This is a genomic window from Nocardioides sp. HDW12B (assembly GCF_011299595.1).
Taxonomy (GTDB): domain Bacteria; phylum Actinomycetota; class Actinomycetes; order Propionibacteriales; family Nocardioidaceae; genus Marmoricola_A.
The window spans coordinates 3,421,696-3,477,685 of record NZ_CP049867.1; the positions used below are offsets into that span (position 1 = coordinate 3,421,696).

General features: G+C 73.1%; 54 protein-coding genes, 3 tRNA genes and 1 other RNA gene (1 of these 58 cut by a window edge). 18 read left to right on the top strand and 40 right to left on the bottom strand.

Annotation, left to right across the window (positions count from 1 at the left end):
* The 3 genes from G7072_RS16010 to G7072_RS16020 all read right to left on the bottom strand — a co-directional run.
* Positions 1-32 carry the beginning of an ATP-binding protein gene (locus G7072_RS16010; protein ID WP_166088123.1) on the bottom strand. Its footprint begins 1,723 nt before the window's first position, so the window shows 32 of its 1,755 coding nt (coding positions 1-32); it begins with the start codon at positions 30-32; its stop codon lies off the left edge, out of view.
* A gap of 139 nt (positions 33-171) precedes the next feature.
* Positions 172-798, bottom strand: coding sequence for a 3-oxoacid CoA-transferase subunit B (locus tag G7072_RS16015; RefSeq protein ID WP_166088125.1), 627 nt, complete (start codon positions 796-798; stop codon positions 172-174).
* A 1-nt stretch (position 799) separates the two neighbouring features.
* On the bottom strand, positions 800-1,582 hold the full coding sequence (locus G7072_RS16020) for a CoA transferase subunit A (protein WP_166088127.1): 783 nt from the start codon (positions 1,580-1,582) through the stop codon (positions 800-802).
* A gap of 78 nt (positions 1,583-1,660) precedes the next feature.
* Between G7072_RS16020 and G7072_RS16025 the strand changes: the two genes are divergently transcribed.
* On the top strand, positions 1,661-2,695 hold the full coding sequence (locus G7072_RS16025) for an ArsA-related P-loop ATPase (protein WP_166088128.1): 1,035 nt from the start codon (positions 1,661-1,663) through the stop codon (positions 2,693-2,695).
* Complete coding sequence (locus G7072_RS16030; RefSeq protein ID WP_166088130.1) at positions 2,692-3,888, top strand: ArsA-related P-loop ATPase; 1,197 nt, start codon at positions 2,692-2,694, stop codon at positions 3,886-3,888. The genes G7072_RS16025 and G7072_RS16030 overlap by 4 nt, the downstream gene beginning before the upstream one ends.
* Before the next feature lie 36 nt (positions 3,889-3,924).
* Here the strand turns inward: G7072_RS16030 and G7072_RS16035 are convergent, their stop codons facing one another.
* On the bottom strand, positions 3,925-4,224 hold the full coding sequence (locus tag G7072_RS16035) for a WhiB family transcriptional regulator (RefSeq protein ID WP_166088132.1): 300 nt from the start codon (positions 4,222-4,224) through the stop codon (positions 3,925-3,927).
* 299 nt (positions 4,225-4,523) lie between these two features.
* Here G7072_RS16035 and G7072_RS16040 point away from each other — a divergent pair, with 299 nt between their 5' ends.
* The gene (locus tag G7072_RS16040) at positions 4,524-6,920 is read left to right on the top strand and encodes a transglycosylase domain-containing protein (RefSeq protein ID WP_166088134.1); all 2,397 of its coding nucleotides are present in this window, start codon (positions 4,524-4,526) and stop codon (positions 6,918-6,920) included.
* 86 nt (positions 6,921-7,006) lie between these two features.
* On the opposite strand, the gene G7072_RS16045 is transcribed toward G7072_RS16040, so the two are convergent.
* Positions 7,007-7,465, bottom strand: coding sequence for a GatB/YqeY domain-containing protein (locus tag G7072_RS16045; protein WP_166088136.1), 459 nt, complete (start codon positions 7,463-7,465; stop codon positions 7,007-7,009).
* Positions 7,466-7,551: 86 nt separating this feature from the next.
* On the opposite strand from G7072_RS16045, the gene G7072_RS16050 reads away from it, so the two are divergent.
* The 4 genes from G7072_RS16050 to G7072_RS16065 all read left to right on the top strand — a co-directional run bounded on the left by G7072_RS16050 (position 7,552) and on the right by G7072_RS16065 (position 10,730).
* Positions 7,552-8,544: a metallophosphoesterase gene (locus G7072_RS16050; RefSeq protein WP_166088138.1), complete on the top strand. Its 993-nt coding sequence runs from the start codon at positions 7,552-7,554 to the stop codon at positions 8,542-8,544.
* A 49-nt stretch (positions 8,545-8,593) separates the two neighbouring features.
* Positions 8,594-8,667: transfer RNA gene (locus G7072_RS16055), tRNA-Pro, on the top strand.
* Positions 8,668-8,846: 179 nt separating this feature from the next.
* A complete protein-coding gene (locus G7072_RS16060; RefSeq protein WP_206063171.1) occupies positions 8,847-9,668 on the top strand; it encodes an alpha/beta hydrolase in 822 nt (273 codons plus the stop codon).
* A 102-nt stretch (positions 9,669-9,770) separates the two neighbouring features.
* Entirely contained in the window at positions 9,771-10,730 is a 960-nt protein-coding gene (locus G7072_RS16065) for a hypothetical protein (protein WP_166088140.1), read from the top strand.
* 24 nt (positions 10,731-10,754) lie between these two features.
* Here the strand turns inward: G7072_RS16065 and G7072_RS16070 are convergent, their stop codons facing one another.
* The 7 genes from G7072_RS16070 to ffs all read right to left on the bottom strand — a co-directional run bounded on the left by G7072_RS16070 (position 10,755) and on the right by ffs (position 17,654).
* Entirely contained in the window at positions 10,755-11,813 is a 1,059-nt protein-coding gene (locus tag G7072_RS16070) for an aspartate-semialdehyde dehydrogenase (RefSeq protein WP_166088143.1), read from the bottom strand.
* Complete coding sequence (locus G7072_RS16075) at positions 11,810-13,078, bottom strand: aspartate kinase (protein ID WP_166088145.1); 1,269 nt, start codon at positions 13,076-13,078, stop codon at positions 11,810-11,812. The genes G7072_RS16070 and G7072_RS16075 overlap by 4 nt, the downstream gene beginning before the upstream one ends.
* A gap of 58 nt (positions 13,079-13,136) precedes the next feature.
* On the bottom strand, positions 13,137-13,766 hold the full coding sequence (locus G7072_RS16080; RefSeq protein ID WP_166088148.1) for a DUF5063 domain-containing protein: 630 nt from the start codon (positions 13,764-13,766) through the stop codon (positions 13,137-13,139).
* Positions 13,759-14,358, bottom strand: coding sequence for a recombination mediator RecR (recR, locus tag G7072_RS16085; RefSeq protein ID WP_166088150.1), 600 nt, complete (start codon positions 14,356-14,358; stop codon positions 13,759-13,761). The genes G7072_RS16080 and recR overlap by 8 nt, the downstream gene beginning before the upstream one ends.
* The gene (locus tag G7072_RS16090) at positions 14,358-14,801 is read right to left on the bottom strand and encodes a YbaB/EbfC family nucleoid-associated protein (protein ID WP_166088152.1); all 444 of its coding nucleotides are present in this window, start codon (positions 14,799-14,801) and stop codon (positions 14,358-14,360) included. The genes recR and G7072_RS16090 overlap by 1 nt, the downstream gene beginning before the upstream one ends.
* 100 nt (positions 14,802-14,901) lie before the next feature.
* A complete protein-coding gene (locus G7072_RS16095) occupies positions 14,902-17,397 on the bottom strand; it encodes a DNA polymerase III subunit gamma and tau (RefSeq protein ID WP_166088154.1) in 2,496 nt (831 codons plus the stop codon).
* Between the two features lie 166 nt (positions 17,398-17,563).
* An RNA gene (ffs, locus tag G7072_RS16100) (signal recognition particle sRNA small type) lies at positions 17,564-17,654 on the bottom strand.
* A gap of 119 nt (positions 17,655-17,773) precedes the next feature.
* On the opposite strand from ffs, the gene G7072_RS16105 reads away from it, so the two are divergent.
* Genes G7072_RS16105 through G7072_RS16115 form a run of 3 tightly spaced genes read left to right on the top strand, consistent with a single transcriptional unit; the run spans position 17,774 to position 21,595 of the window.
* Complete coding sequence (locus G7072_RS16105) at positions 17,774-19,003, top strand: acetate kinase (protein WP_166088158.1); 1,230 nt, start codon at positions 17,774-17,776, stop codon at positions 19,001-19,003.
* Positions 19,000-21,123, top strand: a complete 2,124-nt coding sequence (pta, locus tag G7072_RS16110; protein WP_166088160.1) for a phosphate acetyltransferase — start codon at positions 19,000-19,002, stop codon at positions 21,121-21,123. Before G7072_RS16105 ends, pta begins: the two co-directional genes overlap by 4 nt.
* A 49-nt stretch (positions 21,124-21,172) precedes the next feature.
* Positions 21,173-21,595 (top strand): GNAT family N-acetyltransferase, encoded by a 423-nt coding sequence (locus G7072_RS16115; RefSeq protein ID WP_166088162.1) that lies wholly within the window; start codon positions 21,173-21,175, stop codon positions 21,593-21,595.
* Positions 21,596-21,664: 69 nt separating this feature from the next.
* Here the strand turns inward: G7072_RS16115 and G7072_RS16120 are convergent.
* Positions 21,665-21,749: transfer RNA gene (locus G7072_RS16120), tRNA-Ser, on the bottom strand.
* 92 nt (positions 21,750-21,841) lie between these two features.
* Here G7072_RS16120 and G7072_RS16125 point away from each other — a divergent pair.
* Positions 21,842-22,045 carry a hypothetical protein gene (locus tag G7072_RS16125; RefSeq protein ID WP_166088164.1) on the top strand — a complete coding sequence of 68 codons (204 nt, stop codon included), beginning with the start codon at positions 21,842-21,844 and terminating at the stop codon, positions 22,043-22,045.
* Positions 22,046-22,192: 147 nt separating this feature from the next.
* Positions 22,193-22,384 (top strand): hypothetical protein, encoded by a 192-nt coding sequence (locus tag G7072_RS16130; RefSeq protein WP_166088166.1) that lies wholly within the window; start codon positions 22,193-22,195, stop codon positions 22,382-22,384.
* Positions 22,385-22,568: 184 nt separating this feature from the next.
* On the opposite strand, the gene G7072_RS16135 is transcribed toward G7072_RS16130, so the two are convergent.
* The 7 genes from G7072_RS16135 to G7072_RS16165 are packed head-to-tail and all read right to left on the bottom strand — an operon-like array spanning position 22,569 to position 29,669.
* On the bottom strand, positions 22,569-23,735 hold the full coding sequence (locus G7072_RS16135) for a HAMP domain-containing sensor histidine kinase (protein WP_166088168.1): 1,167 nt from the start codon (positions 23,733-23,735) through the stop codon (positions 22,569-22,571).
* Positions 23,710-24,765 (bottom strand): PAS domain-containing sensor histidine kinase, encoded by a 1,056-nt coding sequence (locus G7072_RS16140; protein WP_166088169.1) that lies wholly within the window; start codon positions 24,763-24,765, stop codon positions 23,710-23,712. The genes G7072_RS16135 and G7072_RS16140 overlap by 26 nt, the downstream gene beginning before the upstream one ends.
* On the bottom strand, positions 24,765-26,291 hold the full coding sequence (kaiC, locus tag G7072_RS16145) for a circadian clock protein KaiC (protein WP_206063173.1): 1,527 nt from the start codon (positions 26,289-26,291) through the stop codon (positions 24,765-24,767). Before kaiC ends, G7072_RS16140 begins: the two co-directional genes overlap by 1 nt.
* The gene (locus G7072_RS16150) at positions 26,288-26,587 is read right to left on the bottom strand and encodes a circadian clock KaiB family protein (RefSeq protein WP_166088171.1); all 300 of its coding nucleotides are present in this window, start codon (positions 26,585-26,587) and stop codon (positions 26,288-26,290) included. The genes kaiC and G7072_RS16150 overlap by 4 nt, the downstream gene beginning before the upstream one ends.
* The gene (locus G7072_RS16155; RefSeq protein ID WP_166088173.1) at positions 26,584-27,501 is read right to left on the bottom strand and encodes a response regulator; all 918 of its coding nucleotides are present in this window, start codon (positions 27,499-27,501) and stop codon (positions 26,584-26,586) included. The genes G7072_RS16150 and G7072_RS16155 overlap by 4 nt, the downstream gene beginning before the upstream one ends.
* 39 nt (positions 27,502-27,540) lie before the next feature.
* The gene (locus tag G7072_RS16160; RefSeq protein ID WP_166088175.1) at positions 27,541-28,011 is read right to left on the bottom strand and encodes a nuclear transport factor 2 family protein; all 471 of its coding nucleotides are present in this window, start codon (positions 28,009-28,011) and stop codon (positions 27,541-27,543) included.
* Positions 28,008-29,669, bottom strand: coding sequence for a helicase HerA-like domain-containing protein (locus G7072_RS16165; protein WP_166088178.1), 1,662 nt, complete (start codon positions 29,667-29,669; stop codon positions 28,008-28,010). Before G7072_RS16165 ends, G7072_RS16160 begins: the two co-directional genes overlap by 4 nt.
* 247 nt (positions 29,670-29,916) lie before the next feature.
* On the opposite strand from G7072_RS16165, the gene G7072_RS16170 reads away from it, so the two are divergent.
* A complete protein-coding gene (locus G7072_RS16170; RefSeq protein ID WP_166088180.1) occupies positions 29,917-30,420 on the top strand; it encodes a LytR C-terminal domain-containing protein in 504 nt (167 codons plus the stop codon).
* A 43-nt stretch (positions 30,421-30,463) separates the two neighbouring features.
* Here G7072_RS16170 and G7072_RS16175 read toward each other — a convergent pair whose 3' ends face one another.
* The gene (locus tag G7072_RS16175; protein WP_240916995.1) at positions 30,464-31,954 is read right to left on the bottom strand and encodes a potassium/proton antiporter; all 1,491 of its coding nucleotides are present in this window, start codon (positions 31,952-31,954) and stop codon (positions 30,464-30,466) included.
* Positions 31,955-32,054: 100 nt separating this feature from the next.
* On the opposite strand from G7072_RS16175, the gene G7072_RS16180 reads away from it, so the two are divergent.
* Both G7072_RS16180 and G7072_RS16185 read left to right on the top strand, forming a co-directional pair.
* The gene (locus tag G7072_RS16180; protein ID WP_166088185.1) at positions 32,055-33,293 is read left to right on the top strand and encodes a pyridoxal phosphate-dependent aminotransferase; all 1,239 of its coding nucleotides are present in this window, start codon (positions 32,055-32,057) and stop codon (positions 33,291-33,293) included.
* Positions 33,294-33,343: 50 nt separating this feature from the next.
* Complete coding sequence (locus G7072_RS16185) at positions 33,344-34,423, top strand: matrixin family metalloprotease (protein ID WP_166088187.1); 1,080 nt, start codon at positions 33,344-33,346, stop codon at positions 34,421-34,423.
* 88 nt (positions 34,424-34,511) lie between these two features.
* Here the strand turns inward: G7072_RS16185 and G7072_RS16190 are convergent, their stop codons facing one another.
* Complete coding sequence (locus G7072_RS16190; RefSeq protein WP_166088189.1) at positions 34,512-34,775, bottom strand: hypothetical protein; 264 nt, start codon at positions 34,773-34,775, stop codon at positions 34,512-34,514.
* Between the two features lie 224 nt (positions 34,776-34,999).
* Between G7072_RS16190 and G7072_RS16195 the strand changes: the two genes are divergently transcribed.
* Positions 35,000-37,396 (top strand): molybdopterin cofactor-binding domain-containing protein, encoded by a 2,397-nt coding sequence (locus tag G7072_RS16195; protein ID WP_240916996.1) that lies wholly within the window; start codon positions 35,000-35,002, stop codon positions 37,394-37,396.
* A 29-nt stretch (positions 37,397-37,425) separates the two neighbouring features.
* Positions 37,426-37,911, top strand: coding sequence for a (2Fe-2S)-binding protein (locus tag G7072_RS16200; RefSeq protein WP_166088191.1), 486 nt, complete (start codon positions 37,426-37,428; stop codon positions 37,909-37,911).
* 89 nt (positions 37,912-38,000) lie between these two features.
* Here G7072_RS16200 and G7072_RS16205 read toward each other — a convergent pair.
* From G7072_RS16205 to G7072_RS16215, 3 genes are all read right to left on the bottom strand, one after another.
* A tRNA-Ser gene (locus tag G7072_RS16205) sits at positions 38,001-38,087 on the bottom strand.
* Positions 38,088-38,132: 45 nt separating this feature from the next.
* Positions 38,133-38,648 (bottom strand): tRNA adenosine(34) deaminase TadA, encoded by a 516-nt coding sequence (gene tadA, locus G7072_RS16210; protein WP_277343379.1) that lies wholly within the window; start codon positions 38,646-38,648, stop codon positions 38,133-38,135.
* On the bottom strand, positions 38,645-39,133 hold the full coding sequence (locus G7072_RS16215; protein ID WP_166088193.1) for a tRNA adenosine deaminase-associated protein: 489 nt from the start codon (positions 39,131-39,133) through the stop codon (positions 38,645-38,647). Before G7072_RS16215 ends, tadA begins: the two co-directional genes overlap by 4 nt.
* A gap of 133 nt (positions 39,134-39,266) precedes the next feature.
* Between G7072_RS16215 and upp the strand changes: the two genes are divergently transcribed.
* Entirely contained in the window at positions 39,267-39,908 is a 642-nt protein-coding gene (gene upp, locus G7072_RS16220; RefSeq protein ID WP_166088195.1) for a uracil phosphoribosyltransferase, read from the top strand.
* Positions 39,909-39,917: 9 nt separating this feature from the next.
* Here upp and G7072_RS16225 read toward each other — a convergent pair whose 3' ends face one another.
* The 15 genes from G7072_RS16225 to G7072_RS16295 all read right to left on the bottom strand — a co-directional run bounded on the left by G7072_RS16225 (position 39,918) and on the right by G7072_RS16295 (position 55,785).
* Entirely contained in the window at positions 39,918-41,906 is a 1,989-nt protein-coding gene (locus G7072_RS16225; protein ID WP_166088197.1) for a PASTA domain-containing protein, read from the bottom strand.
* Positions 41,906-42,406, bottom strand: a complete 501-nt coding sequence (locus tag G7072_RS16230; RefSeq protein ID WP_166088201.1) for a SigE family RNA polymerase sigma factor — start codon at positions 42,404-42,406, stop codon at positions 41,906-41,908. Before G7072_RS16230 ends, G7072_RS16225 begins: the two co-directional genes overlap by 1 nt.
* A 147-nt stretch (positions 42,407-42,553) precedes the next feature.
* The gene (locus G7072_RS16235) at positions 42,554-43,960 is read right to left on the bottom strand and encodes an NAD(P)(+) transhydrogenase (Re/Si-specific) subunit beta (protein ID WP_166088203.1); all 1,407 of its coding nucleotides are present in this window, start codon (positions 43,958-43,960) and stop codon (positions 42,554-42,556) included.
* Positions 43,960-44,298, bottom strand: coding sequence for an NAD(P) transhydrogenase subunit alpha (locus G7072_RS16240; protein WP_166088205.1), 339 nt, complete (start codon positions 44,296-44,298; stop codon positions 43,960-43,962). The genes G7072_RS16235 and G7072_RS16240 overlap by 1 nt, the downstream gene beginning before the upstream one ends.
* Positions 44,295-45,458 carry an NAD(P) transhydrogenase subunit alpha gene (locus G7072_RS16245; protein ID WP_166088207.1) on the bottom strand — a complete coding sequence of 388 codons (1,164 nt, stop codon included), beginning with the start codon at positions 45,456-45,458 and terminating at the stop codon, positions 44,295-44,297. The genes G7072_RS16240 and G7072_RS16245 overlap by 4 nt, the downstream gene beginning before the upstream one ends.
* A 65-nt stretch (positions 45,459-45,523) precedes the next feature.
* On the bottom strand, positions 45,524-46,183 hold the full coding sequence (locus G7072_RS16250; RefSeq protein WP_206063175.1) for a class I SAM-dependent methyltransferase: 660 nt from the start codon (positions 46,181-46,183) through the stop codon (positions 45,524-45,526).
* A 1-nt stretch (position 46,184) separates the two neighbouring features.
* Positions 46,185-46,826 (bottom strand): ACT domain-containing protein, encoded by a 642-nt coding sequence (locus tag G7072_RS16255; RefSeq protein WP_166088209.1) that lies wholly within the window; start codon positions 46,824-46,826, stop codon positions 46,185-46,187.
* 288 nt (positions 46,827-47,114) lie between these two features.
* Positions 47,115-48,128, bottom strand: coding sequence for a sulfotransferase (locus tag G7072_RS16260; RefSeq protein WP_166088211.1), 1,014 nt, complete (start codon positions 48,126-48,128; stop codon positions 47,115-47,117).
* Positions 48,129-48,224: 96 nt separating this feature from the next.
* Positions 48,225-49,112 (bottom strand): hypothetical protein, encoded by an 888-nt coding sequence (locus G7072_RS16265; protein WP_166088213.1) that lies wholly within the window; start codon positions 49,110-49,112, stop codon positions 48,225-48,227.
* 9 nt (positions 49,113-49,121) lie between these two features.
* A complete protein-coding gene (gene thpR / locus G7072_RS16270; protein ID WP_166088215.1) occupies positions 49,122-49,706 on the bottom strand; it encodes an RNA 2',3'-cyclic phosphodiesterase in 585 nt (194 codons plus the stop codon).
* A gap of 53 nt (positions 49,707-49,759) precedes the next feature.
* Positions 49,760-50,896, bottom strand: a complete 1,137-nt coding sequence (locus G7072_RS16275) for a hypothetical protein (protein WP_166088217.1) — start codon at positions 50,894-50,896, stop codon at positions 49,760-49,762.
* Positions 50,893-51,546 (bottom strand): sigma-70 family RNA polymerase sigma factor, encoded by a 654-nt coding sequence (locus G7072_RS16280; protein ID WP_240916997.1) that lies wholly within the window; start codon positions 51,544-51,546, stop codon positions 50,893-50,895. Before G7072_RS16280 ends, G7072_RS16275 begins: the two co-directional genes overlap by 4 nt.
* A 128-nt stretch (positions 51,547-51,674) precedes the next feature.
* Positions 51,675-53,093, bottom strand: coding sequence for an adenylosuccinate lyase (gene purB, locus G7072_RS16285; protein ID WP_166088219.1), 1,419 nt, complete (start codon positions 53,091-53,093; stop codon positions 51,675-51,677).
* Position 53,094: 1 nt separating this feature from the next.
* Positions 53,095-54,330 carry a phosphoribosylamine--glycine ligase gene (gene purD, locus G7072_RS16290; RefSeq protein WP_166088221.1) on the bottom strand — a complete coding sequence of 412 codons (1,236 nt, stop codon included), beginning with the start codon at positions 54,328-54,330 and terminating at the stop codon, positions 53,095-53,097.
* 180 nt (positions 54,331-54,510) lie between these two features.
* A complete protein-coding gene (locus G7072_RS16295; RefSeq protein ID WP_166088223.1) occupies positions 54,511-55,785 on the bottom strand; it encodes an adenylosuccinate synthase in 1,275 nt (424 codons plus the stop codon).
* Positions 55,786-55,990 lie beyond the last annotated feature (205 nt).

Consider the following 55,990-nt stretch of genomic DNA (forward strand, 5'->3'; position numbering starts at 1 on the left):
AACGACGCGCTGCGTCCGGCGAGCTCGCTCATACCCGACGTCCTCCTCCAGCCGACCACGCCCATCGTATCCAGAGTGCGGCGTGGGGGCAGCGGAGCGCTTCACCCCGACGGAGGTCGCCCGCGCCCGGTCTCCCGCCGTGCCCGGTCTCCCACCGTGCCCGGCGGGGCCTCAGCCGAGCGGCGGCTCGGTGGCCCGCTCCACGTCCTCGCGCGTGACGCCCGGCGCGGTCTCCACCAGCACCAGGCCGTCGGGGGTGACGTCGACGACGGCGAGGTCGGTGATGATGCGCTGCACCACCCCGCGTCCGGTGTAGGGCAGCGAGCACTCGTCCACGATCTTGTAAGAGCCGTCCTTGGCGACGTGCTCCATGAGCACGATCACCCGGCGGGCGCCGTGGACCAGGTCCATCGCGCCGCCCATGCCCTTGACCATCTTCCCGGGGATCATCCAGTTGGCGATGTCGCCGGCCGCCGACACCTGCATCGCCCCGAGGATCGCGGCGTCGATCTTGCCGCCGCGGATCATCCCGAAGCTCGTCGCCGAGTCGAAGTACGACGCACCGCGGCGGACGGTGACCGTCTCCTTGCCGGCGTTGACGAGGTCGGCGTCGACCTCGTCGTCGGTGGGGTAGGCCCCGACCCCCAGGATGCCGTTCTCCGACTGCAGGACCAGCTCGACGTCGTCGTCGACGAAGCTCGGCACGAGCGTCGGCAGCCCGATCCCGAGGTTGACGTAGGAGCCGTCGGTCAGCTCCGAGGCGGCACGGGCCGCCATCTGCTCACGGGTCCAGGCCATCTCAGGCACCTTCCTGTGCGGGGCGGACCGTCCGCTTCTCGATGCGCTTGTCCTCGGCCTGCTCGGGGGTCAGGGCCACGACGCGCTGCACGAAGACCCCCGGGGTGTGCACGCTGTCGGGGTCCAGCTCGCCGGGCTCGACGAGGTGCTCGACCTCGGCGACCGTGATGCGTCCGCTCATCGCCGCGAGCGGGTTGAAGTTGCGCGCGGAGCGCCGGTAGACGAGGTTGCCGTGCCGGTCGCCCTTCCAGGCGCGCACCAGTCCGAAGTCGCAGGCGATCCCGTCCTCGAGGACGTAGTCGCGCGGGCCGTCGGGGGTCTCGAAGGTGCGGACCTCCTTGGCCGGCGACGCGAGCGCGACCGAGCCGTCCTCGGCGTACCTCCAGGGCAGGCCACCCTCGGCCACCTGGGTGCCGACGCCGGTCGCGGTGAAGAAGGCCGCGATGCCCGAGCCGCCGGCCCGCATCCGCTCCGCGAGGGTGCCCTGCGGGGTGAGCTCGACCTCGAGCTCACCGGAGAGGAACTGCCGGGCGAACTCCTTGTTCTCGCCGACGTAGGACGACACCATGCGCCGGATCCGTCGCTCCTTCAGCAGCCGGCCCAGGCCCCAGTCGTCGACCCCGCAGTTGTTCGACACCGCCTCGAGGTCCGTGGCCCCGCTGTCCAGGACCGCCCCGATGAGCACCGAGGGGATGCCGCAGAGGCCGAAGCCCCCGACCGCCAGCGACGCGCCGTCACCGATGTCGGCGACCGCCTCGGCCGCACTCCCGACCACCTTGTCCATGGCTGCAGACCTCCCTGTCACGAGCCGTGCGAGACGCTCACCCTACGACAGCTGGGAGCCCCCACTAGGGTTTGGCCCGTGGCAGACGACGCGACCGATCCCGCACCCTCGGACGCCTCCGGGCGTCCCGCCTGGCCCCGCGTGAAGCTGCACGTCGTCAGCGGCAAGGGGGGCACCGGCAAGACCACGGTCGCCGCCGCGCTGGCGCTCGCCCTGGCCTCCCGCGGCAAGCAGGTGCTGCTGTGCGAGGTGGAGGGCCGCCAGGGGATCGCCCAGCTCTTCGACGTGCCGCCGCTGCCCTACGAGGAGCGGCTGGTCGCGCGCGGGCCGGACGACGGCGGCGACGTCTACGCCCTGGCCGTCGACGCGGAGTCGTCGATGCTGGAGTACCTCAACCTCTACTACCGCCTCGGCAACCGCACCGGCCGGGCCCTGGACCGCTTCGGCGTCATCGACTTCGCGACGACCATCGCCCCCGGCCTGCGCGACGTGCTGCTCACCGGCAAGGTCTACGAGGCGGTGGAGCGCAACTCGCGCAACAAGAACGCCCGCGTGTACGACGCGGTGGTGCTCGACGCCCCGCCCACCGGCCGGATCTCGCAGTTCCTCAACGTCAACGGCGAGTTCGGCGACCTCGCCCGGGTGGGTGCCGTCCGCGGCCAGACCGAGCGGGTCATGGGGCTCATCAAGTCGCGGCGCACGGCGGTGCACCTGGTGACGGTGCTCGAGGACATGCCGGTCCAGGAGACCGCCGACGGCATCGAGGAGCTCCGGTCCCACGGCATCCCGGTCGGGGGCGTGGTGGTGAACCTGACCCGCCCGAAGGAGCTCGAGGCGGAGGAGCGCGACGCCGTGCTGGCCGGGCAGGTCACCGCCGAGCAGGTAGGAGCGGACCTGCGCTCGGTCGGGGTCGACGCCGACGAGGCCCTGGTCGCGGGCCTGCTCCACGACGCCCGCGACCACGCGGAGCGGCGCGAGCTGGAGGACCGGCAGCGCGAGCGGGTCGCCTCGCTCGGGGTGCCGGCCTACGAGCTGCCCCGCCTGGCCGACGGCATGGACCTCGGCTGCCTCTACGAGCTGGCCGCCGACCTGAGAGAGCAGGGGATGGCATGAGCAGGAAGTCCGGCGAGCGGGTGGGGCCGTTGGCGTCCCGCCCGGGCGAGGCCCCGACGCTCGACGTCGACGCGCTGCTGGGCGACCCCGCCACCCAGGTGATCGTCTGCTGCGGCTCCGGTGGGGTCGGCAAGACCACCACGGCGGCCGCGATCGCGCTGCGGGCCGCCGAGCAGGGACGCACGGTCGTCGTGCTGACGATCGACCCGGCCCGCCGGCTGGCGCAGTCGATGGGCATCGAGCGGCTCGACAACACCCCGCGGCCCGTCCCGGGGGTCGACCCGGCCGCCGGTGGGTCGCTCGACGCCATGATGCTCGACATGAAGCGGACCTTCGACGAGGTCGTGGAGTCGCAGGCCAGCCCGGAGAAGGCGCGGGCGATCCTGTCCAACCCCTTCTACGTCGCGCTGTCCAGCTCGTTCGCGGGCACGCAGGAGTACATGGCGATGGAGAAGCTCGGCCAGCTGCGCAAGGACCAGGCCGCCGGGTGGGACCTGATCGTGGTCGACACCCCGCCGGCCCGCTCGGCGCTGGACTTCCTCGACGCGCCCGAGCGCCTCTCGGGTTTCCTCGACGGCCGCTTCATCCGGCTCCTGCTGGCCCCGGCCAAGGGACCCGCCCGGCTGATGACCGCCGGGGTGGGGGCGGTGACCAACACGATGGCCAAGGTCGTGGGCGCGCAGGTGCTGCGCGACCTGCAGATGTTCGTGGCGGCCTTCGACACGCTCTTCGGCGGCTTCCGCAACCGGGCCCAGCAGACCTTCGAGATGCTGCAGACCGACGAGACCGCGTTCCTCGTGGTGGCCGCGCCGGAGGCCGACGCCCTGCGCGAGGCGGCCTACTTCGTCGAGCGGCTCGACGCGGAGCACATGCCGCTGGCCGGACTGGTGGTCAACCGCGCCACCACCGGGGTCAGCGGGCTCTCCGGCGAGCAGGCCGTGACGGCGGCGGACCGGCTCGAGCAGCAGGTCGCCGACGGCGACGGTGCGTCGGGCAGTGCGACGGCGGCGCTCACGGCCGGGCTGCTGCGGCTGCACGCCGACCGCGTGAAGCGGCTGGCGCTCGAGACGCGGATGCGGAGACGCTTCCGGGCCGCCCACCCCCACGTGCCCACCGTGGTCGTGCCGGCACTGTCGACCGACGTGCACGACCTCGACGGGCTGCGGAGGATCGGCGAGCTGCTCGCCGGCTGAGCGACCGGGGTCGGTCGGGCCGGCGAGCCTCGTCGCTCAGGCGTTGACGACCTTCTGGGCCGGGGTGCTGTCGGCCTGCGCGGCCTCGAGCAGCCGACGCCACGAGGTGACGTTGGGACGCTTGCGCAGCACCGCACGGCGCTCGCGCTCGGTCATGCCGCCCCAGACGCCCCACTCGATGGCGTTGTCCAACGCCTCGGCCAGGCACTCGGTGCGGACGGGGCAGCCGGCACACAGCTGCTTGGCTCGGTTCTGTGCTGCACCACGGACGAAGAGCTCGTCCGGTCGGGTCTCCCTGCAAAGAGCTTGCGACGCCCAGTCGTCGTTCCACGTCATATGCGTATCCCTTTTCACGAATCCTGCTCTCCCAAACAGGTGAGGGAACTTTCCCTCAGGTCTTCAAGTTAAAGATTCCTGAGAGCCCTTGACAGACCCATGCCGACTAAATACCCGTAGTCATAACGGACTAGGGGTTCTGGCCGAGGGGCGGACCTAGGGCCTGAATTGACCCCCTGTTTGTGGCGTATGACACCGGTGTGACTTGTGAGGCGCGAAATTCGGGACGGTCCCTAGTTCCCATGGACTAGTCGGACGGTGACACCTACCCCGTAGGTCGCTCCCGTACCCTGGGAGCCATGTCCCGACGCGTCGACTCGCCGTCCGCCTCGGCGGCTCTCTCCCACCTGGGCGTCATGGCGCTGGTCGCCGCCCTCATGGGGGTGCTCGTCGCCGGCATCGCCCTCCCCTTCGCCGGGGTGATGGGCTTCAGCGCCCGCACGGTCGCGGACAGCATCGACGACCTCCCCGAGGAGCTGACGACCGAGCCGCTGGCCCAGCGCACGCGCGTGCTGGCGGCCGACGGCAGCCTGCTGGCCACCTGGTACGACCAGAACCGGGTCAACGTCACGCTGGACAAGGTCTCGCTGATCATGCGCAAGTCGATCGTCGCGATCGAGGACTACCGCTTCTACCAGCACGGGGCGCTGGACATGAAGGGCACGCTGCGCGCCTTCATCACCAACCAGGCCAGCTCCGACGTCGTGCAGGGCGGCTCGTCCATCACCCAGCAGATGGTGAAGCAGACGCTGATCAACCAGGCCGACTCCAAGAAGGAGATCGCGGCCGCGCAGGACGACACCTACGAGCGCAAGATCCGCGAGCTGAAGTACGCCATCGCCTTCGAGCAGAACTTCAGCAAGGACTGGATCCTCGAGCGCTACCTCAACGTCTCCTACTTCGGTGACGGCGCCTACGGCGTCGAGGCCGCGTCACGCCACTACTTCAGCAAGCCCGCCAGCCGCCTCACCCTCGGCGAGGCCGCCCTGCTGGCCGGGATCGTGCAGAACCCGAGCAAGTTCGACCCGACCAACAACGCCGACGAGGCGCGGGGGCGACGCAACGTCGTGCTCAACCGGATGGCGCAGCTCAACGTCGTCTCACGGTCCGAGGCGCGACGCGCGGCACGCGCTCCGATCGACCTCGACGTCACCGCCGCCCAGAACGGCTGCGTCGGGGTCAACGGCGAGTTCTTCTGCGACTACCTCTACCAGTACCTCCTGGCCGACCCCGCCCTCGGACGGAGCGTCGAGCAGCGCCGCGACCTGCTGCGTGGCGGGGGCCTGACCATCGAGACGACGCTCGACCCCCGCATGCAGCGCGCCTCCGACGCTTCGGTGCGCAACCGGGTCAACCCGACCGACCAGGCCATCGGCGGCCTCGCCATGGTGGTCCCCGGCTCCGGCGAGGTGCGCGCGCTGTCGCAGTCGCGCCCGATGGGGGCGAACAAGGCGCGAGGGCAGACCTACCTCAACTACGTCGTGCCGGCGAAGTACGGCGACGCCAACGGCTTCCAGGCCGGGTCCACCTTCAAGGCCTTCACGCTCGCCGCGGCCATCAACCAGGGCATCCCGCTGTCGACGCAGATCGCCTCGCCGCCGACCAAGGTCATCCCCGGCGAGCGTCTGCGCACCTGTGACGGCACCCTCGCAGGCGGCGACGCCTGGACGGTCGGCAACTCGACGGGCTCGGGCACCTTCGACCTCTACGAGGGCACCCAGCAGTCGGTCAACACCTTCTTCGCCGAGCTCGAGGCCCGCACCGGGCTGTGCGAGCCGGTCACCCTGGCCCGCGAGATGGGCGTCAGCGTCCCGGACACCGACATCGTCGGTCCCTTCACCCTCGGCGTCACGAACACCGACCCGCTCACCATGGCCGGCGCCTACGCGACCTTCGCCGGGCGCGGCGTCTTCTGCGAGCCCCGCCCCGTCAACCGCATCCTGGCGGCCAGCGGCAAGGTCCTCGCCGACTACCCCGACCGGTGCAAGCAGGTCATGCCGGCCGCCACCGCGGACGCCGTCAACGACGTGCTGCGCGGCGTGCAGGAGCCCGGCGGCTTCGGCTACGACAACGGCCTGGGCCTGAGCCAGGCCTCCGCGGGGAAGACCGGCACCATCGACGGCAACAAGGCCGTCTGGTACGCCGGCTACACCCCGAACCTGGCCACCGTCGCCATGCTGGCCGGCGCCAACTCGCTGGGGCACTGGATCACCCTCAACGGCCAGACCGTGGGTGGTGCCTACATCTCGGAGGCGTTCGGGTCGACGTACGCCGGCCCCATCTGGGCCGGCGCCATGCAGGTCGTCGACGACGTCCTGCCCAACGTCGACTTCGTCGCCCCCGACCCCACCGAGGTGGAGGGCCAGAGCGTCACGATCCCGAGCGTCGGGGGGCTGTCGACCTCGGCGGCCTCCGAGCAGCTGCGCAACGCGGGCTTCCAGACGGTCATCGGGTCCTCGGTCTACTCCGGCTACAGCTACGGGACCGTCGCCTACACCAGCCCGTCGGGCGGCACGTCGTTCCCCAGCGGGTCCACCGTGACGATCTACCCGTCGGCCGGTCCGGCGCCGGCTCCCGACCCGGAGCCCTCCGGGGGCGGCGGAGGCCGTGGCGGCGACAACGCCGGCAACGGTGGCGGCAACGGCGGTGGCAACGGCGGCAACAACGGCCGGGGCAACGGCCGCGGTCGCGGCTGACGTCCCACCTCGCGACCGGCCGGTGCCCCGCCGGGAGACCACGCCCGGGTGGCCCGGCGCGACACCCTCGGGGGCCCGCGACGGGCTCAGGCGAGCTGCCGGCGTACCTCCGCGGCCACCGCACCACCGTCGGCGCGGCCGCGCACCTGCGGCTGCACCACGCCCATGACCTTGCCCATGGCCCGCATGCCCTCGCCGGCGGCCCCCGTCTGCTCGATCGCCCGGGTGACGATGTCCGCGACCTCGGCCTCCCCCAGGGGCTCGGGCAGGTAGCGCGCGAGCACCTCGGCCTCCGCCCGCTCCTTCGCGGCGCTCTCGGCCCGCCCGGCGTCGGCGAACGCCTCGGCCGCCTCACGGCGCTTCTTGGCCTCGCTGGTGAGGACGCTGATGACGTCGTCGTCGGAGAGCTCGCGGGCCTCCTTGCCGGCGACCTCGGCGTTGGTGACGGCGGTCAGCACCATCCGCAGCGTCGAGGAGGTCACCTCGTCGCGGGCCTTGATGGCCGTGGTCAGGTCGGTGCGCAGGCGGTCCTTGAGCTGGCTCATGAGCCCATTGTCGCGTCCGTGGTCAACGGCTTTCACCCCGACCGCTCCCCCGCGGACACGGCGCGCCGTGTGACAGGCTGGCGCCCATGATCTCGGCCGCCCCGACCGTGTCCGCCCCGACGTCCGGCGAGGCGACGCGGCTCGTCCGCTCCCTGGCCGGGCCCGGGCTGCGACTGGCCCAGGCGGCCGCCGTGGGCGTCACGCTCGGCGCCACCGCAGCGGCGTACGGCTGGACCGAGGCGCGCTGGTTCGTGCAACGGACGGCGACGCTCCCGGTGCTGCCGCCCGGGACCCCGGACCTGAAGGTGCTGCACTTCAGCGACCTCCACCTGGCCCCGTACCAGCACCGCAAGCGCGCGTGGATCGCCTCCCTCGCCTCCTGGGGCCCCGACCTGGTGGTCAACACCGGAGACAGCCTCGCGCACCGCGACGCCGTGGACCCGCTCTTCGAGGCGTGGGGGTCGCTGCTCGACGTGCCCGGCGTCTTCGTGCTCGGCTCCAACGACTACTTCGAGCCCACCCTGCGCAACCCGGTCGCCTACCTGCTCCCGGACAACGGCAAGCGCCACGTCAGCTCGCGGATCCTGCCCTGGCGGGCCATGACCGACGCCATGGAGGGCCGCGGCTGGGTGTCGCTGACGAACCGCTGCGACACCCTGACCGTCCGGGGGGTGCGGATCGCGTTCGCCGGCCTCGACGACCCCCACCTCGGCTACGACGACCTCGCCGCGGTCGCCGGGCCCGCCGACCCGGACGCCGACCTCCGGCTCGGCGTCGCGCACGCGCCGTACCTGCGGGTGCTCGACCAGCTCGCCCGCGACGGGTACGACGCGATCCTCGCCGGTCACACCCACGGCGGCCAGCTGCGGGTGCCCGGCTTCGGGGCGCTGGTGACCAACTGCGACCTCGACCGGCAGCGGGCGCGGGGACTGCACCGGCACCCGGCGGACTCCCGTCCGGGCGACCCCGGCAGCTCCTGGCTCCACGTCTCCGCGGGAGCCGGCACCTCGCCGTACGCCGTGGCCCGGATCGCCTGTCGCCCCGAGTCCACGCTGCTCACCCTGACCGCTCGCGGCTGACCCGATTTCGGTGCGACCGGGGGGCTCGGATAGACTCCGACTCGCTCCACGGGCTGTGGCGCAGCTTGGTAGCGCGCCTCGTTCGGGACGAGGAGGCCGCAGGTTCAAATCCTGTCAGCCCGACCGGAGATCTCCTTCCCGAGATCATGAACCCCTGGGTCCGCGACCGCGGCCCAGGGGTTCTGCTCGTCCGGGTTGTCAGCCGGTGAGAAGGCACGCCCTGTTGGCGGTTGGTCCGCCCCCGCCCGGGTACCGCTCCCTCGGCGGGCGGTCACGCCAGACCACGACGAGAGGACCCCCACGTGCCCACGATCGACTCCGGAGACGTCACCCTCAGCTACACCGACAGCGGCGGCGACGGCCGCCCGGTCGTGCTCATCCACGGCTGGCCCCTCAGCGGCGCCTCCTGGTCCGAGCAGGTGCCGGCCCTGACCGACGCCGGCTACCGCGTGCTGACCTACGACCGCCGCGGCTTCGGGGAGTCCGACAAGCCCGAGGATGGCTACGACTACGACACGCTCGCCGGAGACACCCAGGCTCTGCTCGACGAGCTGGACCTGAGCGACGTCACGCTCGTCGGGTTCTCGATGGGCGGCGGCGAGATCGCCCGCTACGTCGGCGCCCACGGCGACGAGCGCCTGCGCTCGGTCGTGTTCGCCGGCGCGGTGCCTCCCTACCTGCTCAAGTCCGGCGACAACCCCGACGGCGGTCTCGAGGACGGCGACGTCGAGGAGATGAAGGACGGGGTGCGCGAGGACCGCTTCGGCTTCCTCGACGGCTTCACCCGCGACTTCTTCTCCGCCGACGGCGACCTCAAGGTCACCGAGGTGCAGCGCCAGGAGGCCCTGCAGCTGACGACGCCGGCGCGCGACGAGGCCGTGCTGGCCTGCATCGACGCCTTCGGCCGCACCGACTTCCGCAACGACCTGTCGCGCGTCTCGGTGCCCACGCTGGTCATCCACGGCGACTCCGACGCCATCGTCCCCTTCGAGGTGTCCGGGCGCCGCACCGCCGAGGCGATCTCCGGCGCCACGACGGTCGTGGTCGAGGGCGGCCCGCACGGCTTCAACGTCAGCCACGCGGGCGAGTTCAACCAGGCGTTGCTGGAGTTCCTCGAGAAGTGACACCGCAGGCGCTCACCCGGGGTGTGGGAGGCGTGAGGGTCCCGTCAGGGGCTGTGGCGAACCTTCCTGCCCCGGGTGCCCGTGCGTGGCAGACTGCGACCCATGGCTGAGAAGGACTCCCCCGGGCCGTCGCTGGAGCTGCCCTCGCTCTTCGACCGCAAGAAGAAGCGACGCTCCGAGGTGACCGATGAGCCGGCACCCACGGAGGGATCGACCCCTCCGGCACCTCCGGCCGAGCCGGCAGCGGCGTCCCCGACGCCCGCACCGGCCCCGGCGACCGAGCCCGTCACGCCTGCCGAGCCCGCCGCGCGCACGGCGCCCGAGCCGTCGCCTGCCGAGCCGACGCGGCCCGTCGAGCCGACCCCCGCCGCGCGTACGACGCCCCCGTCACCGGCCGCTGAGCCGGCACCGACCTCCCGACCGGCGCAGCCCGCTCAGCGCACCGAGCCGGTCCAGCCGGTCGAGCCCGCCCAGCCCGCTCGGCCTGGCACGGCTGACGACACCCGCGCGATGCCGGCTGCGAGCGCCGGCGCGACCGGTGTCCGCGCCACCGACACCCGACCCGGCCCGGCGCCGGCTGCCGCGACCTCCCACCCCGACCCGCAGGTCGGGCCCGGTCCGGACGGGACCGACGCGTCCGAGGAGTCGACCGGGCGCCGCATGCCGGACCTCCCCGACCTCGGCGTGGCCGTGGCGGCCCTCGTCGTCGGCGCGGTCGTCGGCCTGCTCGGTGTCGTCCTGACGTTCCTGGGCCTCAAGGGCTGCGAGCTCGTCACCGGCACCGACTCGTGCGGTGGCCCGGGGCTGCTGGTGCTCGTGGCGATCCTGGTCGCGATGGTGCTCGGCGGGGCCGCGATGCTGCGGCTCTTCGGCGTCCCCGACGCCGGCAGCGTGAGCTTCCTGGGCGTCGGCATGCTCACCGTCGTCATCCTGGTGCTGCTGCTCGACGTGCTGCTGAGCGTGGTGATGATCGTGGTCATCCCGGTCCTGACCGCGGGCTGCTTCGCCCTTGCCCGCTGGGTCACCACCCAGCTCGGCGAGGACGTGATGGCCGACCGCTGACGCGTCGCCCGACGCGTCCGCGCCTCAGCGCAGCGAGGCGGCGACCAGCTCGGCGATCTGCACGGTGTTGAGCGCCGCGCCCTTGCGCAGGTTGTCGTTGCTGACGAACAGCACCAGACCGCGCTCGCCCTCGACGCCCTGGTCCTGGCGCACGCGCCCGACGTACGACGGGTCGCGTCCTGCCGCCGCCAGGGGGGTCGGCACGTCCGTGACCTCGACGCCGGGGGCGTCGGCCAGGAGCTCCAGGGCACGCTTGACGGGCAGCGCCGAGGCGAACTCGACGTTGATCGACAACGAGTGCCCCGTGAACACCGGCACACGCACGCAGGTGCCCGAGACCCGCAGGTCGGGGATGCCGAGGATCTTGCGGGACTCGTTGCGGAGCTTCTGCTCCTCGTCGGTCTCGAACGAGCCGTCGTCGACGACCGAGCCGGCCATCGGCAGCACGTTGAAGGCGATCGGGGCGACGTACGTCGCGGGGGCGGGCAGCGTCACGGCGGAGCCGTCGTAGGCCAGCGGGCGCGGGTCGGCGACGGCGGCGAGCTGCCCGGCGAGCTCCTCGACGCCCGCGACGCCGCTGCCGGACACGGCCTGGTAGGTGCTGGCCACCAGACGCACCAGCCCGGCCTCGTCGTGCAGCGGCTTGAGCACCGGCATGGCCGCCATCGTGGTGCAGTTCGGGTTGGCGATGATGCCCTTCGGCAGGTCGACGATCGCCTCCGGGTTGACCTCGCTCACCACGAGGGGCACGTCGGGGTCGCGGCGGAAGGCCGAGGAGTTGTCGACCACGACCACGCCGGCGGCGGCGAACCGCGGCGCCTGGGCGCGCGACGTGGTGGCGCCGGCGGAGAACAGCGCGACGTCGAGCCCCGTCGGGTCGGCGGTCTCGGCGTCCTCCACCACGATCTCGCGGTCGCCCCAGGTCAGGGTGCGCCCCGCCGAGCGGGCGGAGGCGAAGAACCGGAGGTCACCGACGGGGAAGCCGCGCTCGAGGAGGATGTCGCGCATCGCGACCCCCACCTGACCGGTGGCGCCGACGATGCCGACGTTGATCGTCCTGCCCGGCGACGGCACGGCGCTCATCGGCCGGACCCGCCGTAGACGACGGCCTCGACCTGGTCGGAGTCGAGGTCGAAGGCCGCGTGGGTGGCCTGCACCGCGTCGTTGACCTGCATCTCGTCGACGACCACGGAGATCCGGATCTCGGAGGTGGAGATCATGCCGATGTTGACCCCGGCCGAGGCCAGCGCGGAGAAGAACTTCGCAGTGATGCCGGGGTGCGAGCGCATGCCGGCCCCGATGAGCGAGACCTTGCCGATCTGGTCGTCGTAGAGCAGGGAGTCGTAGCCGACCGCCTCCTTGATGCGCGCGAGCGCTGACATCGCGGTGGTGCCGTCGGTGCGCGGGAGGGTGAAGGAGATGTCGGTCAGGTTCGTCGCGGCGGCCGAGACGTTCTGCACGATCATGTCGAGGTTGATCTGCGCGTCGGCGAGGGTCTCGAAGATGCGCGCGGCCTCGCCGACCTTGTCGGGGACCCCGACGACGGTGATCTTGGCCTCGCTGCGGTCGTGCGCGACGCCGGCGATGATGGCTTGTTCCATGGTGGCGCTCTCTTCGATGTCGGAGATCCAGGTGCCGTTGAGCTTGCTGAACGACGAGCGGACGTGGATGGGGATGGAGTAGCGCCGGGCGTACTCCACGCAGCGCAGGTGCAGGATCTTCGCCCCGCAGGCGGCCATCTCGAGCATCTCCTCGTAGGAGATGCGGTCGCGGCGCTGCGCCGTGGGCACGATGCGCGGGTCGGCGGTGAAGACACCGTCGACGTCGGTGTAGATCTCGCACACGTCGGCGCGCAGGGCCGCGGCCAGGGCCACCGCGGTGGTGTCGGAGCCGCCGCGGCCCAGCGTGGTGATGTCCTTGCTGTCCTGGCTGACGCCCTGGAAGCCGGCCACGATCGCGATGGCGCCCTCGCCCAGCGCCGCCTCGATGCGGCCGGGGGTGACGTCGATGATCTTCGCGCGGCCGTGGCGGCCGTCGGTGATGACGCCGGCCTGGCTGCCGGTGAACGAGCGCGCCTCGTGGCCGAGGTTGCCCACCGCCATCGCCAGCAGCGCCATCGAGATGCGCTCCCCGGCGGTCAGCAGCATGTCGAGCTCGCGCGGCGACGGGATCGGCGAGACCTTCTCGGCGAGGTCGAGCAGCTCGTCGGTGGTGTCGCCCATGGCGGAGACGACGACCACGACCTGGTGCCCGGCACGCTTGGCGTCGACGATGCGCTGGGCGACCCGCTTCACACCCTCGGCGTCGGCCACCGAGGAACCGCCGTACTTCTGCACGACAACGCCCACCGGAACTCCTTGAGGATCTCGGGGTCGGACAGGACGCCGCGAATCCTACCGGCGACCCTCAGGGGGCAGGGTCGCCCGTGTCCAGCATCTGTGCAGCCAGGGCCACGTCGTCGCGCTCGCTCTCGAAGTCGCTGTCGAGACGGTCGTGGGCGATGACGGACTGGACCGCGCGCAGCACGGCGCTCGCCTCGGCACCCCAGCTGGCGACGTAGGAGAACTGCCACCACCACAGTGCCTCCGCGACGCGACCGTCGCGGTAGTGGCGCAGGCCGTGGGCCAGCGCCGCGGCGATGGCGGTGAGGTCGTCTGAGATCAGGCTCTGCACGGTCTCCGGCGGGTCCGCGTAGGGGTCGAAGAGCTCGGTGTAGGCGTCCACGCCCTCGAGCAGCACGCCGAGGCGCAGCCGCAGGTCGTCGAGGTCGGGGTCCGGGCCGGGGTCGGGCTCGTACTCCTCCTGGGGGGAGAAGTCGCGCTGCACCCCGAGGCGGGCACCGGCCAGCAGCACCTGGCTGACGACGAGCAGCAGCAGGGACACCGCCTCGCTGTCGGGGGCGTCTCCGCGCGCGAGCGCCCGCAGCGCCACCAGGTAGGCGTCCACCTGGCCGGCGACGTCCCGGGCGAGCTCCTGGGTCTCGGGGTCGAGCGGCTCCTGGGCCTCTCGCGAGGCCACCATCGTGGTGTCACCCATGGACGGCTCTCCTTCCTTCGAACGCGCGGCCCAGAGTCACCTCGTCGGCGTACTCCAGGTCTCCACCTACAGGCAGTCCACTCGCCAGACGCGTCACGCGCAAGCCCAGATCGCGCAGAAGTCGCGTGAGGTACGTCGCGGTCGCCTCCCCCTCGAGGTTGGGGTCGGTGGCCAGGATGACCTCGAGGACGGTGCCGTCGGCGAGCCGCGTCATCAGCTCGCGGGTGCGCAGCTGCTCGGGGCCGATGCCGTCCATCGGCGAGATCGCTCCCCCCAGGACGTGGTAGCGCCCCCGGAACTCGCGCGTGCGCTCGATGGCGACGACGTCCTTCGGCTCCTCGACCACGCACAGCAGGGTCGCGTCGCGCCGCGGGTCGCGGCAGATGCGGCAGGTCTCCTCCTCGGCGACGTTGCCGCACACGGCGCAGAAGCGGACCTTCTCCTTCACCTGCACGAGGATCTCGGCGAGCCGACGGACGTCGACCGGGTCGGCCTGGAGCAGGTGGAAGGCGATGCGCTGGGCGCTCTTCGGCCCGACGCCGGGCAGGCGACCCAGCTCGTCGATGAGGTCCTGGACGATGCCTTCGTACATCAGAAGCCGAGGGAGCGACTGCCCCCGGACCCTTCGGGGCCGCGGTCGGTCTCGCCCGGCACGGCGTCGCCGCCGAGCGCCCCGAGGCCGGGCAGACCGGCGCCGTCACCGCCGGTGAGGCCGCCCAGACCGCCGGCGAGGGGGCCGAAGGCCTCCGCGGCCGCGGCGTCGGCCTTCGACCGCGCGTCGCGGTAGGCCGCGATGATCAGGTCCTCGAGGTCCTCGGTGTCACCGGGGTCGAAGGAGTTCGCGCGGATCTTCACGCCGCGCATCTCGCCGGTCCCGTCGACGGTCACGGTGACGAGACCGTCGGCGACGGTGCCCTCGATCTCGGCCTCGGCGAGGCGCTCCTGCGCGGAGACCATCTGCTGCTGCATGGCCTGGGCCTGCTCGAGCAGGGCGTTCATGTCGAAGCCGCCTCCGAACGGGTTGGTCTCAGTCATGGGTGCCTCTCCAGGGGGTGCGGTGGGTGCGGGTTCGCGTTCGGACGGGTGGGTGCGGCTGCTGGTTCCGGGCGCCGGGCGGGGGTGGCCGGGTCCCGGCTCACCGGTGCGGGATCTCCTCGATCACCTGGGCGCCGAGCCGCTCGCTCAGCAAGGTGGCGGTGTCCTGGGCGCTCAGCGTGGGGTCGTCGCGGTCCGCCGCGGCGTCCTGGGTGGCGGGGTCGACCTTCGGCTCCGCCGCCGCCGCCTCGAAGTTCTCCGGCCGGGGGCGGCCGCGGCGCGGCGCGGGAGGGGGTGCCGAGGCAGTCGGGGGGGCGTCGTCGTCGGGCGGGGGCGGCTCGTCGTCGGACCAGGGCGGCTGGTCGCCGCTCGCGCCCGGCGCCCCACCGGGGGCGCGGGCGGGGTCGGGGGTCCACCCGGGACGGGTCGAGTCGGGGCGTCCCGAGCCACCGGGGCGTGCGCCGGGGCCTCCGCGGGCCTCGGACGTCGCTCCCTGGTCAGCGCCGGGGGCGAGGGCGTCCGGCGCGCCGGCTCCGGAGGGGGCACCCGCCCGAGCGCCGTCGGGCGCCGGGGCGGACCGGGTGTCGGCGCGCGCGTCCGGTGCGGCCACCGCCGACCTGCGGACCACGTCCGGCGCCCCGCCGGGCTGCGCGGCGGGGTCGTTGATCGCGTCGACGTGCCACTCCTGGCCGACGAGGTCGATGAGCACCTGCTGGACGAGCACGTCGCTGCCGCCCTTGACGAACGACTCCCGGGCGCCGGCGTTGTTGAAGCCGATCGTGAGGGTCCGGCCGTCCAGGCCGATGACCTGGGCGTGCTGGCTGAGCTGGATCCAGGTGACCCGGCGCTTGGCCTTCACCGCCTCCACGACCTCCGGCCAGAGCCGGCGCATGTCGGTGAGCGTGAGCCCTCCGGCTCCCGCTGCGTCGGTGGCCGGGGGTGCGGGAGACGCCTGAGCGGCCCCCGCGCCGAAGGCGGACCCCATGCCCGCGGACGTCGGCAGCTGCTCGGCACCCGGGCGTGCGGGTGCCGGTGGCGCGGAGGCGCCCTGCGGGCCGTCCGGCGCGCCCGAGTCCTGGGGGGCCGAGTCCTGTGGGGCCGAGTCCTGTGGGGCCGAGCCCTGCGGAGCCGCCTCCTGCGGGGCTGCTCGCGGCGGCGCGGAGGGCGGGGTCGCCCGGCCGGCGGGCTGGTCCCCGGGAGGTGTCCTCCCGGGGAGGGGCGCCTCGGGCGGGTGGGCCTCGGAGGACGGTCCGGCGCCGTCGGCCGCCGGGGCCGGGGTCACCCGCGCGGGCGGGCCGACCTGCTGCGACGGCGGCTGGACCGGCGCCATCGTCGGGCCGGACGGCCGGGCAGCCGGGGCGGGCGGGCCGGACGGGGTCGCGGACGGCGACGGGTGGGCGGCCTCGGGACCCGTGGAGACCGCCCCGGTGATCGAGAGGCGCTTCTCCATCCGGTCGAGCCGGGCCGCGAGCCCCAGGGCTCCGTCGTCCACCCCGGGCAGCAGCAGCCGCGCGCAGAGCAGCTCGAGGAGCAGCCGCGGAGCGGTGGTGCTCTTCAGGTCGGCGAGACCGGCAGCGACGAGCTCGGCGTACCGCGCGAGGTCGTGGGAGCCGAACCGGGCGGCCTGGGCGACCAGGCGCTCGGCCTGGTCCTCCGGCACGTCGATGAGCCCGGAGGCGGAGGCGTCGGGGACGGCGGTGATGATGACGAGGTCGCGGAAGCGCTGGAGCAGGTCCTCGGTGAAGCGGCGGGGGTCCTGACCGGCCTCGACCACCTTGTCGACGGCGGCGAACACCGAGCCGGCGTCCTGGCCGGCGAGGGCGTCGACGACCTCGTCGAGCAGGGTGTCGGGGGTGAAGCCCAGCAGGGCCGCGGTCAGCGCGTAGGTGACGCCGTCGTCGCTCGCGCCGCCGATGAGCTGGTCGAGCACCGACAGGGTGTCGCGCGCCGAGCCGCCGCCCGCCCGCACGACCAGCGGCAGCGCGGCCGGCTCGATGGTGACGCCCTCGCGCTCGCAGAGCTCGCTGAGGTACGCCGACAGCACCCGCGGCGGGATCAGCCGGAACGGGTAGTGGTGGGTGCGCGAGCGGACCGTGCCGATGACCTTCTCGGGCTCGGTGGTGGCGAAGATGAAGCGGACGTGCTCCGGGGGCTCCTCCACGATCTTGAGCAGGGCGTTGAAGCCCTGCGTCGTGACCATGTGGGCCTCGTCGATGATGTAGATCTTGTAGCGGTCGCGCATCGGCTGGAAGGTTGCCTGCTCGCGCAGCTCGCGGGCGTCGTCCACACCGCCGTGGGAGGCCGCGTCGATCTCGATGACGTCGACCGACCCGGGTCCGCCGGTGGCGAGCTCGATGCAGGAGTCGCACCGGCCGCAGGGCTCGTCGGTCGGCCCCTCGGCGCAGTTCAGCGTGCGCGCGAGGATGCGCGCGCTGGTGGTCTTGCCGCACCCGCGCGGGCCGGAGAACAGGTAGGCGTGGTTGACCCGGTTGTGGCGCAGCGCCGCACGGAGGGGATCGGTCACGTGGTCCTGACCGATCACCTGCGCGAACGTGTCCGGCCGGTAGCGGCGGTAGAGCGCGAGGGGTTGGTCCACGCCCCGACCCTAGCCGCGCCCCCCGACATCTCGACAGGCCCGTCCGGGGCCCCGGCCCGGTTTCTCAAGGTATGCAGGAAACCTGGCACTCCCCATGCCGTCCGGAGCGTGGGGAGTGCCAGTTCGCCGGCATACCGTGGGAAACCGGCACCCCGTCAGGGCATGAAAAGGCCCCCCGCGCACCCGGAAGAGCCCACCTGCCCTTGCTGCCTTCCGGCCCTGGGGGAGTTCAGTGAGGTACCGCCGCACGGGGGGTTGCCCCGGAGTCTAGGTCAGGGCGAGGGCGCCGACCAACGCGGGTGGCCGTGCGAGGATCGGGGCGATCGACGGACAGCGGCCGCGAGGAGGCCCGGATGGCGGACGTGACGGGCCGGGCATGACGGGCCACGTGCTGGTGGTCAACGCGGGCAGCTCCTCGGTGAAGCTCGCGGTCGTCGACCCGGACACCGGCCACCGACCGGTGACCGCGCTGGCCGAGCGGCTCGGCAGCCCCGACGCTGCCCTCCACGTCCACCGCGCCGAGGGCCCGGGCCACGCGCCGGCCGCCCCCGACCCCGCCGGCGGCGCGATCTCCGCCGACGAGGCCCTGACCCGGCTCGTGGAGGGCCTGACCGACGCCGAGCGGAGCACCCTGACGGGGGTCGGGCACCGCGTCGTCCACGGCGGCAGCCGGTTCTCGGACTCCGTGGTCGTCGACGCCGGGGTCCGCGCGGACCTCGACCGGCTGGTCGCGCTGGCTCCCCTGCACATGCCGGCGAACCTGCGCGGCGTCGAGGTGGCGCAGGCCGCGCTCCCCGACCTGCCGCACGTCGCGGTCTTCGACACCGCGTTCCACCAGACGATGGAGCCGGTCGCCTACCGCTACGCCGTCCCGACGGCGTGGTACGCCGACCACGGTGTGCGTCGCTACGGCTTCCACGGCACCAGCCACCGGTTCGTCAGCGAGCGCGCCGCGGAGCTGCTCGGGCGCCCCCTGGAGTCGCTGCGGCTCGTGACGCTCCACCTCGGCAACGGCTGCAGCGCCGCCGCCGTCGACGGGGGCCGCTCGGTGGACACCACGATGGGTCTCACCCCGCTCGAGGGGCTCGTCATGGGCACCCGCAGCGGCGACGTCGACCCGGGCGTCATCGGCTACGTCGCCGCGCAGGAGGGGGTGGGGGCCGAGGAGGTCCTGGCCGCCCTCAACTCCCGCAGCGGGCTGCTCGGCCTCTCCGGGCTGAGCAACGACATGCGCACCCTGTGCGACGCCGCCGAGGCGGGATCGGAGCCGGCGACCCTCGCGGTGCAGGTGTTCTGCTACCGCGTCGCCAAGACGGTCGGCGCGCTGACGGTCGCGCTCGGCGGCCTCGACGCGGTGGTGTTCACCGGAGGCATCGGGGAGCACTCGTCGCTGGTGCGCAGCCGCGTGCTCGACCGGCTGGCGGTCCTCGGGCTGCACGAGGACCCCGAGGCGAACGCCCGCCACGGTCGCGGCACCGGGGGCCGCGTCGACCGGGCCACCGACCCGTCGTCCACCGCTGGACCGGCCGCGCTCGTCGTACCGACCGACGAGGAGCTCGTCATCGCGCGCGACACCGCCCGCCTCGTCTCCGGAGGGACGCCATGACCCGCACGCTGCTCGTCGCACCCACCGGCCACGGGGTCGGGCTCACCGCCGTCTGCCTCGGGCTGCTCGAGGGGCTGGAGCAGCAGGGGGTCAAGGTCGGCTTCTACAAGCCGCTGGCGCAGCCGGGCAGCCACGGCAGCACCGTCGACCACTCGACCGCGCTGGTGCGCCTCACCACCGCGCTCGACCCGCCGGACCCGATCCCGGCCGGTCGCGTCGAGCAGGCCCTGAGCCGCAACCAGCTCGACACCCTGCTCGAGGACGTGGTCGCCGCGGCCGAGCCGCTGCTGGCCGAGCACGACGTGCTCGTGGTCGAGGGTCTCGTGCCCGGCTCCGGCCTGGTGTACGCCGGTCGCACGAACGTCGCGCTGGCGAACGCCCTCGACGCCGACGTGCTGCTCGTGGGCTCCCCCGGGACGCTCGAGCGCGACCCCGGCGTGGACGCCGACCCGCAGGAGGTCGCCGAGCGGCTGGCCGAGACCATCGGCATCACCGCCCGGACCTACCGCTCGGGCGAGAAGGACCGCGTGGTCGGCGCCGTGGTCAACCGCCTGCCCGAGACCGGCGACGACGCGGTGGCCGTGCTGCGCGGGGCCCTGCAGCGCCGCGAGCTCGCCCTGGTCGGCGCGGTGCCGCTGCGCCGTGAGCTGGGGTGGCCGCGGGTCTCGGACGCGGTGGCCGGGCTCGAGGTCGAGGTGCTGCACGCCGGCGACCAGGACCGGCGGGTCAAGGACGTGATCGTCGCGGCGCAGGCGGTGCCGGGCATCCTGCCGCTGCTGCGGGAGGGCGTGCTGGTCCTCGTGCCCGCCGACCGCCACGAGATCGTGCTGAGCGTCTGCCTCGCCGCCATGAACGGCACCCGTTTCGCCGGGCTGCTGCTCACGCTCGGCCTCGACCCCGACCCGCGCGTCTGGGACCTGTGCCGGGCCGCGACCACGACGGGGCTGCCGGTGCTGCGGACCGCGCGCAACAGCTACGAGACGGCGACCGCGGTGCACGACATGAACCCGGAGGTGCCGGTCGACGACGCCGAGCGCGCGCGGCTGGTCATGCACACCGTGGCGGACGCCCTCGACGCCGCGTGGCTGACGTCGCTGCCGACCGCCGACCACGTGCCGCGGATGAGCCCGCCGGCCTTCCGCCGCCGCCTGGTGGCCGCGGCGCGCGAGGGCGGGGCCCGCATCGTGCTGCCCGAGGGCACCGAGCCCCGCACCGTCAGCGCCGCCATCCGCTGCCACGAGCTCGGCATCGCACGGTGCGTGCTGCTCGGGGCGCCGTCCGAGGTGGCGGCGCAGGCCGAGGGCCTGGGGCTCACGCTGCCGACGTCGCTGGAGGTGGTGGACCCGACCGAGGTCGTCGAGCGGTACGTCGAGCCGCTCGTCGCCGCGCGCAGCCGCAAGGGACTCACGCCCGACGCCGCTCGTGACCTGCTGGCCGACCCGATCACGGTCGGCACGATGATGCTGCACCTCGACGAGGTCGACGGCATGGTGGCCGGCGCCGCGCACACCACGGCGGCGACGATCCGCCCGCCCCTGCAGGTGATCGGCACCGCGCCCGGGGTCTCCCTGGTCTCCTCGGTGTTCTTCATGTGCCTGCCCGACGAGGTCGTGCTCTACGGCGACTGCGCCATCAACCCCGACCCCGACGCCGAGCAGCTCGCCGAGATCGCGCTGCAGAGCGCGGAGTCGGCGCGCACCTTCGGCATCGAGCCCCGCGTGGCGATGATCAGCTTCAGCACCGGCACGTCCGGCTCGGGCGAGGACGTCGTCAAGGTGACCGAGGCGACGGCGGCCGTGCGACGACGCGCGCCGGACCTGCTGGTCGACGGTCCGCTGCAGTACGACGCCGCCACGACCGGCTCGGTGGCTCGCAGCAAGGCTCCTGACAGCCAGGTCGCCGGACGGGCCAACGTGTTCGTGTTCCCCGACCTCAACACCGGCAACACGACGTACAAGGCGGTGCAGCGCAGCGCCTCGGTCGTCAGCATCGGCCCGATGCTGCAGGGGCTCGGCAAGCCGGTCAACGACCTGTCGCGGGGCGCGACGGTCGAGGACATCGTCTACACGATCGCCATCACCGCGATCCAGGCCGCCGCCGCGCGCGACGCCCGCGCCTGAGCGTCTGCGCCATCCCGACGCACCGACCCCGCTGTGCAAGGGTCGCGGCATGGACGACGTCACCCTGCGCCACGCCACCCACGACGACATCGCAGGGCTGCTGGCGTTCTGGTCCGTCGCGGGCGAGAACGGCTCACGTCCCCCCGATCGGCCGGAGCTCGTCGGTCGGCTGCTCGACCGCGACGCCCAGGCGGTCCTCGTGGCCGAGGCCGGAGGACGGATCGTGGGCACGGTCGTCAGTGGCTGGGACGGGTGGCGGGCGAACATCTACCGCCTCGCGGTGGCCACGGACCGTCGTGGCCGAGGACTCGGCCGGCTCCTGCTGCGACAGGCCGAGGAACGCCTCCGCGACCTCGGAGCCGAGCGGTTCTGCGCCATGGTCCTCGACGACAACGCCTCCGGCGCGGCCCTCTGGCACGCAGCTGGCTACGCACCGCAGGACGACTGGAGCAGGTGGGTGAAGGTCGCGTGACGGGCCGGACGCACGACGGCCCCGGTCGTGGACCGGGGCCGTCGGGGCGCAACCGAGCGTGCGCGTCGGCGGAGGATAGGGGATTCGAACCCCTGAGGGCGTTAACCCAACCCGCTTTCCAAGCGAGCGCCATAGGCCACTAGGCGAATCCTCCGCCGCAGAAGATACCCGGCCGGGGCGGGCAGCGGCGAATCGGTCGGGTTCCGGGTCGCGCGAGACGTTGGCGAGCCTCCGTAGGATCGCGCCATGACCTCCCCCGCAGACGCCTCGGCCCCCGACGAGCACTCCGACGACCAGCAGGAGAAGCCCCAGGGCGGGCAGGTCAGCGAGACCGCGGCCATGACCCCCGAGGGCGGTGCCGACGGCACCCCCGGCACCGACGACGGCGTACCCCCGGCCGAGGACGGCCGCACCGAGCCCGGCGCCGCTCCGCAGTCCTACGGCGACTGATCGGTTTCGCCTTGCCCTGCAAGGAATTCTCGCCTTCCAGGCGGGGAGGTGCGGCGCGTCACGTCCCCGTAACGCGGCGGCCACACCGCCGTCGAGCAGACCTGGTTCTCTAGGACCTCACGACCCCACCAGGGCCAGGAGGATCCCATGGACGTCACCACCACGACGCTGCACGACACCGCTGGAATCGAAGCCGACGAGCTGGCCGCGGTGCGCAACGTGCGCCGTCGCGCACGCACCGCCGCCGGCCTCACCACGCTGTACGCCGAGCGCGCCGACCTCGACGGGGTCAGCCCGGCCGCGCAGTTCTACGCCGAGTCGGTGCGCTGGACCGCCTGACGTCGAGGGTCCGGGCACTTCTCTCCGTCAGCGCCCATGTAACGCGGGGTTATGGACGCCTCCCCCGCGTCGTACGCCTTGAGGGGCGTCCATAACCCCGCGTTACATGCGGCAGGCCGTGACATGCGGCAGACCGTGACATGGGGCAGGCCGTGACATGCGGCGGGCGGGGTCAGGGGCGGGGTCAGGCGGGGCGGGGGCGGCCCGGGAGGGTGAACGACACGGTCGTGCCCTGGTGTCGGCGGCTCTCGAGCTCCACCCGGCCACCGTGCAGGGCGGCGTAGCGCTGCACGATGCCGAGCCCGAGGCCGGCCGTGGGAGCCGAGGTGGCCGGGCCGAGGCCGACGTCGAAGCGCTCGTGGAGCGCGGCGAGCCGGTCGGCCCGCATGCCGCGGCCCTGGTCGGTCACCGTGACCACCACCTCGGGCACAGGGTGCCAACTGTCGTCGTCGGGCTCGGCCGCGACGGCGGAGACCAGGACGGTGCTGCCGGGGGCGGAGTACTTCACCGCGTTGGCCAGGAGCTGGATGAGCATGCGCTCCAGCGCGACCGGGTCGACGAGGGCCACGAGGTCGCCGGGCACGGTGGTGCGGACGTCGCGGTCGCGCAGCAGGTCGGCGAGCTGCTCGACCACCGCCCGCACCTCCACCTCGAGACGCAGGGGCCGCGGCGCGATGCTGGCCGTGCCGGACTGGAGCATCCCCCAGTAGAGCAAGCGGTCCACGAGCAGGGTCATGTCCTGCAGGCTGGTCGCCATCCGGTCCAGCATCGAGCTGAGACCGGCCGGGTCGCTGCGGCCGCGTCCGGTGCGCAGCAGGTCGACGAAGCCCCGGACGGCGGTCAGCGGCGTGCGCAGGTCGTGCGACAGCACCGTGAGGAACTCGTCCTTGAACCCGTGCACGCGCAGCAACGCGGCCGCCTCGGAGCGCTGCCGGGCGATCGCGCTGCGTGCCTCGGTGACGGCCTCCTGCTCGGCGGTGACGTCGGTGGCGGTCATCACCCAGACGGCCCGGTGGACCTCGTCGCGCGCCGGCGCGACGCTCAGCCGGCACCAGAAGGTCTCGGTCCCCCGACGAGCCCGCACGGTGCCGGTCCACTGGCCGTCGCGGGAGAGGCCGCTGCGGATCGGTCGGGCTGCGGTCTCCGGCTCCGCGTCGGCCGGCGAGTAGAGCACCTGCGGCTGGGCGGCCGGGGCGAAGAGCGCGGTCCAGGCGGGGTTGGCCTCCACCACGGTCAGGTCGGCGACCCGTGCGACGGCGACACCGACGGGCATCGCCTGGAGGACCGGGTCCGTGAGCAGCGATGCTGAGCGCAGGGATCCGGGCTCAGGAGCCGTGATCGGTCCGATCATCATCGCCTCCGGACGGGAGGCGGCACACGAAGCGAGCCCCGACGGGCTCCTGGGACTCGCACCACACCTCCCCACCGTAAGCCTCGACGACCGACTTGACGATCCACAGTCCCAGACCCGTCCCCTCCGAGGAGGACAGGTCCAGGCGGGTGTAGCGGTCGAAGACCCGGTGCCGGTCGGCGGCGGGCACCCCCGGGCCCTGGTCGGAGACGACCAGCGTCGTCCACCGCCCGGAGGTGCTGCCCTCCACGACGACCTCGCCGTGCGGGGCGTGCGTGGCCGCGTTGACGAGCAGGTTCGACACCACCGTCCAGGCGTGCTCGGGGTCGAGCTCGACGCAGGCGCGCTCGTCGACGTCGATCCTCAGCCGGTCCGGGCGCTCGGCCAGACCCGGCAGCCCGTCGAGCACGAGGTCGAGCAGCAGCACCCGCTGCGGCTCGGGCCGGAACAGCCCGGCGTCCATCCGGGCCGCGTCGAGGACCCGGCTCACGGTGTCGTTGATGAGGAAGATCTGGCGGTTGACCCGGCGCAGCAGCTCGAGGCGGCGGATCGCCGGCAGCTCGTCCCAGGTGTCGGCCAGGGCCTGGGAGGCCTGCATGAGCACGGTGAGCGGGTTGCGGAGCTCGTGCGAGGTCACCGCGAGCGCGTCGTCGCGCTGCTGGATGGCCTCGAGCGCGCGGCGGGCCGACTCCACCCGGCCCGTCACGTCACGCACGGCGACCACCCAGCCGGCCCCGGTCGCCGTACCGACCTGGGTGAGACGCATCTCCGCCGCCCGGACGGTGCCGTCGCGGCCGCGCAGCTCGATCTCCAGCGCCCGGTCGGTGTCGCCGAGCGGGAAGCCGAACTCGTGGCCCACCAACGGCGTCGTGTCGCTACCGAGCATGTCGCGCGCCACCTGGTTGGCGTAGCGGATGACCCCGGTCTCGTCGACCATGACCACCCCGTCGGGAGCCCGGTCGACGAAGCGCATCGCCTCGGCCGGGTCCAAGGGGGTGACCCGGGACTCCGAGTCCTGGATCGGCAGCATCACAGGTCCGGCTGGTCGAACATGTTCGCGAGGTCGTCGAGCTCCGAGGCCGGCATGTGGCGTGGGTTGCCGGCCAGGATCCCGGTGACGTCGCGGAAGGGGGCTCCGATGTGCATGCCGGAGTTGTCGATGGTGAACTCGTGGATCTTCTTGTCGTGGGTCGAGCCGCGCAGCTTCAGCACCGTCAGGCCCCGACGGATCTCGCCGCCCATCTCGACGTAGCGCAGCAGCACGATCATGTCGGTGAGCGTGGAGATGTGCGCCTCGGTGGTCGACTCGCCGCCGAGCAGGGTGCGCGCGGTGGCGGTCAGCATGCCGGCGATCTGACGGTGCTTGATGAACGAGGTGAGCCCGATGAGGAACTCGCGGAAGCTGCGCGCCGGGGCGATGCGCTCCAGTGCGCTGAGGCTGTCGATCGCCATCCGCTCGGGGTTGTACTCCTCGACGATGCGCTTGATCCACACCAGGTGGTCCTCGAGCGACTTCACCTCGGGGTAGACGCACTCGACGCGCAGCATCCCCGTCGCCTCGAGCTCGTCGAAGTCACGACCCCACCCGATCGCGTTGCGGGCGAGCTGGGCGCGGCTCTCCTCGAAGGAGATGATCAGCGACCGCTCGCCGCGCGAGGCGCCGCCGTCGATGAACTCGGTGACCAGCAGCGTCTTGCCGGTGCCGGTGGCGCCGGACACGAGCGTGACGGAGTCGCGGAACATGCCCGCGCTGCACATCTCGTCGAGCTCGGCGAGACCGGAGGAGATGCGCTCGTTGGTCGAGCCGGCCGTCAGGTCGGTGCCGGCCAGCGTGATGACGACGATGCCCTCGCCGGGCAGGATCGTGAACGGGAACTCGCCCGACAGGTGGTCCACGCCGCGCATCTTGAGCACCTCGACGGTGCGGCGGCGCGACTCCTCGTCGAGGGGGTTGCGCAGCACGAGGACGTTGTCGCAGACGAACTCCTCGACGCCGTAGCGCGCGATCTCGCCGTAGTCGTCGGCGCGCTCGCTGGTGATGACGGCGGTGACGCCGAGGTCGCGCAGCCCGTTGGCCACCCGCAGCAGCTCACGTCGTACGCCGTGCGCGTCGGCGAAGCGCGTGAACACCGCACCGATCGAGTCGACCGTCACCCGCTGGGCGCCGGTGACCCGGACGGCGTGCTCGATGCGCGCGAGCAGCGCCACGAAGTCGTAGGGCCCGACGACCTCCTCCTCGAGCGCGGGGTCGTAGGCCGCATCGACGAAGGCCCACTTGCCCTCGGCCTCGAAGCCGCGGATGTCGAAGCCGAGCGAGGTGGCGTTCTGGCGGATCGCGTCGGGACGCTCCTCGAACGTCACGAAGACGGCCGGCTCGTCGTAGACGCGCAGCCCCTGGACCAGGAACTGCAGGCCGAAGACGGTCTTGCCGCTGCCGGCGGTGCCGGAGACCAGGGTGGTGCGGCCCAGCGGCATGCCGCCGCGCAGGATGTGGTCGAGGCCGGAGGTCCCCGTGGGGACCCGGTCGATCATGGCGAAGCTGGGCTGTGCGGTCACGACCGGTCTCCTCGGGTGGGTGGCTCAGGAAGCTCGAGATCCAGGGCCGAGGCCAGCCTCTCCAGGTCGGACAGGTCTCCGATGACGCGCCGCAGCGGGGGCGGCGATGCCTTGATCACGGTGGGGGTCGCCAGGATCCGCGCCTCGTCGGCCAGGTCGGGCCGCTCGAGCACGTCGATGATCTCCAGCTCGTAGTCGTCGTCGAGCGCCTCGGCGCACAACGACCGGATGTGGGCGGCAGCGCGCAGCGACCGCGCGGTCTCCCCCGCGACGAAGAGCCGGAACCTCGCTGTCACGACTGGTCCTCCCGAGCCTCGGCGGCCGCGGGCCCACCGCGTCCGGACGGACGACCGAGCGCCTGGGCCCGGTAGAACGCTGCGAGGTGGCCCAGCGTCTCGGTCAGCAGGCCCTCCCCCGAGCGGAGGAGGGCGCGGGCGCGGGTGCGTCCCTTGCCCTCGGTGAGAGCGCGCACGGCGGCGAGGTGTACGTCGACCACGTCGCGGGGGGTGGCCCGGAGGTGGCCGAGGTCCCAGGCGACCGCCCGGGTCCGCGACGACACCTGGTAGTCGACGTGGAGCCCCCGCTCCTCGAGCCGGCTGTGGACCAGCTGGGAGTACTCGTCCCGGGCGGACGCGAACGCCTCCGGGTAGGTCTCGGCCAGCGTCACCCGGCCCAGCGACCGGGAGGCGACCCCGACCCCCGCCGCGCCGAGCGACTCGAGCCGGGTGAGGTCGTCGTCGTCGGCGTTGTGGGCCATGCTCGTGAACAGCTCGAGCGTGTGGCGGTGCCGGGCCAGCACGAAGCGCAGCAGCCGTTGCAGGGCGGCGCCGGAGAAGGTGCCCTTGACCAGGAAGTCCTGGGCCCCGGCGAGCAGCACCTGCTCGGCCTGCTCCTCGGTCACGCTCCCGGTCACGACGACGACCGGGATGGCCGGGGCGACCTCGGAGACGCGGAAGACGGTGTCGAGCCCGGAGGAGTCGGGGAGCCCCAGGTCCAGCAGGACCAGGTCGACGCCGCCGCCGTGGATGACCTCGATCGCGTGCTGCAGGTCGGGAGCGACGGTGACCGCGGTGGACCGCCCGGCGATCAGCTCGGCGTCCTGCAGCTCGAGGGTGAGGTACTCACGGAGCTCGGGGTTGTCCTCGACGGCGAGCACGCGCAGGGGCGCGCTGTCGGGGGCGGGCGGCTCAGACCCGGACACGGAAGACACGCCTCGATCCTGCCACCCCGCCGTGCGGTGCGGGCGGCATCACCGGGAACTGGCGGGGAGCCCGAACGCCCTGCCCCGCTTGAGGTTCCACCCCGGGAGCGCCGCGGTGCTCCAGGATGTCTCGAACGTCCGCTCGTACCCGGTATGGGTGAATCGCCAGCCGTCCTCGGTGCGCCGCAGCCGGTCCTCGTAGAACGCCGCGCCCTCGATCACGAGGTCGTGGGCGGTGACGAACACCTTGTCGTGGAGGTACCACCGGGCCGTGGCGACGTCCCCGTCGACGGTGGTCTCGGGGTGGTGCACCGTGTGGAACGTGAGGATCTCGTCGGTCAGGTGCCGGCGCATGTAGCCCACCAGCTCGGCACGGTCGGCGAACGCCAGCTCGGCGTACGAGCCCGTCGCCTCGGGCACGAAGAGCGCCTCGAAGGCGTCCCACTGCTTGAGGTCGAGGTGCCGCAGGTAGGCGTACTTCAGCCGGCGGACCTGCTCGTGGTCGTCGAGGACGGTCATCGGCGACCGGTCCCGAACACCCCGCGGGCGATCTCGCGGGCGGCGGTGCGCATGAACTCCTTGGCCGCCTGCGACTTCAGCACCTCGGTGACCATCGAGTCGGCCTGCGGCGACGAGGGGGCGCGCGAGGGCGCGGGGTAGCTGACGCGGTCGGTCCGGGGCGCTGTCGCCGTCCCGGCGCTCTTCTCGGTCTTGGCGCTCTTCTGCTCCTTCGCCTCCGCCTCCTCGGCCTCGGCCTTGGCCGCCCCCTGCTCCAGCCGCTGGGCGAGCTTCTCGCGGGCGGACTCGCGGTCGATCGTGGCGGCGTACGTCGCGTGCAGCGACGACCCCTCCACCGCAGCCGTCATCGCCGCGGGGTCGGCCGGACCCATCCGCGACTGCGGCGCCGGCAGCCGCGTCCAGGCCACCGGGGTCGGGGCGCCGCGCTCGTTCATCACCGTGACGATGGCCTCGCCGATGCCGAGCGAGGTGATGACCTCGCCGAGGTCGTCGTAGGCGCTGTGCGGGTAGGTCTCCACGGTCGCGCGGAGCGCCTTGGCGTCGCGCGGGGTGTGCGCGCGCAGCTGGTGCTGGATGCGCGAGCCCAGCTGGGCCAGCACGTCGTCGGGCACGTCGGTGGGTGACTGGGTCACGAAGACCACCCCGACGCCCTTGGACCGGATCAGCCGCACCGTCTGGGTGATGGCAGTGAGGAAGTCCTTCGAGGCGTCGGTGAAGAGCAGGTGGGCCTCGTCGAAGAAGAACACCAGGCTGGGCTTGTCGGGGTCCCCCACCTCGGGCAGGTCGTGGAAGAGGTCGGCGAGCAGCCACATCAGGAAGGTGGAGAAGACCGCGGGCCGGTCCTGGAGGTTCGGCAGCTCCACCAGCGAGATGACCCCGCGGCCGTCGGGGGCCACCCGGATGAGGTCACGGGTGTCGAGCTCCGGCTCGCCGAAGAAGGCGTCGGCGCCCTGGTCGGCGAACCCGATGAGCTCGCGCAGGATGACGCCGGCGGTCGCCGAGGACAGGCCGCCGAGCTCCTTGAGCTCGCCCTTGCCCTCCGCCGAGACGAGGTGCTGCACCACGGCGCGGAGGTCGGCGAGGTCGAGCAGCGGCAGGCCCGCCTTGTCGGCGTAGTGGAAGACCAGGCCGAGCGACGACTCCTGGGTCTCGTTGAGGCCGAGCACCCGGCTGAGCAGGGTCGGGCCGAACGACGACATGGTCGCGCGCAGGGGCACCCCGGTGCCCTCGCCGCCGATCGCGAAGTACTCCACCGGGTAGCCGGTCGGCGCCCACGCCTGGCCGACGGCGGCTGCCCGCTCGGTCACCCGCTCGCTGGCCTCCCCCGGCGTCGACAGGCCGGAGAGGTCGCCCTTGACGTCGGCGGCGAAGACCGGCACGCCGTACGCCGACAGCTGCTCGGCCATCAGCTGCAACGTCTTGGTCTTGCCGGTGCCGGTGGCGCCGGCGACCAGGCCGTGCCGGTTCAGCATGGCCAGCGGGATGCGGATCGCGACGTCGCTCTGGGTGGTCGCGTCGACCATGAGCGCGCCGAGCTCGAGAGCCGGGCCCTCGAAGACGTAGCCGGGGCGGACCTTGTCGGCCAGCGTCGGCTCGGCCGCGGGAGGGGCGGGCTCGGTCGGCTGGGTGGGGCTGGGTCCCGCGCTGCTGTCGCTCATCCTCGGCACGCTAACCGACACCGCCGACGACCGCAGCGGCACCGCGGGCACGCTCGCGCGACCTCGCCGGGGCAGCGCAGCGCGAGGGGCGCGGCGTGGGTCCCGGCGACAGCGGTGGGGTCGCTCCCTATCCTGGGCCGGTGACCTCCCACCGCGCGGCTCCCGGGCGACCCGGCCCGGACCCCGCGCCGCCGCACCCGCCGGTCGCGCGCGGGGCCCGGCACGGCGACGGGACGGAGGGGTGCGGATGCGCAGCCGTCGCGCGCTGACCGCCGTGACGCTGGTGGTCCTCCTCGGGCTGCTGGTGGTCGGCACCTACGTCGGGTGGCGCTCGCTGTCGGCTCCCGTGGCCGACGACGACACGACCTCGGAGGTGCGGTGCCGTGAGGGCGTGCAGCGCGGCGACCGCCTCGCCCGTGAGGACGTGACCGTCAGCGTCTACAACGCCGGCAGCCGCTCCGGCCTGGCCGGGCGGACCCAGGAGGAGCTCACGGCCCGTGGGTTCATCGCCGGCGACATCGGCAACGCCCCGGCGGGTCTCGGCGACGTGCGTGTCGTCCGCGTGCTGGCGGCCAGCCGCCAGGACCCCGCCGCGCTGCTGGTGGCCCGCCAGTTCGGCACGGACACCTTCCTGCAGGTCACCGGTCGCGACCTCGGCGCGGGCGTCGACGTCGTCGTCGGCGACGACTACGCGGGGCTGGTCAAGGCCCCGCGGAGCATCACCGCCCGCGCCGAGGGCTCGGGCTGCTGACGAGCGGCTGTCGGGCGGCTCACGGACGCCTGACGGCCCCTGCTCAGTCGAGCCAGTGGGCCAGGCGTCCGCGCTGCGAGACCGCCTTCAGGCGCTCCTCGGTGGCCAGCCGCTGCTTGCGGGGGGTGACGACGAGGACGTCGTCACCCTGGCGCAGCACGGTGCGTCGCTCGGGCACCTTGATCTCGCCGTCGCGCACGATGAGCGAGACCGAGGCCCCCGGGGGCAGCCGGAGCTCGCCGACCTCCACCCCGGACATCTTCGAGCGCTTGGTGATGCGGATCTCCAGCAGGTCCGCCGCCATCCGCTCCAGCGGGGCTGCCTCGATCTCGATGTCGCGCACCGTGCCGGCGGTCGTGACGCCCAGCCGCTTCGCGACCCACGGCAGCGTCGGGCCGGTGACCAGCGTGTCGATGACGACGAGCACGAAGACGATCTGGAAGAGCGTCCCGGCGCCGTCCACCCCCTCCGACAACGGGATGGTCGCCAGCACGATGGGCACCGCTCCGCGCAGCCCCGCCCAGGACATGAAGGCCATGTCGGGCCACGAGGTGCGCTCCCACACCGTGCTCGCCCACACCGACACCGGACGGGCCACGACGGTGAGCAGGAAGCCGGCGACGACGGCCTGGAGGATCTGCGTCCCGTCGATGCGGGCCGGTGACAGCAGCAGCCCCAGCATCACGAACAGGCCGATCTGCGACAACCAGCCGAGCCCCTCGATGAACGACCGGGTGGCGCCGCGGTGGGGCAGCTCGGAGTTGCCGAGGATCAGCGCGGCGACGTACACCGCGGCGAAGCCGGAGGTGTGCAGGGCCGCGGCGCCCGCGTAGGTGAGCACGCAGATGGTGATGACGGCGAGCGGGTAGAGCCCGGACGAGGGCAGCGCGGCGCCCCGCATGAGGCGGGCGCCGGCGAGCCCGATCAGCCCGCCGACGACGACGCCGCCGGCGAGCTCGGCCGTCACGATCCCGACGAAGCCGAGCACGCCGTGGTCGAGGGCGTCGCCCTGGCTGACCAGCGTCACGAGCAGCACGGTGGGGGCGTCGTTGAGGCCGGACTCGGCCTCGAGCGCACCGGTGAGCCGGCGCGGCAGCGGCACCCGCCGCAGCACGGAGAAGACGGCCGCCGCGTCGGTGGGGGCGGTGACCGCGGCGAGCAGCACCGACAGCTCCCAGCCGAAGCCCAGCACGTAGTGGGCGAGCACGGTCATGATCACGATGCTCACCGCGACCCCGAGCGTGGCCAGGAGCGCGCCGGTGCGCATCACCGGTCTGATGTCGGACCAGCGCGTGGTCATGCCGCCCTCGGCCAGGATCACCACCAGCGCGGCGAAGCCCAGCGCGTGCGCCAGCTGGGCGTCGTCGAAGACGATCCCCAGCCCCGACTCACCCAGGATCACGCCGAGGGCGAGGTAGAGCAGGAGGCTGGGCAGACCGAGCACCGAGGTGAACCGTACGGCGACGATGGCCACCAGCACCACGACGGAGCCGAGCAGCAGCGACTGGTCCAGCTGCTCGACGTCGAAAGTCACGGTTCCTCTGCGGGCGTCGTGGTGGACGGGCCTCCATCCTAGGGGCGCGCGCCCCCGGCCACGGACGGCGACGAGGGGGCGGACTCCTACGCTGGGCGCCATGGTCGCCCCCCGCTCGTACGACGCCCTGGAGAGCCGGCTGCGCGTGGCCTCCCGGGCCGACGTCCCGCCCTTCCACGTCATGGACCTCCTCGCCGCGGCCGCCGCCCGGCAGCGCAGCCACGGCGACCTGGTCAACTTGGTCGCGGGCCAGCCGTCGACGCGGGCGCCGGGGCCGGTCCGCGAGGCGGCGAAGCGGGCGCTGGACGGCGACCTGCTCGGCTACACCGAGTCGGTCGGCATCCCGGAGCTGCGCGAGGCGATCGCCGGGCACCACCGCTCCTGGCACGGCATCGAGGTCGCGGCCGACGACGTGGTCGTGACGACCGGGTCGTCCGGGGGCTTCCTGCTGGCCTTCCTCGCCGCGTTCGAGGCCGGCGACCGGGTCGCGATCGCGCGGCCGGGCTACCCCTGCTACCGCAACGTGCTGACGGCGCTCGGCTGCGAGGTGGTCGAGCTGCCGACCGGTCCGGCCGAGCGGTTCCAGCCGACCGTGGCGATGCTCGAGGAGCTGCAGGCGCGCGGCGAGCCCGTGCAGGGCCTGGTGGTCGCCAGCCCGGCCAACCCGACCGGCACGATGCTGCTGCCCGCCGAGCTGGCCGCGCTCGCGGCGTGGTGCGAGGACCACGGGGTGCAGCTGATCAGCGACGAGATCTACCACGGCATCACCTACGACGGCGGCGCCGGGACGAGCGGGACCGAGACGAGCGGGACCGCGGTCCGCGCGTCGTCGGCGTGGTCGACCAGCCGCGAGGCGGTCGTCTTCTCCTCGTTCTCGAAGTACTTCTCGATGACCGGGTGGCGCATCGGGTGGATGCTCGTGCCGCCGCGGCTGCGCCGCGCGGTCGACGTGCTCACCGGGAACTTCACGATCTGCCCGCCCGCCCTGGCCCAGCGGGCCGCGCTGGCGGCGTTCACCCCGCAGGCGTACGCCGAGTGCGACGCCCACGTGCTGCGCTACGCCGACAACCGCGAGGTCCTGCTGGCCGGGCTCCGCGACCTGGGCGTCGACCGGCTGGCACCCGCCGACGGCGCCTTCTACGTGTACGCCGACGTCGGTCACCTCACCGACGACTCGATGGCGTTCGCCCACCGGCTGCTCGCCGAGACCGGGGTCGCGCTGACGCCGGGCATCGACTTCGACACCACCGAGGGGTCCCGCTTCGTGCGGCTGTCGTTCGCCGGATCGCGTCAGGACGTCGAAGTTGCCCTCGAACGGCTGCGTCTCTGGCTACCGTGAAGTGCCCGCCGGACTTGTCCGGTCCGTCCCCCCGTGTCCCGAGGTGCTCGATGCGTCGTCGTGTCCCCACCCCCACCCTGTTCCGAGCCCGGCACTCCAGCCGGCGCTCCGGCCCCCCGTCGGGCGTGCGCCCGGTCGGCCTGGTCGCCGCCGCCGTGGTCGCCGCCCCCCTGCTGGCCGCGCCCGGAGCGTCGGCGGCCGCCCCGTCGGTGTCGTGGTCGGACCGGTCGGTGGTCGCCGGCCGGGCGATGACGGCCACCGTCGGACCGTCGAGCGTGGACGGTGCGGCGGTCGGCCTGCAGCGCAAGTTCCCCGAGGGCTGGCGGGTGGCGGACGGCACGCCGCGCGTGACCTCGGGCGGGCTGGTCCTCGACGTGCCCACCGACCAGTACGGCACGTTCTCCTTCCGCGTCGTCGCCACCAAGCAGGGCAGCGTGTCCGCCACCGACCCGGTGAAGGTGACCGTCAGCCCGCCGTACGCCCCGGCCGGGAGCGCCGCCTCCCACTCCTTCATGACCAACCCGCGCTGGCTGTGGGACTCCTGCTCCGGCCCGATCACGTGGAGGTTCAACCCGGCCTCCGCGCCGAGCGGCGGCCTCGACCAGGTCGCGGGCTCGTTCGACCGGGTGCACGCCGCCACGGGCCTCGACTTCGTCTACGCCGGCACGACCGACGTCACCCCGCAGCCGATCGACCCAGGCGCCTCGGGGGCCGACATCGTGGTGGGGTGGATCGGCGGCCAGAGCTTCGCGCAGCGCCACGGCTCCGCGGTCGGGGTCGGCGGAGCGGCGTACTGGACCGACCACCGCCTCGCCAACGGCACTCGGGTGAAGCGCGCCTTCGAGGGCGGCGTGGTGCTGAACGCGGGCTACAACGACCGGATGGGCAGCGGGTTCGGCAGTGGCGTCACCTGGGGTGACGTGCTCATGCACGAGATCGGGCACGTGATCGGGCTGGGCCACGTCAGCTCGGACAAGCAGATGATGTTCGGCCGGGTCACCGCCCGGGCGGCCCGGTGGGGCGCCGGCGACCTCGCCGGATTCCGCAAGGTGGGCGACACCATGGGGTGCGTCACCGCGGTGAACCAGCGGGCGCGCACCGAGCCCGTGCGCGTCGTGGCCCGCCACTGACCCCGGACGCACGAGCAGCCCGGCCCCCACGGGGACCGGGCTGCACGCACGTGGACGCGAGGCCTCCGGACCGGAGGCGTCGGGGCGGTCAGACGGTGGAGTGCTTGCGCTTGCCCAGCACGCCCTCGGCGGTGCCGATGAGCAGGACCGCGGCGATGACGGCGAGGACGAAGCCGAGGAAGTCCAGCTCCCAGATGGAGCCGGTGCCGATCAGGTAGGCGATGGTGCCGCCGATGAGGGAGCCGACGACCCCCAGGAGGAGCGTCGCGACGATGCCGAGGTTCTGTCGGCCGGGCTTGATGAGACGTGCGAGGGCGCCGATGACGAGGCCCGCGACGAGGAATCCGATCATGAGTGAGTTGTTCCCGCCCCAAGCGCCCCGTGAACCACATACCCACCGGTAGTAACGCTGTTGTCAGTCGCCGCTGCCCTCGAGCTCACGAGACGAGCAGCACGCGATCAGGACGCGGGCTCGGAAAGCGCCCGAATCGGTCGCGCCCGGGTTACGGTCGGTGGACAGGAAGCGGGCGTTGTAGGTGTGTTCCTGTCGCTGCCACCACCTCCCAGGAGCACTCCATGACCGCTGAGCCCCCGTCCGACCCGCGCCCGGACCGGCGTACGGCCGCTGCACCGGACGCCACGCACGCCCGCCCCCGCGGGCTGATGCACGACCACGAGGTCGGACGCCGACGCTTCCTCGGCTACGTGCTGGGCGGGGCCACCCTGGTCGCCGGCGCCGACTTCCTGCTGTCGCCCGTGACCGCGCCCGCGGCTGCGGTCGTGCCCTCGGGTCCGCAGCCCGCGGAGGCCTACGACCTGCTCGACTTCCTCAACGACTCCACCCGCCCGACCGCGAACCTCATCCAGGTCGAGGTCGGTGAGGACGGGCGGGCCTCCTTCGCGCTGCACCGCATGGAGGTGGGTCAGGGCATCACCACCGCGGTCGCGATGCTCATCGCCGAGGAGCTCGAGATCCCCGTATCCCAGGTGGACGTGACGCTCGCGCCGGCCCGCCCCGAGCTGGTCTTCAACCAGCTCACCGGCGGCTCGCAGACCATGTTCACGACGTTCGCGCCGATCCGGGTCGCCGCCGCCACCGCACGGCTCGCCCTGCTCGACGCCGCCGCGATCCTGCTCGACGACGAGGTGGCGAACCTGGAGTCGAAGGAGGGCGTGGTCACCGGCCCGTCCGGCAGCCTGACCTACGGCGAGATCGTCACCCGGACCGCGTCGTTCCCCGAGGTCACCCGCGAGATCGAGCTCAAGGGTGCCGAGGACTTCCAGGTCATCGGTCGGCCCTACGACCGCATCGACGCGCGCGACGCCGTCACGGGCCGCAAGGACTTCACCACCGACCTCCAGGTGCCCGGCGCGCTGCCCACCATGGTCTGTCGCGCCCCCACGCTCAACGGCACCCTGGTGCGTCTGCTGAACCGCAGCGAGGTCCTCGCCATGAGCGGCGTCAAGGACGTCGCCGAGATGGAGTTCGGGGTCGCCGTGCGTGCGCGCACCTTCGGCCAGTGCATCGACGCCGTACGACGCGTGCGGGCGCGCTGGGCGGACGGTCCGGTGGCCGGTCAGAGCGACTCCGACATCGCCCGCGAGCTGCGTGCGGCCGAGGTGCCGCTGACGCTGCCGGACGGGGCCCCGTCGATCCCGGGGACGGCCACCACCCTGACCCGCGACATCCTGTTCCACTTCCGCAGCAACTCGGCGATGGACACCAACAGCGCGATCGCCGACGTCCGCGCCGACAGCGCGCGGATCTGGTCGGGCATGAAGTCGCCCATCACCGCGCAGGAGAAGATCGCGCTGGCTCTGGGACTGAGCCCGACGCAGGTCGAGTGCAACGTCGTCACGGCGGGTGGCTCCTTCGGGCGTCGGCTCTTCTACGACGGCGCCATGGAGGCCGCACTCATCTCGAAGAAGATGGGCAAGCCGGTCAAGCTCATGTGGCACCGCGCCGACGACGCCCGCGCCGGGCGCGGCCACCCGATGTGCACCTCCCGCGCCCAGGCCAACGTCCTGGCCGGCGAGGTCGTCTCCTTCGTGCAGGAGCACACCTCGGTGGAGACCGACTACCGCCACGGGCTGGGCGAGGTCATCACGGCGCTCTACACCGAGAGCCCGGGCGGGACGCCGAACCAGACCTTCTCGCAGACGGTCTTCCAGCTGACCCAGGACCTCGGCTACAACGTCGGCGCGGTCGCGCAGAACCTCACCGAGGTCGACATGCGCTTCAACACCGGCTCGATGCGCAACATCTACTCCCCCGACGTGCGCTGCACCGCCGAGCTGCTGATGAACGACCTCGCCGAGGAGCTCGGCAAGGACGCCCTGGAGCTGCGGCTGGAGCTGGCCAAGGACGAGCGCGTCCGGGGCGTGCTGGAGGCCGTGGCCGAGGCCGGGCAGTGGGGTCGCTCCCTGCCGTCGGGTGTCGCCCAGGGCATCGCCATCCACAAGGAGTACAAGGGCGCGTCCGCCGCGCTCGTCGAGGTCGACGCCCGGCCGCGCCAGGTCAACCGCGACATCCGCGAGGCCGTCACCGGTCCGCGCGTCACCCGGGTCACCTTCGCGATCGACGTGGGTCAGGTGGTCAACCCGCGCGGGCTCGAGGCCCAGATGCAGGGCGGCATCAACGACGGCATCGCCCTGGCGCTGACCTCGAGCATGCACCTGCGCGACGGGCACTTCCTCGAGGCCAGCTGGGACAACTACTTCTACACCCGGCAGTGGAACACCCCGCCGAAGGTGGAGGTCATCCTCGTCGACAGCGGGACCGACGTCACCGGAGGTGCGGGAGAGGCCGGCGTCGCCTCGACGTTCGCCGCCGTCGCCGGCGCCTGGGAGAAGGCCACCGGCCGGCGGGCGACGTACTTCCCGGTCAACCACAAGGAGCTCAGCTTCACCCCCAAGACCTACGTGCCGCCGATCCCCCCGTCGCCACGCAACGGCCTGAAGCTCACCTACTGAGTCCCGACGATCTCGAACGAGGAAGAACCATGCCGAAGCACACCTTCAAGCTCAACGGCGAGACCGTCACCGTCAAGGTCGCCGACGACGTCCGGCTCCTGTGGGTCCTGCGCGACATCCTCGGGGTCACCGGCCCCAAGTACGGCTGTGGCATCAACGTCTGCAAGGCCTGCACGTCGCACATCAACGGCAAGGCGTTCAACCCGTGCGCCGTGCCGATCGACCAGATCAAGCGCACCGACGAGATCACCACCATCGAGGGCCTGCCCGACGCCCCCGACGGCGGTGGCGGTGACCTGCACCCGATGCAGGAGGCCTGGCTGGACCGTGACGTCGCGCAGTGCGGCTACTGCCAGCCCGGCCAGATCATGGCTGCGGTCGCCCTGGTCCGTCGGGCCAAGCGACAGGGTCGCGAGATCACCGACGCCGACCTCGACGGCATCCGCAACATCTGCCGCTGCGGGACCTACACGCGCATCCGCGAGGCCATCAAGCAGGGTGCCGAGCAGATGTGACGGCCGGGGCGCGGCCCCACGCCACAGGACGAAGCCCTGTCCCGCGTTCGCGGGACAGGGCTTCGTCGATGTCCTGAGACATCACACGGCGGTGGCGGAGGGATTTGAACCCTCGGTGGGCTTTCACCCACAAACGCTTTCGAGGCGTTCTCCTTAGGCCGCTCGGACACGCCACCGCGGACGAGGGTACTAGAGGTCGGTCGAGGCGGAGAAATCGCCCCTCAGCGGACGATCGGCGCCTGGCCCCGGTCGCCCCGCGCGCCGCGGCGGGCGCGGAAGAACTCCCGCAGCAGCTCGCCCGCCTCGACCTCGAGCACGCCCGAGACGACCGCGGGCCGGTGGTTGAGGCGAGGGTCGCGCACGGCGTCGTACAGGGAGCCGGCGGCGCCGGCCTTCGGGTCGTGGGCGCCAAACACCAGCCGGTCGACGCGGGCGAGCACGATCGCGCCGGCGCACATCGTGCACGGCTCCAGGGTGACCACGAGCGTGCAGCCGTCCAGGCGCCACGACCCGCGCACCTGCGAGGCACCGCGCAGCGCCATCACCTCGGCGTGGGCGGTCGGGTCCTGCTCGGCCTCGCGGCGGTTGCGCCCGGTCGCGATCACGCTGCCGTCGGCGTCGAGGACGAGTGCGCCGACGGGCACGTCCTCGGTGCGCAGGGCGTCCAGGGCCTCGACCAGCGCCCCGCGCATCGGCTCGGTCCAGTCGCCGCCGGACACGTCGTACGTCGTGCTCACGAGGCCGGGGCACCCAGGGTCGCGTCGTACGCCGTGGCGAAGCCGACCTCGCGGGCCACCTGCTCGAGGATCTCGTCGGGGTAGAGGTCGTAGTCGTCGAGCAGCGCGCCGAGGGCGCTGGCCGGCATGCCGAGGTCGGAGACGATCGCGAGGTCGCCGGCCGGCATCTGCTCGTCGTCGACGGCCGGCAGCGGGATGCCCAGCTGCTCGACCACCGAGCGCGCCAGCGCCCAGTCGTGCGAGGCGGTCACGTCGCTGAGAAGCCAGCGGGCGCTGTCACCGCTCACCCGCCCCAGCACGAAGAACTCCTCGTCGACCGACACCAGGCCCAGCGAGCCGAAGTCCCCGGGCCAGCGACGCAGCTCGGCCGACAGCATGTCGGTGTCGTGGAGCCGGTCCTCGTCGATCTCCTCGATCCGCCAGACGCCCTCCTCGCAGAAGACCGCGAGCGCGAAGTCGACTCCGTCCTCGACAGGCTCAGCCACCACGGCCTCCTCGACATCGCACGCCGGCGTCCGCAGGAGCAGCCGCCGCCTCGATCATGGCACCTCCCCGCACGGGCCCACCAGAGCCGGGCGGCTGGACCGGACCGGCGCGAAGTTGGCTACGGTGAGCGCCATGCGCGTTCACGTCGTCGACCACCCGCTCATCTCGCACAAGCTCACGACGCTGCGCGACGCGGACACCGACTCCCCCACGTTCCGCCGGCTGACCGAGGAGCTCGTGACGCTGCTGGCCTACGAGGCCACCCGCGACGTGCGCGTCGAGCCGGTCACGGTGCAGACCCCGGTCGCCCCGGCCGAGGGCGTGCGACTCTCGGTGCCGCGGCCGCTGGTGGTGCCGATCCTGCGCGCCGGGCTCGGCATGCTCGAGGGCATGACGCGGCTCATCCCGACCGCGGAGGTCGGCTTCCTCGGGATGGCGCGTAACGAGGAGACCCTCGAGGCCATGACGTACGCCGAGCGGCTGCCCGAGGACCTGTCGGGACGCCAGTGCTACGTCCTCGACCCGATGCTGGCCACCGGCGGCACGCTCGCCGCCGCCATCCGGTTCCTCGTCGACCGCGGCGCCGACGACATCACGGCGATCTGCCTGCTGTCGGCTCCCGAGGGCGTGGCGCGCGTCGAGCAGGACCTGGCCGACGTCGACGTACCGGTGACGATGGTGACCGCCGCGATGGACCAGAAGCTCAACGAGAAGGGCTACATCGTGCCCGGGCTCGGGGACGCCGGCGACCGGCTCTACGGCCTCGCGCAGTAGCGCCACCGCTCACTCGGGGGGCTCGAGGCCTTCCTCGCTGCAGAACTGCGGTGAGGTGTCGCCGGCGACGTCGACCGACGCGATGCGTCCGTCCGCGTCGAGCGTGAGCCCGATGATCCCGCGCGGCTGACAGCTGGTGACCGTCGTCGGACCGAGGACGACAACGGCGCCGCCCGCCGGCGCGGTCGGGGTGCGTCCGAAGCGTCCCGGGTACGTCGTGCCGACCGGGACGTCGACGGCGTAGGACAACAGCTGGATCGCGGAGACGCCACAGGCGTCGCTCAGCCCGGCGCAGACCGCCCAGGCGTCGCGGTCCATCAGGTCGGTCGGTGTGGCCTCACGGACCGGGTCGCCGCGGTCGAGGAGCGTGACGCTCTCGGCGAGGGGCGGCGGGCCCTCGACCTCGTTGTCGGCGAAGGCGCGCAACGCGTCGGCGGTGTCCTGCTGAGGCGAGAGTCCCACCGCGCCGCTCGTTGCCCCGACCGGCAAGAGGCCGTCCGGGTCAATCGTGCGGACGACGAGGGCGTCGATGCCCTCCTGCTCGTCGGCGTACATGTCGAGCAGGAAGCACGCCCGGGTCTCGTCGCCGCGCTCGTAGACGACCCAGGCGCTCGTCGCGGGCCGCCCCTGCACCGCACCCGGGAGCGTCTGCGAGTCGCCGACCCGGCAACCGACCGGGCGGTCGCCGACGCCGACCTCCCGGGAGAGGTCCCCGTCGGCTCCGGCACGCTCCTGGTAGCGGTCGTCGGCGACCGCACGGAGCGACGCCACCGGTGAGCCCTCCACCCAGGCGCCAAGGTCCTCGGGCGACGCCACCGTCGACTCCGCACCGTCGACCCAGGTCCGCACCTCGCCGGCGAACGGCGGCGGGCGCTCGCCTCGTGCGAAGTCCAGCAGCGAGAAGAACTCGGGCTGCGAGCTCGTGCACTCGGCGTCCTCGGGGAAAATGGTGACCTCGAGCCGGACCGACGTCGTCGCGGTGATCGGCGCTCCGGCTGCCGGCTCGGTGCCCAGGGCGCGGCCCGGAGAGAGGCACTCGGGCACCGCGACCGTGACGAGGTTGCCGACCCCGGCGACCTCCAGCGCGGCCAGCGCCTCGCCCTCGGTGAGGCCGAAGACGGCCGGGACGGTGGTGCCCGGCTCCGGAGCGGGCTCCGCGTCGTCGACCTCGAGGCCGGCGGTCTCGACGGCGACCTCGAGCGGGCGCTTCCCGAACTCACCGGCCACGGTGAGCTGGGCGCACGGGGCGTCCGCTGCGTCGTACTCGATCGCGTAGCGCTGGACGGTGGTCCCGGCGCCCACGCTCGGCACGAACGCGTCGCCGTCGCAGCCGGGCTCCTGCTGCTCGAGCGTGCGCCAGGTGCGGGGGATCTCCGGCGCCCAGTCGATGGCGGCCCGCAGCGCCTCGAGAGCGGACGGTGAGCCCCAGGCGGCCGGGTCCGAGGCGTCGGGCACCTCGCGACGCTCGCCGTCGACGTACGCCGTGAGGGGACCACTGAGCAGGCTCGGGGAGTCGAGCTCGCCGGTGGCGAGGCCGAGCAGCTGCCAGGGGAGGGTGAGCTCGGGTGCGCAGAACCCCGCGGCGTCGAAGTCCGCCACCTGGAGGGTGACCACCGAGCCGGGCTCCATCCGCACCCCGGTGCCCGGCAGCGTGCCGAGGGCCTGTCCCTGCGGATGGCACGCCGGGCGCTCGACGACCCGGACCTCCAGACCGGCGTCGGTGAGGATCCGGGTGGCTTCCTCGCGCTGGTGGCCGAAGACGCTCGGCACCGTGCCCGGCTCGATCTGCGCCGGGTCGACCGCCGGGTCGGGCGTGGCGTCGTCGTCCAGCGCTGCGACGCCGGCCCACACGCCGACCCCGGCCACCAGCACACCGACGGCAGCCACGAGGAGCGGCCACGCGCGGCGGCGTACCGGATCGACGGGCGCGGCGGGGCCGACCTCGATGGTGTCGGCGGCCTGGGCGAGCAGGGCGCGGGCGTCGTTCTCGGTGAGCATCAGCTGCTCCTGACGATGTCGGAGACGTGGTCGCTGGCGGCCAGGGCGGCCAGCGCGCGGGCGGTACGGGACTTGACCGTGCCGGGAGGCACGCCGAGGACGCGGGCGGTCTCGGCCTCGGACAGGTCGGCGTAGAAGCGCAGGACGAGGACCTCGCGGTGGTCCTTGGTCATGGCCGCGAGCGCGGCGCGTACGGCGAGGCCGGTGGTGGGGTCGGTCGTCGTGGCCGCCGGCTCGGGCAGCTGCTCGGTGGGGTGCTCGCCGGTCCAGCGGCGGCGCCGGCTGTCGCGGAACGAGTTGAGCAGCACCCGGTAGACGTAGGCGTCCGGCCGGTCGGCGGCGATCCGGTCCCAGCGCGGCAGGCACCGGGCGAGCGTGACCTGGACGAGGTCCTCGGCGTCATGGGGCGGGCACCCCATCAGCACGGCCGAGCGGACCAGGGCGGTCCGACGCGCAGCGACGTACGCGTCGAAGTCCTCGCGGGAGGCGTCGCCGGGCACGGTCACGACACTAAGACCGCCGAGCCCCCCGCTCCGGTTCCCTCAGGCCGCAGAAATCGTTCAAAAGAACGTTCAGAACCCGACTGTCAGGGCGTGACAGGGGTTCTGAACGTTCTTTTGAACGAAATGTGCGCGGGCGCGGGTGGCTCAGAGGGACTCGACGGTCTTGAGGACCTTGCCGAGGGAGTCCTTGGCGTCGCCGAAGAGCAGCGTGGTGGTGGGCTCGAAGAGCAGCTCGTTCTCGATGCCGGCGAAGCCGGGGCGCATCGAGCGCTTGAGGAAGACGACCTGGCGGGCCTCGTCGGCGGCCAGGATCGGCATGCCGTAGATCGGGGCCGTCTTGGTCGTCTTCGCGGCCGGGTTCACCACGTCGTTGGCTCCGACGACGAGCACCACGTCGGTGTGCTTGAACTCGGAGTTGATGTCGTCCATCTCGACGAGCTGCTCGTAGGGCACCTGGGCCTCGGCGAGCAGCACGTTCATGTGGCCGGGCATGCGGCCCGCGACCGGGTGGATGGCGTAGTCCACGCGCACCCCGCGCGCCAGGAGTACGTCGACCAGCTCACGCAGGGTGTGCTGCGCCTGGGCCACGGCCAGTCCGTAGCCCGGCACGATGATGACCCGGTCGGCGTAGGCCAGCAGGATGCCGACGTCCTCGGCCCCGGCCGACTTCACGGGCCGGTCGGAGACCTCCCCGCCGCCCAGCGTCGAGCCGCCCTTCAGCGCACCGAACATGATGTTGGTGACCGAGCGGCCCATGGCCTTGGCCATCAGCAGCGTCAGGAACGTGCCGGACGCACCGACGAGCGTGCCGCCGACGAGCAGCACGGTGTTGGACAGCACGTAGCCGCCGGCGGCCACGGTCAGGCCGGTGAACGCGTTGAGCAGCGAGATGACGATCGGCACGTCGGCGCCGCCCACGGGCAGCACCAGCAGCAGCCCGAAGGCCAGGCCGACCAGCAGCAGCACGACCGCGATCAGCATCGAGGGCTCGAGGACCGTCATCACCGACAGCACCAGCGCGGCGACGATCAGCAGCGCGAACGCCACCGGCAGGCCCGGGAAGACCACCGGGCGGGAGGTCATCAGCTCCTGCAGCTTGGCGAAGGTCACCAGCGAGCCGGAGAACGACACCGAGCCGACGAAGAGCGTGAACGCGGTCGCGGCGAGGTCGAAGCCGGGGATCGAGGCGTCGACGCCCGGGGGCAGACCCTCGACGATCGCGAGGAGCTCGTGCAGCTCCAGGGCCGCGACCAGGGCGGCCGCGCCACCACCGACGCCGTTGAACAGCGCCACCATCTGAGGCATCTGCGTCATCTGGACCCGCTGGGCCCCGAAGACGCCACCGATGGTGCCGAGGACGATCGCGCCGAGGATCAGGGGCAGGTGCCGCAGGTTGTCGACGTACAGGAACGGCAGGATGCAGGCGACCGTCGCGGCCGCGGCACCGATGAGGTTGCCCGCACGCGCGGTCTTGGGGCCGGACAGTCCCTTGAGCGCGAGGATGAACCCGACCGCGCAGAGCAGGTAGACGAGCTGGACCCAGGTCGGCATCAGCGCGCCCCTCCGGTGGAGCCGCCGGTGGCCGGGCCGGCCTTGGCGGGCTTGGCGGGCTTCTTGCGCGAGAACATCTGCAGCATCCGGTCGGTCACCACGAAGCCGCCGACCATGTTGATGGTGGCGAGCACGATCGCGACCAGGCCGACACCGACGGCCAGGCCGTCGTCGGTCGAGCCGGTGACCAGGATCGCGCCGAGCAGGATGACGCCGTGGATGGCGTTCGCGCCCGACATCAGCGGGGTGTGCAGGGTCGAGGACACCTTGGAGATGACCTCGACGCCGACGAAGACGCTCAGGATGAAGATCGTCAGCCAGACGACGCCCTCGCTCATGCGCCTGCTCCTTCTCCACCGGCCGGGGCCGGGTCGGGACGGGGGCCCTCGAGGGCCTCACGGGTGGGCTCGTGCACGATGCGCCCGGCGTGCGTGACGCACGACCCGGCGACGATCTCGTCGTCGAAGTCGGGGTCGAACGCACCCTCGCGGGTCATGAGCGTCACGATGTTGACGATGTTCTGCGCGTAGAGCTTCGAGGCCGGCTGCGGCAGCTGCGAGGGCACGTTCTGCCCGCCCCAGACCTGCGCGTGGCCGATCCGCACGACCTCGCCGGCCACCGAGCCCTCGACGTTGCCGCCGGTCTCGGCGGCCAGGTCGACCACGACCGAGCCCGGCTTCATGCGCTCGACCATGTCGGTGGTCACGAGCATCGGCGCAGCCCGGCCGGGCACCGCGGCGGTCGTGATGAGCGCGTCCGCGTCCGCGATGTACGGCGTCAGCTTCTCGCGCTGGGTGGCGGCCCGGTCCGCGGTCATCTCGCGGGCGTACCCACCGGTGCCCTCGAGGGTCTCCAGCTCCAGGTCGATGGCGACCGCGCCCAGCGACCGGATCTCCTCGGCCGAGGCGGCGCGCACGTCGTAGGCCTTGACCACCGCACCGAGGCGCTTGGCGGTCGCGATCGCCTGCAGCCCGGCGACGCCGGCACCGAGCACGACGACCTGGGCCGGGGGCACCGTGCCGGCGGCGGTCATGTTGAGGGGGAAGAAGCGGCGCAGCATGCCGGCCGCGACGATCGCGCTGCGGTAGCCGGCGACCAGGGCCTGCGAGGACAGCGCGTCCATCGACTGGGCCCGGCTGATCCGCGGCACGAGCTCCATCGCGAAGGCGGTGATGCCGCAGTCGCGGAGGTCGGCCACCAGCTCGGGCGCCTGGTTGGTGTGGACGAACGACAGCGTCGACGTGCCCTCGGCGAGCTGGCGCACCGCAGGAGCGTCCAGGGCGTTCACCGAGACGATCAGCCCCGCCCCCTCGAAGGCGTGCGGGGAGACCTCGGCACCCGCGGCGACGTACTCCTCGTCGTCGTACTGCGCCCCGGCCCCCGCCCCTGGCTCGACGGCGACGTCATGGCCCAGGGCGGTCAGCTTGGCGACCAGCTCGGGGACCATCGCCACACGTGACTCACCCTGGCGGGTCTCACGGGCTACAGCGATCTTCACGAGCCGGACCCTAGATCACCCCGGGGGTCGGACCAACGACATGAGACAGGTGTCTCACGGCCCGCTCAGGACCCGGCGTCGTCGCCCGTGCGGTTGTCCGGGTCGTCCTCGGGGTCGGGGCGGACGTGCACGCTCAACGAGTAGCCCCCGTTGTCGTACCCCTGCCCCTCCCAGCCGGCGTGGTGCCCGACCAGGTGCAGACCGGCGGCCGAGCACGCGGCGTCGTACGTCGCGAAGGGCACCTCGAGCGCGCCCTCGGGCAGGTGGTCGGCGTCGAGGCCGTAGCCGCAGACCAGCAGGCCGCGGGGCGCGAGGTGCGCCGACAGGCGGGCGCAGACGGCGTCCAGGTCGGCCTCGACGAAGGGCACGACGTTGCCGGCCATCACGACCAGCTCGAAGGTCGTCGCGAGGTCCAGGTCGGCCAGGTCGGAGACGACCCAGGTGACGCCGGGCGCCCGCTCGCGGGCCACGTCGACCATCGCGGGGTCGGCGTCGACACCGGTGACGTCGTAGCCCTCCTCGGCCAGGCGCTGCGCGACCCGGCCGGTGCCGCAGCCGGCGTCGAGCACCCGGGCGCCGTCACCGAGCAGGGGCCGCAGGAACGCGACCTCGCCGTGGACGTCGGTGCCCGTGGCGGCCAGCTCGTCGAAGTGCGCGGCGTAGACGTGCGCGTAGTCGGCGCCGTGCCGCTCGCGCAGCGTGCGCTCCCAGAGCGAGTCGGCCACCTCAGGCGCGCCGGATGGTGACGGCCAGCGCGGCCAGGTGGGCCAGCCGGGCCAGCTCGGAGTCGAGGATCTCAGGGCCGCCGCGGCGCCCGGTCACGATGATCTCGTCACGGTCCAGGGGCATGCCCGCCACGACGTTCTCGTTCAGCTGCGACCAGCCCGGCTCGACGTCGAGGCGGCCGGCGCGCTTCATGGGGAACCACGCCGCCTGGTCGTCGCCGAGGTCGGGCGCCGCCGAGGTGGCGTGGACCTGCTTGACGCCGGAGTCGGTGCGCGCGAGGCGCATCGCCCAGTCGGTGCGGAACGCGACCGGCAGCATGTCGACGAGGATGTCGTAGGCCGCCTTCGGCTCCTGGGTCAGCTGCTCGACGACCTCGAGGTCGAGGAACAGCTGCCCGCCGGCGGCGTACCGGCTGATCCACAGCACCTGGACACCGTCGAGCTGGTTGCACGCGGAGACCACGGAGTCGGGCATCACGCCGTGGGCCATCTCGAGGAGCACGTCGTCGACGGCCGTGCCCTCGCCCCGGTGCTCGACGATCTCGATGGCCTCGATGTCGCCCCCGGCCTCACCGATGGCGCTCGCGACGCGACCCAGCGAGCCCGGCACGTCGGGCAGCTCGACCCGCAGCAGGTAGGGCACGGGAGTCCTCCTCGCACGGCGGGCAGCTCGTCGCTGGTGCTGCCGCCGTCGGCCGGCGGTCGGCAGGTCGGGTCGGGTCAGGTCGGGGTGAACGCCCGATCGGGACGTTCGGCCCGACCCTATCGCTCCCGCGTTTCGGCGAGGTTGCTCGTCCCCGGTCCGGGGACCGGAGCGCGGACGTCCCCCGTGGCGTCCGCGCTCCGGTGGTCTGGTCCGGTGCGCACCTCGCGCCCGGCCGGTCCCGGCGGTGGTCGGCCCGGGGCGTTGCCCGGTGCCGACCGGCGCCCGTCAGCCGACGGGTTGGCTGCGACCGGCGCGCCGCGTCGCGAAGGTGTCGCCGTCGCGGTGCGCCCGCCAGTCGGCGAAGGACTCGCCGGTCACCTTCTCGAGCAGGTCGATGTCCTCGAGGAACGGCACCTGCAGCGCGGAGCGCTGCTCCGGAGTCAGGCGCGGGCGGGCCGGGTCGCCGCGGCCGTGCAGCTGGCCGATGATCGGCTTGCTCACTGCCCGCCAGTGCTGCGGCGGGAAGTGCGCCCCGAGGCGGGCACCGGCCCGCAGCACCGGACCGAGGACGCGCGTGCGGGCGCTCGGCACCACGAACGGACGGGAGTTGCCGGCCGGCACCTCCGTGAGCACGCCCTGGCTGACGCCGAGGAACGCGCAGACGCGGTCGAGCGTCGCGGCGGGCTCCTCGACGAGCTCGCGGTAGCGCAGCAGCAGGACGCGGTCGTGCTCGACGTGCTGGTAGAGGTCCTGGAGCTGGCGGCCGTACATGCCCAGCGAGCGGTAGTGCCAGAACGGCGCCCACCCGGCGTCGATGCGCTCCTGCTCGCGCGCGCAGGCCTGGAGGACGTCGGCGCACGGCTCGAGCCCGTCGACCCAGAGGTGCTGCCAGTTGGAGTAGGCGCGGTCGACGGGGTCGCGCAGGACGGCGACCAGCTTGGCGTTCGGCAGGTCCGCGGCGATCCGCCGCCGCGCGTCGCGGTGGTAGAGGTAGAACGGCGTGCTCTCGCCGGTGCGCTGGTCGTCGCGGGCGTCGGCGAAGAGGTCGAGGTAGCGCTGCCGCTGCCAGACCCACTCCCGGTTGCTGTGGGCGTCGCCCGGGCCGGTGTACGCCGGCGGGAGCGAGTCCCCGCACAGGTAGTACTTCGGCTCCTTGACCGGGCTGAGGTAGAGCTCCGGGTGCTCGGCCAGCGCGGCGTGCAGGGCGGTGGTGCCCGCCTTCGGCGCGCCCACCAGCAGGAAGTCGGGGAGCCGTCCGCCTCGGGAGGCACGGGCGGAGGACAGGACGCGCGGCGACATGGCCCTAATGTATATCTAGTCGATCGACTTACCAACCTTTGTCCACCGGTTGTGGACAGGCCTGGGGATAACTGCCGGCAACCCGCCTGGACGGGGTCAGGGAGCCAGCACCGTGACGAGGTCGTGGGCGCCGTCGGGACGGGCCACCTCGGCGTACCAGCGGCTGCCTCCGCCGGGCAGCGGCACCACGGCGGCGTAGCGCAGCGCCCCGTCGGAGTGCGACGAGACGAGGGCCGGCTCCGGGTCGGCGACGAGGCCGCCCGCTCCGTCGGCGCGCGCGACCCCGGTCACCTCGTGCCAGTTGTCCTCGGCCCGGGCGCGGCCGTCGTACAGCACCGTGAGGGGCTCGGCGCTCAGCAGCGCGGTGACGCGCGCGCCGCGCGCGTCCCAGGCGCCGGGCGTGGGGCGCAGCACGGTGCCGTGCCCGGTCCAGGTGAGCCCGTCGTCGCTGGTGGCGTACGCCGTGGTCATCCGGTCCTCGTGGCCGGGCTCGTCGAGGGGGTGCACGCAGACCCACATCTGCCAGGTGCGGCCGTCGTGGACGATGACCGGGTCCTTGACCGCCTCGGTCGCGGACCCCGGCAGCACCAGCGTGCGTGAGCCCGTCGGCAGCTCCTCGGGGGTGTCGGCGTCGAGTGCCTCGATCCACCAGTGCTTGGTGCCCGGGGTCGCGCAGGAGAGGTAGAGGCGCCAGCCGCCGTCGGGGCGTCGTACGACCACCGGACGCTCGAAGGACTCGGCGCCGAACTCCTCGCGCGCGACCTCAGCGACCGTCTCGAACGTGACGCCGTCGTCACTGCGGGCGACGACCACCGCCACGCCGCGCCCCTCCGCCAGCGGGCGGCGGACGCGGTAGGTCAGCCAGAAGACGCCGTCCTCGAGCACCGCGCTGGCCGCACCCGACCAGTTGCCCGGCCCCGGACCGGGGGCGGCGACCACGACGGTCGCGTCGTCGAAGGACGGGAGGGCGAGGGTGGTCGTCATGGTCAAAGACTACTCAGCGTGTCGACTTTCACGCGTCGCGACGAGCCCGAAGGTGGCCACCGGCTCGTGGCGGGGCCGGTTGCGCGGCCCCTCGCCGAGGTGGGAGGCGACCAGCTCGACCTCGTCGACGGTCCAGGTCGGACCGTCGTAGGCGCCGAGCACCCGCAGCCACCGGGTCGCCTCCACCGGCCGGTTCATCCGCGCCAGCGTCAGGTGGGGCACGAACGCCGCCCCGTCCGGCGGTGCCCCCGAGGTCGCCGCGGCGTTCCGCGCACCCACCGCGAGCCGGTCGAGCTCGACCGGGTCGTCGGCCCGCACGTCGGCGTAGAGCACCTTGGCGCGGGTCGGGTCGGGGAAGGCGCCGCCGCCGGCCAGCCGCAGGTCGAAGGGCCGTCGACGGGCTGCGGCCTCCCCCAGCCGCTCCTCGAGCTCGTCGCGCGAGCGGTCGGGCACGTCGGCCATGAACGCCAGCGTCAGGTGCCAGGTGTCGGGGTGGGTCCACCGCAGCCGGCTGGCCTCGCGACGCGGCGCCAGGAAGTCGTCGAGGTCCTCGATCACGTGGTCCGGCGGGCGGATGGCGACGAACATGCGCATCCGGTCACGGTAGGCGGCTCGGCGCGCGGTTTCCTCCCCCGTTCCGCCCGCGGTCAGTCGCACCCGAGACCCTGGGCGTACTCCCGCGGGACCTCGCCCCGGTCGACCTGGCGGCTGATCTCCCACAGCACCTCGGGATAGTCACCCTCGGCCTCCATTTCCCGCAGCACCGCCCAGTCCCGGCTGGACCGCAGCGCGTCGGCGGCCTCGGTCGCCGCAGCGTCGTCGCCGGCCGTGGTCGCGGTCTCGTACTGCTGCAGCCAGCGGCAGGCGACCGTCCCGGTCACTGCGGCGCCGACCTGGTAGCGGTCCTGGGCGTCGTCGCCGCCCCCGGGGACGTCGCCTGCCTGGAAGCCGGCGGGCACGGGGACGTCGGCGAGCATCTCCTCGATCGTCGCGAGCCGGTCGGCGGGCGCCACGGCGTCACCGGTGAGGGCCGCCTCGAACGTCGCCCGGTCGACGTGGACGAGTCGGTCGAGGAGGGCCTCGTACGCCGCGCGGTCGCCGGCGTGGCCGCGCGCCTCGACGAAGGAGCCGTCCTCGGGGGTGCGCATGGTCGCGTAGTCGCCCGGGCCGTAGGCCCAGGAGGTGGCCGAGCGACCGAGCATGGTGGTGCCACCGAGGCGCTCGAGGCCGCCTCGGGGGTCGTCGCGGTCGGAGAAGTAGGAGTCGTAGGCCTTCGCCGGGTACCAGTTCAGCTCGATCTCGCGGTCCCCCTGCCCCAGGACCAGGGTGCCGAGCCCGCCCTGCAGGTCGACGTAGGTGACCTCCCAGCCGGGCTCGTCGAGGAGCACGCGGGTCTGGCCGACGAGCGTGCCGTCGGGTTCCGCGGCGGTGAGTCCGGCGCCATCGGCGCCCTCCGCCTGTCCTGTGTCGTCGGCCGGGGAGGGCTCCGGAGCCGCGGTCGTGCCGGCGCCCACGGGCGGCTGCGACGGGTCGTCGCCGCGCAGCCAGAACGCCGGTACGGCGACGGCGGCGGCCACCGTCGCGGCGGCGAGACCGGCCGCCAGCCACCCGCGGTGGCGGGAGACGGGGCGGCCGTCGAGGGAGTCGTGGTCCGGGGTACGGGTCGGGACGGGTGTGGCCATGATCGCCTCCAGGAGGTCCTGCCGCGCGCCGGCGAGCGGGAGGGCGGCGAGCTCACCGTCGTCGTACGCCGACCCGCTGGTCTCGTGTCCGTGGGTGCTCATCGGTCTCCTCCTCCGCGCGGTCGTGGCTGGTGGGTGTCGCTGTCTCCTGGTTCGTGTCCGGGTGGCCCTGGATCGTGACGGCCGACGCCCGGCGCGTCCGCGCCCCAGGCGTCACCGAGCTCGTCGCGCAGCCGGGCGCGAGCCCGCGACAGCCGGGCGCGGACCGTGCCGACCGGGAGGTCGAGGGCGATCGCGACCTCGCGCGGCTCGAGCTCCTCCCAGACGGTGAGCGTCAGGACCTCACGGTCGGCCTCACGGAGCCGGTCCAGCGCGGCTCGCACCGTCGCGGTGGCGGCGAGGCGATCGGCGTGGTCCGGCACGGCCCGGGGCAGCTCGTCGCGCAGCCGCTGGCCCAGTCGCTGTCGGCGCGCCCGACCGCGACGGTCGTTGGCCAGGACGCGGCGCGCCACGCCGTACAACCAGAGGCGGGCGTCGTCGCCGGGCGGCACCTCCGCCAGCCGCCGCCACGCGACCAGGAACGTCTCGGCGACCACGTCGGCCGCGCGCTCCGGCTCGTCGACGCGGCGCAGCGCGTAGGCCAGCAGCCGGTCGAACGTGTCGGCGTACAGGGCGGCGAAGCGGGCCTCGGCCTCCTGCCGCCTCACCTGCGCGACCTGCCCGACCCCGGGAGTCTGGGTGCTCGTGTCCACACCCCCTCCTTGTCCGGCTCCCCCACCGCCGTTACCGGCGGTCGGCAGATCCGTTCAATTGTTCGTTCAGAACCCGGTCCGTGGACGTCGAACGAGGTTCTGAACGTTCTTTTGAACGGAATGTGCGGCTAGAGGATCGCGCCCGGGGTGTACGACGCCTCCGCGGGGTGCTGCTCGACGAGCTGCTCGACGCGGGCCACCACGGCGCGGACCTGGTCGACGGCGGCGCCGGTGAAGGCGATCGGCTCGGCCACCAGCGCTGCGAGGTCGGCCGCGGACAGCCCGAGCGAGGGGTCGGCGGCGAGGCGGGCGAAGACGTCGTTCTCGGCCTGGCCGCGGCGCATGTCGAGGGCCACCCCGACGGCGGCCTTCTTGATCGACTCGTGGGCGGTCTCGCGACCGACCCCGGCCCGCACGGCGGCCATGAGCACCTTGGTGGTGGCCAGGAACGGCAGGTAGCGGTCGAGCTCGCGCTGGACCACGGCCGGGAAGGCGCCGAACTCGTCGAGCACCGTCAGGAACGTCTGGAACAGCCCGTCGATGGCGAAGAACGCGTCGGGCAGCGCGACCCGGCGCACCACCGAGCAGGACACGTCGCCCTCGTTCCACTGGTCACCGGCGAGCTCGCCGACCATGGAGAGGTAGCCGCGCAGCACCACCGCCAGGCCGTTGACGCGCTCGCAGGAGCGGGTGTTCATCTTGTGCGGCATCGCGCTGGAGCCGACCTGCCCCTCCTTGAAGCCCTCGGTGACCAGCTCGATGCCGGCCATCAGCCGGATCGTGGTGGCGAGGTTCGACGGAGCTGCGCTCAGCTGGACCAGCGCGGAGACCACGTCGAAGTCGAGGCTGCGGGGGTAGACCTGGCCGACGCTGGTCAGCACCCGGTCGAAGCCGAGGTGGGCCGCGACCCGGGTCTCCAGCTCGGCCAGCCGTGAGCCGTCGCCGTCGAGCAGGTCGAGCATGTCCTGGGCGGTGCCGACCGGACCCTTGATGCCGCGCAGCGGGTAGCGCCCGAGCAGGTCCTCGAGCCGGTCGAGCGCCACCAGCAGCTCGTCGGCGACGGTGGCGAAGCGCTTTCCGAGGGTGGTGGCCTGGGCAGCGACGTTGTGGGAGCGGCCGGCCATGACGAGCGCCTCGTGCTCGCTCGCCAGCCGCGCCAGACGTGCCAGCGTCGCGACCACCCGGCCGCGGACGAGGCGCAGCGAGGACACGATCTGCAGCTGCTCGACGTTCTCGGTCAGGTCGCGCGAGGTCATGCCCTTGTGGATGTGCTCGTGGCCGGCGAGGGCGCAGAACTCCTCGATCCGGGCCTTCACGTCGTGGCGGGTCTCCCGCTCGCGGGCCGCGATGGAGTCGAGGTCGACCTGGTCGACGACCTTCTCGTAGGCCTCGACGACGCCGTCGGGAACGGCGATCCCCAGGTCGCGCTGGGCCTTGAGCACCGCGATCCACAGCTGCCGCTCGAGCACGATCTTGTGCTCGGGCGACCAGAGCGCAGCGAGGTCGGCCCCGGCGTAGCGACTGGCCAGGACGTTGGGGTGGGACACGTCAGACTCCTGCGGCGATGTCGGTGCGGTGGTGGGCGCCGTCGATCTCGATCAGGTCGACGCCCTCGTAGGCGCGGGCACGGGCGTCGGCGACGGAGTCCCCGACGGCGGTGACGGCCAGGACGCGGCCGCCGGCGGTCACGAGGTCGTCGCCGGCGGTGGCGGTGCCGGCGTGGATGACGTCGACGCCCTCGAGCGCGTCGGCCGCGGCGACCCCGGTGATGACGTCGCCCTTGCGCGGGCTCTCGGGGTAGCCGGCGGCGGCCACCACGACGGTCACGGCCGCTCCCCCGCGCCAGGTCGGCGGGTCGACCTCGTGCAGGCGGCCCTCGGCGGCGGCGAGCAGCAGCACGCCGAGCGGCGAGTCCATGCGCTGCAGCAGTGCCTGGGTCTCCGGGTCGCCGAAGCGGGCGTTGAACTCCACGACGCGCAGGCCCCGCTTGGTCAGCGCCAGCCCGGCGTAGAGCAGGCCCGAGAAGGGCGCCCCGCGGTGGGCCATCTCCACGACGGTCGGCTCGAGCACGCGTCGCCGTACGTCCTCGACGAGGTCGTCGGGCGCCCACGGCAGCGGCGTGTAGGCGCCCATGCCGCCGGTGTTGGGGCCCTGGTCGGCGTCGAGGGCGCGCTTGAAGTCCTGCGCCGGCTGCAACGGGTAGACCGTCTCGCCGTCGGTGATCGCGAAGAGGGAGACCTCCGGGCCGTCGAGGTACTCCTCGATGACGACGCGGACGCAGCCCTTCGCGTGGGCGACCGCCTCGTCGCGGTCCTCGGTCACCACCACGCCCTTGCCGGCGGCCAGGCCGTCGTCCTTGACGACGTACGGCGCCCCGAAGGCGTCGAGCGCGTCGGCGACCTCCTCGTCGGTGTCGCACACCCGCGCCATCGCGGTCGGCACCTCAGCGGCGGCCATGACGTCCTTGGCGAAGGCCTTGGAGCCCTCCAGCCGGGCGGCGGCGGCGCTCGGGCCGAAGCAGGCGACGCCGGCCTCGCGCACGGTGTCGGCCACGCCGCCGACGAGCGGCGCCTCGGGCCCGACCACGACGAGGTCGACGCCCAGCCCGGTGGCCAGGGCGGCGACGGCCGGCCCGTCCATCGGGTCGACGGGGTGCAGGGTGGCGCACGCAGCCATCCCGGGGTTCCCCGGAGCGGCGTGGACCTCGGTCACGTTCGGGTCGCGGGACAGCGCCAGCGCCAACGCGTGCTCGCGGCCCCCACCCCCGATCACCAGCGTCTTCACGGGCCCCAGGCTAGTCGCCGTACGACGACCCGCCGACACCCGCCGGGGCCCGCCCCCCTTCATGTAACGCGGGGTTATGGACGGGTGCCCTGGCGCTGACGCCTTGGTCCCCGTCCATAACCCCGCGTTACATGGGGGTCCGAGCCTCAACGACCCCCGCGTTGGATGGGGGTCCGGGCCTCAGCGCAGGACGATGCTCTCCTCGCGGCCCGGGCCGACCCCGACGCCCCAGAACGGCGCCCCGGAGAGCTCCTCGAGCCGACGGATATAGGCCTGGGCGTTGGCGGGCAGCTCCTCGAAGGTGCGGCACCCGGAGATGTCGGACTTCCAGCCGGGGAGCATCTCGTAGACCGGCTTCGCGTGGTGGAAGTCGGTCTGCGTCATCGGCATCTCCTCGACCCGCTCGCCGTCGATCTCGTAGGCGACGCAGACCGGGATCTCGTCCCAGACCCCGAGGTTGTCGAGCTTGGTCAGGAAGAACTCGGTGAGCCCGTTGACGCGTGCGGAGTAGCGGGCGATGACGGAGTCGTACCAGCCGCAGCGCCGCGGGCGACCCGTCGTCGTACCGAACTCCTTGCCGACCTCGCGCAACGTGTCGCCGTCGGCGTCGAGCAGCTCGGTCGGGAACGGGCCCGACCCGACGCGCGTCGTGAACGCCTTGATGACGCCGATGACGCGGTCGATGCGCATCGGCCCGATCCCGGCGCCCGCGCCGACGCCACCCGCGATCGGGTTCGAGGAGGTGACGAAGGGATAGGTGCCGTGGTCGACGTCGAGCATGGTCGCCTGGGCGCCCTCGAAGAGCACGGTCTGCCCCTGGTCGAGCGCGTCGTTGAGCACCAGCGAGGTGTCGGCGACCAGCGGCTTGAGGCGGTCGGCGTACTCCGCGATCTCCTCGAGGATCTCCTCGACGCTGATCGCTCGACGGTTGTAGACCTTCACCAGCAGGTGGTTCTTCATCTCCAGCGCGGCCTCGACCTTGGCCCGCAGGATCTTCTCGTCGAAGACGTCGGCCACCCGCACGCCCACGCGGTTGATCTTGTCGGCGTACGCCGGACCGATGCCGCGCCCCGTCGTGCCGATCTGGTTCTTGCCGAGGAAGCGCTCGGTGACCTTGTCGATCGCGGTGTGGTAGCTCGTGATCAGGTGCGCGCTGCCCGAGATCAGCACCCGCGAGGCGTTGACGCCGCGGGCCTCGAGGCCGTCGATCTCGTCGAAGAGCACTCGGGCGTCCATGACGACGCCGTTGGCGATGACCGGCGTGCAGCCGGGCGTCAGGACGCCGCTCGGCATCAGGTGGGTGGCGAACTTCTCGCCGTCCACCACGATGGTGTGGCCCGCGTTGTTGCCACCCTGGTAGCGCACGCAGTAGTCGATGCTGTGGCCCAGCAGGTCGGTCGCCTTGCCCTTGCCCTCGTCGCCCCACTGGGCGCCGAGCACCACGATGGCTGGCATGTCACTCCTCGGTCGGCGTCGCGCCCCGACCGCGCCCGGGACGCGAAGGAGCCCCGTCGGCGCAACAGCACCCGGGGCTCTTGCGACCCAACGCTAACACCGGCGCGCCCCGGCCGCCGGGCTCGTCCGCGCCGCGGGCCCCGGCGCCTGCGTCCGTCGTCACCGCAGTACGCCGCTGCGCGGGTCTGCCGCGTCGGTCACAGCA

Coding starts and splice junctions, on each gene's coding strand:
- G7072_RS16015 (WP_166088125.1), bottom strand. CDS start 798: ATGGCCTGGACCCGTGAGCAGATGGCGGCCCGTGCCGCCTCGGAGCTG.
- G7072_RS16020 (WP_166088127.1), bottom strand. CDS start 1,582: ATGGACAAGGTGGTCGGGAGTGCGGCCGAGGCGGTCGCCGACATCGGT.
- G7072_RS16030 (WP_166088130.1), top strand. CDS start 2,692: ATGAGCAGGAAGTCCGGCGAGCGGGTGGGGCCGTTGGCGTCCCGCCCG.
- G7072_RS16035 (WP_166088132.1), bottom strand. CDS start 4,224: ATGACGTGGAACGACGACTGGGCGTCGCAAGCTCTTTGCAGGGAGACC.
- G7072_RS16040 (WP_166088134.1), top strand. CDS start 4,524: ATGTCCCGACGCGTCGACTCGCCGTCCGCCTCGGCGGCTCTCTCCCAC.
- G7072_RS16045 (WP_166088136.1), bottom strand. CDS start 7,465: ATGAGCCAGCTCAAGGACCGCCTGCGCACCGACCTGACCACGGCCATC.
- G7072_RS16050 (WP_166088138.1), top strand. CDS start 7,552: ATGATCTCGGCCGCCCCGACCGTGTCCGCCCCGACGTCCGGCGAGGCG.
- G7072_RS16065 (WP_166088140.1), top strand. CDS start 9,771: ATGGCTGAGAAGGACTCCCCCGGGCCGTCGCTGGAGCTGCCCTCGCTC.
- G7072_RS16070 (WP_166088143.1), bottom strand. CDS start 11,813: ATGAGCGCCGTGCCGTCGCCGGGCAGGACGATCAACGTCGGCATCGTC.
- G7072_RS16080 (WP_166088148.1), bottom strand. CDS start 13,766: ATGGGTGACACCACGATGGTGGCCTCGCGAGAGGCCCAGGAGCCGCTC.
- recR (WP_166088150.1), bottom strand. CDS start 14,358: ATGTACGAAGGCATCGTCCAGGACCTCATCGACGAGCTGGGTCGCCTG.
- G7072_RS16090 (WP_166088152.1), bottom strand. CDS start 14,801: ATGACTGAGACCAACCCGTTCGGAGGCGGCTTCGACATGAACGCCCTG.
- G7072_RS16105 (WP_166088158.1), top strand. CDS start 17,774: ATGACGGGCCACGTGCTGGTGGTCAACGCGGGCAGCTCCTCGGTGAAG.
- pta (WP_166088160.1), top strand. CDS start 19,000: ATGACCCGCACGCTGCTCGTCGCACCCACCGGCCACGGGGTCGGGCTC.
- G7072_RS16115 (WP_166088162.1), top strand. CDS start 21,173: ATGGACGACGTCACCCTGCGCCACGCCACCCACGACGACATCGCAGGG.
- G7072_RS16125 (WP_166088164.1), top strand. CDS start 21,842: ATGACCTCCCCCGCAGACGCCTCGGCCCCCGACGAGCACTCCGACGAC.
- G7072_RS16130 (WP_166088166.1), top strand. CDS start 22,193: ATGGACGTCACCACCACGACGCTGCACGACACCGCTGGAATCGAAGCC.
- G7072_RS16135 (WP_166088168.1), bottom strand. CDS start 23,735: ATGATCGGACCGATCACGGCTCCTGAGCCCGGATCCCTGCGCTCAGCA.
- G7072_RS16140 (WP_166088169.1), bottom strand. CDS start 24,765: ATGCTGCCGATCCAGGACTCGGAGTCCCGGGTCACCCCCTTGGACCCG.
- G7072_RS16160 (WP_166088175.1), bottom strand. CDS start 28,011: ATGACCGTCCTCGACGACCACGAGCAGGTCCGCCGGCTGAAGTACGCC.
- G7072_RS16165 (WP_166088178.1), bottom strand. CDS start 29,669: ATGAGCGACAGCAGCGCGGGACCCAGCCCCACCCAGCCGACCGAGCCC.
- G7072_RS16170 (WP_166088180.1), top strand. CDS start 29,917: ATGCGCAGCCGTCGCGCGCTGACCGCCGTGACGCTGGTGGTCCTCCTC.
- G7072_RS16180 (WP_166088185.1), top strand. CDS start 32,055: ATGGTCGCCCCCCGCTCGTACGACGCCCTGGAGAGCCGGCTGCGCGTG.
- G7072_RS16185 (WP_166088187.1), top strand. CDS start 33,344: ATGCGTCGTCGTGTCCCCACCCCCACCCTGTTCCGAGCCCGGCACTCC.
- G7072_RS16190 (WP_166088189.1), bottom strand. CDS start 34,775: ATGATCGGATTCCTCGTCGCGGGCCTCGTCATCGGCGCCCTCGCACGT.
- G7072_RS16195 (WP_240916996.1), top strand. CDS start 35,000: ATGACCGCTGAGCCCCCGTCCGACCCGCGCCCGGACCGGCGTACGGCC.
- G7072_RS16200 (WP_166088191.1), top strand. CDS start 37,426: ATGCCGAAGCACACCTTCAAGCTCAACGGCGAGACCGTCACCGTCAAG.
- upp (WP_166088195.1), top strand. CDS start 39,267: ATGCGCGTTCACGTCGTCGACCACCCGCTCATCTCGCACAAGCTCACG.
- G7072_RS16225 (WP_166088197.1), bottom strand. CDS start 41,906: ATGCTCACCGAGAACGACGCCCGCGCCCTGCTCGCCCAGGCCGCCGAC.
- G7072_RS16235 (WP_166088203.1), bottom strand. CDS start 43,960: ATGCCGACCTGGGTCCAGCTCGTCTACCTGCTCTGCGCGGTCGGGTTC.
- G7072_RS16240 (WP_166088205.1), bottom strand. CDS start 44,298: ATGAGCGAGGGCGTCGTCTGGCTGACGATCTTCATCCTGAGCGTCTTC.
- G7072_RS16260 (WP_166088211.1), bottom strand. CDS start 48,128: ATGTCGCCGCGCGTCCTGTCCTCCGCCCGTGCCTCCCGAGGCGGACGG.
- G7072_RS16265 (WP_166088213.1), bottom strand. CDS start 49,112: ATGACGACCACCCTCGCCCTCCCGTCCTTCGACGACGCGACCGTCGTG.
- thpR (WP_166088215.1), bottom strand. CDS start 49,706: ATGCGCATGTTCGTCGCCATCCGCCCGCCGGACCACGTGATCGAGGAC.
- G7072_RS16275 (WP_166088217.1), bottom strand. CDS start 50,896: ATGAGCACCCACGGACACGAGACCAGCGGGTCGGCGTACGACGACGGT.
- G7072_RS16295 (WP_166088223.1), bottom strand. CDS start 55,785: ATGCCAGCCATCGTGGTGCTCGGCGCCCAGTGGGGCGACGAGGGCAAG.